Below are 54,451 nucleotides of genomic sequence, written 5' to 3'. Positions count from 1 at the left end.
CTCTTGTAAACTCTTTTCTATCACTTAACACATTTGTATCCCGCTCACTGTTTAATTGGCAAGGTCCGTTAGCCTCTCGGCTGACAGCTTCTTATTCTATCACCTGCGCCGCTTCCTGTCAAGTGCTTTTTTTTGTCTCCCTCGCGACGCTTCTATAGCTTACCACCCTTTTGACCTTTTGTCAAGGGGCTTCTTCTTTCGCCCCGTGTGGCTTTATTAATATACCACAGCTTTACACGTTATGTCAAGGGGTAGTAACTATTGACATTTAAGCAAGTATAATTATAGCATTGATTTTCAGGCATGTCAACAAGTGTCCGAACAAACCGGGCACTTTATTTACATCCATTAGTTAATATGCTATAATGATAAACAGCGATACAATAAGTTTACAAAATTAGATAATCATTTCGTGAAAGGTTGATTTATATATGCCCAAGTACGATAAAAGATGGGATGTAGATGGATATGAAGCCATCGATACAAAGATATTAGAGTCCATACCCTTTGAATACCCAGGCAGCAATACAGAGGTAGAATACATAGACCCTGAATTTACTTCCGTCTGCCCGTGGACGGGATTGCCCGACTTCGGCACTATTACTATAAAGTATATACCCTCCGACAGGCTAGTGGAGTTAAAGTCGCTTAAATATTATTTAAACTCATTTAGAAATGTAGGTATACTTCAAGAACACGTGGTAAACAGGATATTAAATGACTTGAAAGATTTACTGGACCCTATTGAAATGACTGTAAAAGGCGTCTTTAACGCCAGAGGCGGGATCTCCACTGTAGTAACCGCTAATTACAAAAAGGATATTTAAGCTGTATTAAAGAGGGCCTTATAATAGTGCATGGCCCTCTTTAAGTTTAAAGATTGGGTATTTCTTTTATAACAGCATCATAACCTTTTGCTTTAAGGTCATTGGCCACTCGAGAAGCGTAAATTATGCTGGAGTACGCCCCTACCTGCACAGCGTATAAAGTGCTGCTTTTTTTGCTTAAATTCAGCGCCATAGCGATAGCTTCCACATAAGCCCTGGACAGATTTTCTATGAAAGCCTCATCTTTTAACAGTTTTTCATCGTAAGCGCTGTCCACAAAAAGGTTCTCACATAGTACAGCGCTCATATCCGTTTCTCTTAAGACGTAATAATTGGCCTTTTTCATACCCCTATCCATACACCGGTAACCAGCGTAAAAATTGGCTAATACGCTGTGGACAATCTCCCTCAAAGCAGCCGTTTTGGAGGTTACGCTTAAGCTATTGTAAATGTAGTCTTCGTATCCTTCTCCTTTTCCTGCATTAACGTGCAGTGACAAGAAGAAGTTGGCTTTTGCTTTATTAGCCATATCTGCTCTATCTTTAAGGCTTACATCTTCGTCCTTTTCCCTTGTCAAAAGGACATCCACGACGTATTTTCTCGTCAAATTATCCTTAACCTTTTGAGCCAGTTTAAGTGTTATATCCTTCTCATATATACCGTTGGAAATAGCACCAAGATCTGATCCGCCATGACCTGGGTCTAGACAAACCAACATAATTATCCCTCCGCCTTTGAACTTCTACTATATAAATCGATATAATCACCTGTTTTTTATACATCTTCTTAAAAACAAAATATGATCTTAAAGTAAAGTGGTGAAACCCGCAGGCCGAATACGATGCCCTTGCCAGGTATCTCGAAAGGATAAAACAGCTGGAGTCCCTTGGCTTATACGATGTATCTCAGGTTATAAGGGAAATAGCTGTTGTAGAACAGGAGCACATAATAGACCTGGAAAAGGCGTTGGGAATTCAAAAAGCATTTTAAGACGACAAAAAGCGGCGTATATGGCTGTACATCCACATACCCCGCTTTTTGCAATGTAAAGGCCTCATCGCCACTTACTCAAACAACTTGCTCACCGAAATACCTTCATATATCCTTATTATAGCCTCTGCAAACAGAGGTGCTACCGTCACGACCTTAATTTTAGGCGATTTTTTATGCTCAGGCAGAGGTATGGTATCGGTAATTATCAACTCCTTAATGGGAGAAGCTTCTATCCTCTCTATAGCAGGTCCTGATAAGACACCGTGGGTTGCAGCTGCGTATACTTCTACAGCACCGTTTTTTATCAACGCTTCAGCGCCTAGCGTTATGGTACCTGCTGTATCTACTATATCGTCTATCAATATAGCCGTTTTGCCTTTTACATCACCTACGATGTTCATGACTTCCGCCACATTTTCTTTAGGCCGCCTTTTGTCTATGATAGCCATAGGGCAGTCTAGTTTCTCCGCAAAATTCCTTGCCCTTCCAGCACTTCCGTGGTCAGGTGATACCACTACAGGGTTCTTGATATTCATGCCCATAACGTACTTCGCCAGTATAGGCGCACCTAAAAGGTGGTCAGTAGGTATGTTAAAATAACCTTGTATCTGGGCAGCGTGCAAGTCCATAGTCAAAACCCTATCAGCACCCGCAATGGTTATCAAGTCCGCCACCAACTTCGCCGTGATGGGATCCCTCGCCCTAGCTTTTCTATCCTGTCTTGCATAACCGTAATAGGGTATGACCGCATTGATCCTCCCCGCAGATGCCCTTTTGCACGCATCTATCATTATTAAAAGTTCCATCAGATTATTATTTACTGGATGACATGTGGGCTGAATTATAAATACATCAGCACCTCTCACCGTCTCATTAAACTTTACGCATATCTCGCCATCGCTAAAGGTTTTAACCTCTGCATCGCCCAGAGGTATACCCACATTTTCGGCAATGGCCTTTGCCAGTTCTCTGTTGGCATTGCCAGAAAAAATCTTTATTTTGCTCCCCTGTATGTTCATCAATTATCCTCCTGTTTATTAAATTTTTTATCTACCCAACCTTCTTTAATAACCTGCCTTTCCCTGGCTATAGCCAGAGCTTTCTTCGGCACATTATCTGTTATAGTAGAGCCTGCTGCTATGTAGCTGTCATCTTCAATGAGAACAGGAGCTACCAGATTCGAGTTGCATCCTATAAACACCCTGTCGCCTACCACAGTCTTATGCTTTACCTTTCCGTCATAATTTACAAAAATCGTGCCGCAGCCTAAATTGCATTCAGAACCTATCTGAGCATCGCCTACGTAAGTGAGATGGGGTACTTTCGTCCTGTCACCTATTATCGATTTCTTTATCTCTACAAAATCCCCGATTTTTACGTTGTTGCCTATTACGCTCTCAGGCCTTACGTAAGCAAAAGGCCCTATATTTACATTATCCTTCACTTGTGAAGATACGATCACAGAATTCAGCACATTGCACCTATGGCCGATTTTGCAGTCAATCAACCTGGAACCGGCTATATAGCAATCATCGCCGATTTCCACCTCTCCTTCTATTACGCAACCTGGATATATCACCGTGTCCTGCCCTATCTTTACATCAGGGCCTATATAGGTATTATTGGGATCCACAATAGTTACCCCATTTAGCATGTGCTTTTTGAGAACGCGATCTTTCATAATCGACGATGCTTCCCACAGCTGCACCCTATCGTTTATACCCATCACCTCGTGGGAATCGGCCAAAAATGCACCTACGCGGTACCCTTTCTCTCTCAACAGCGCTATGGCATCTGTAAGGTAATATTCCTTCTGAGCATTGTCATTAGAAATAGACCCTAGCACCTCTTTGAGCTTTTTTACGTCAAAACAGTACATACCAGCGTTGATCTCGCATATTCCCAGCTCGTCGGCAGAAGCATCTTTATGCTCCACAATCCTGACGATATCGCCACCATCATCCTTTACGATTCTGCCATATCCCGTAGGATCATCTACCAACGCTGTAACCACCGTCGCAGCATATCCTTTTTCTCTGTGATATTTTACCATATTATCAAGGGTCTGAGAGGTTATGAGAGGTGTATCGCCAGCCAGAACTAAAACTTCCCCTTCATCGGGCAGGCTTTCCTTGGCGACCATTACAGCATGTCCTGTCCCCAGCTGAGGTTGTTGGAGCACAAAATCCACATCTGACCTGATCGCACTTTTTACCTCTTCGGCCTTGTGCCCTACGACCAGGATGATGTGCTCCACCCCAGCGCCTTTGACAGCCCCAATCACGTATTCCACCATGGGCTTACCCAGGATTTCATGGACCACCTTTGGCCGCTTTGACTTCATCCTGGTACCCAGGCCAGCCGCTAAAATCACAGCATTCATAATTCCATCAACCTTCCCCACTGATAATCCATAAACTATTATAATATTATATCTTGAACTTGTATACAAAAAAATAAAAAAATAAAGGGACTATGCCCTTTATTTTCCCATTTATTCCTGGCTACTATCATCCTTCACTTTACTATACTCGTCTATAATAGCAGTCTGCAATCTCGCCCTCATATCAGCGTTTATCGGATGAGCTATATCCCTAAATTCCCCATCAGGTGATTTTCTGCTAGGCATGGCTATAAACAGTCCATTTTGCCCTTCTATCACCTTAATGTCATGAACGACAAATTCATCGTCAAAGGTAACTGACACCACAGCTTTCATCTTGCCTTCGTTCGTTATTTTCCTGACTCGCACATCAGTGATATTCAAGGAGTTCACCACCTTCCGTCATCGGTCTACACTATATATTCTTCACTTTTACTGAAAATCCTCTATTTTTTTAAAATTTTTTATCCAATCCCCGCTCTGTATGTCAATCAGCCCTTGCTTTTCATCGATGCCATTTAACTGCAAAACAGATACGTATTGTGACACAAGCTTTTGCTGCGGTTCTTTTGTGGCAATAAACACACCTATACCCACCACTTTAGATTCAAATTCTTTCATCATATCCACTATGCCTTTGGCCGTTCCTCCTGCCTTCATAAAATCATCTATTATAATCACGCTGGAGTTGGCCTTTATAGCTTTCTTAGGCAGGTACATTGTCTTTATGTTTCTTGTAGAACCCGATACGTAATTTATGCTCACTACAGGTCCCTCTGTCACCTTATTCTCCTGCCTTATAACCGCCAGAGGCAACTTAAGCAATCTAGCCACAGCAAAAGCTATAGGTATTCCTTTTGTCTCAACTGTCACCACGTAATCCGCAAACACATCGATAAACGAGTACGCTAGTATCTGGGCGATTTTATCCACCATTATGGGATTATATATTACGTCTGAAGTATATATAAAATTGCCTGAAATAATCCTGTCTTTCTGAGAAAATATCATACACAGTTGTTTGACAAATTCCTCGTAATACCCTACGTCCACATAAGGTATATACTGTATACCACCTCCAGCGCCCGAAATAGTCCTTATTTTGCCCATATTTAGCTTTTCAAAAGCACTTCGTATACGATCTATATCCTCGCTGACAGAAGACCTGGCGCAGTTCAGCATTTCCGAAAATTCGTTTATATTGTGTATTTTGCCAGGAGTTTCGCAGAGAACCCTGGTTATCGCTGCAATTCTCTCCGCCCTTTTCAAACTTTAAACCTCCGCTCATTGATCTTTATTTAAATATTATCACAAAAAAATTCCCAAATAAAGAAACTACATATCATTTTTATTCATATGATATAATTGTATGAGAAACCTCATGTTATACCCTTCGCAAAAATGGCAATAATTTAATTATCAGTGCGTGAAAGGAGTTCAATAAATGTCTATAGATTTAAGTAAATGCAAAAACATTCATATGGTTGGCATAGGCGGCATCAGCATGAGCGGATTAGCTCAAATCTTAAACAAAGAGGGTTTTAACGTCACAGGTTGTGACATGAAACTTTCCAAAATAACAGATAAACTGGAGAAAGATGGCATCACTGTCTACCCGAGACATGATGCCTTTCATGTGCTAAAAGCCGACCTGGTAGTACATACCGCTGCTGTAAAAAGCGACAACACCGAAATATTAAAAGCAAAAGAACTAGGCATTCCTGTTATTGATAGAGCAGAGCTCCTGGGCCTTTTGATGAAAAACTACAGCTACGGCATCGCGGTTTCCGGTTGTCACGGCAAAACCACCACCACCTCCATGTTAGCCATAACTATGCAACAGGCTGAGCTGGATCCTACTGTGCTGCTGGGAGGCGAAATCGACGATATAGGTGGCAATGTCAGGCTGGGCAATAGCCCTTATTTCCTCACCGAAGCCTGTGAATACTACGACAGCTTTCTCAAGTTTTTCCCGTACATGGCCATCGTATTAAACATCGACAGCGATCACCTGGATTACTTCAAAGACATAAACCACATAAAGGAATCCTTTTTAAAGTTTACATTACTGGTGCCTCAAAATGGATATATAATCGCATGCAATGACAATGAACACGTGCGAGATATCCTCAAAAAAGTAAACAATAGAAACATCATCACTTATGGAATAGATAGGCCTGCAGACTATACCGCACAGGATATAGTTTTTAATTCCAACGGCCATCCAGAATTCCACCTCTACTATAAAGGCAAAAACCTGGGCAAATTTAAACTTTCCATACCGGGGAAACACAATGTATACAATGCGCTGGCTACCATCGCTGCGTCCATTGCAATGGGCATCAATATCGATATAGTAAAAAAAGCGATAAAGGACTTCAGGGGAACCCATAGGCGGTTTGAGTACAAGGGAAATTTAAACGGCATATCAGTCATAGATGACTATGCCCATCATCCCACTGAAATAAAAGCAACACTGAAGGCCGCCTTAAACTATCCTCACAACAGAATACTGTGCGTATTTCAACCCCATACTTTCAGCAGAACCAAAGCCCTTTTATATGAATTCTCCCAGGCTTTTGATTGCGCAGACCATGTCATAGTAACCGATATATACGCCGCCAGAGAAAAGGACAACGGAATTGTAAATTCAAAAATGCTGGTAGATCTACTGAGAGAAAGAGGTATAGAGGCGGAATATTTGAAGACCTTTGAAGAAGTGGTAAATTCCCTAAAGAAAAACGCCACTAAAGGTGACATAATAATGACGATGGGAGCTGGAGATGTCTATAAAGTAGGAGAAATGTACTTAAATTCCTGTGATTCAGAGCGCACAAAGCAAAAAATTTCTTAAAAAAACTGGCGGCTTAATGCCGTCAGCTAATTTAAAATCTTCAAAAGGCTCATAAAAGCCATCTGCCCTATAATGAATATGAAGCTGATGAGCATGGGCCAGTGAGCGATAGAATGGCGCAAAAAAGTACCCGTATCACTCCATGCCGGTTTATATTCAGGCGTAGTGGTAGCTTTTAATCTTTTTACCATCTTTAAGAGGATCAAAAAGGCTATAGCCCCTAGGATAATCCATGCTATAAAAGCCTCTACAGGTATTGAACCTGATTGCTCAGCACTGCCTCCCAGCTTCATTACGACAATGCTTATAAAATTATATACAAAATGCATTATCATACTCATAAATACAGAACCGGTCCTGTAGGCTGAATACGCTAGAAGAACCCCCAAAAACGCAATACCCGGCAAAGCCCCTGGATTTACGTGCAGCAGGGCAAAAAAAATACCGGACATAACTATCGCCCGCCCACTACCCCATCCTTCGTATGCTGTCATAAAGAAACCCCTAAAAAAGAGCTCTTCGCACAGGGCAGCGGTAAAACCCACTGTAGCTATCTCTAAAGCAAAGGTACGTCCATCCCAGGGCACCGGAATAGGGTTGGCAGGCACGGCTATCCATTTACCTACTAGAAATACCCAAATGATGGTTATAGCCTCTGATACCAGCCACCCCACCAATGCCAGTGGAATTGCCATAAGCGCATGTCTAAATTCCAGTTTTCTAACTTTTAAGATCTTTCCCATATCATGGCCCTTAATTAAAAGGTACAACACCACAGGTATGAGTATAAAGCCAAATTCAGTCGTCACAAGTCCTAAAAATATGTTTTTCCCCTGTACGTATCCACCTATAGTAGATAACAGGAGGAGGACAAGAAGATAAAAATAATTAGCTGTTTTCGCTTCTAAACTACTCAATGGAAAAACCCCTTTTTACTATAACATTTATACCAGGATGGAATGTATTACAAAGGGGAATACTGTACCCAATACAGCCCCTGTTAGCACATCTGAAGGATAGTGTACCCCGATGTACATCCTGGATATACCTACCATAATGGCTAAAAATATAAGCAACATCCCTAGCTGTTGATAAAACAGGAACGTAGATACAGCCAAGCTAAAGGCAGCAGTAGTATGCCCCGAGGGAAAGGAATAATCGTAGAAATCCTTAAACGTATACACATCGTCAAGGACAAAAGCCGGCCTTTCCCTGCTTACGGCGTGCTTTAAAGCTTGCACCACCAGATGGCTGGCAGAGAGGGACACCATGGCCTCCAACGACATCTTTTTTAAAATCATATTCTGATTGCTAAAAATGTAAAGAAACAGCGTAACTGGGACAACCACCATCGGACCGGCCAGGTTTGTTATTAGAGGCATTATCCTATCTAAAAGCTTGCACTTTACCCTTTTATTGATGATGTAAAAAAGCCTGATGTCCGATTTGCTGAGGACATTTATCAATTTAAACACCGTATTCCCCCTTATTGCTTAGTTCAAATATATTTTATCACACAATAAGTTAAAATAGCATTAATTTTATTGTAAAATCGACGTATAATTTTTTATAATCACAATAGGGGTTTGCTGCTCGTAATTGCCCGACGGATTACTTTTTAATAACTTTTCGACCTCTTTCCTAAGCACACCAGGAGAAGCGCCTACTACATCCACGCAGCCCAAATCGTTGGCATCCACTATTACCGCATCAATCCCTGTTTTATCCTTTATCCTCTGGCATACCTTATCGGCATCCTTGGGTCCCAGCACGATATGCCTGTGATAAGGAGGCATGGTCCCTGCTACATCGTCTATCATAGCCACCTGCTTTCCCGCTATGACAAAAAACCAGCCTTTCACGCCCAATAACCTGCCAATGCCGCCTGCCAGGGAACCTAATAGAATCCTCACTTTTCCCACGTCATTTATCGCCAGCTGGAAAGCAGCAGGGGATGTCAATGACCCGTGCCTTTTAGGAAAACGGCACAAAAACCTGGCCAACAGTCCTGCTTTTACATTTTCGGGAAGATAAGCCCTGCCTTGGGTTATGGCCACTACGCTTTCTGATACAGCTATAAGATCCCCCTTTTCAGCTATATTACAGGTGTATTTATGTACAACCTCTACTATATCGTCTTTCTCTGTAATAATATGCGTTCTGATAGGGATTATATTCAACACAATTTCACCCCTACATAATTATATGCATACCTATCCACATCCTGTGAATATAAATATACCGTAAATACATCAGGTCTTATAAGTGGAGGCGAAAGGATTGCATTCTACTTTTTACATGACAAATCTTGTGACAGATCCGTATTCATCGTGCAAAGAAGCCGTCTCTCAGTTAAAATCCAGAGTGGTGTTTGAATTCACAGGGCTGCCCGCTGTAGAGCAGAAAAGCTCTGACAGGCTCATTTATTTACAGTTTTCACCCTGCAGATTCAATATGCCCGCAGGTACTTACAATATAAAAGACAGCACCATTGACTTAATAGAATTAAAGCCTGCAAAAGGCGATACCATCGACGCGATAATCCACCTCACCCATCATACGCGATACTCAATAAAAGAAGTACCTGGCATACCCTCGCGGGTATACCTGTACGTAGACAGGTCACCTCTCATACCTTTATTCAAAAATAAGACCGTACATCTGGACCCTTTATGCAATCCCAGGGCCATAAGCCCTACGAGCTTAAAAGAAGAGATACCTACACTGGATATCTCTAAAAATCTCTACCAGTTGCTAAAGCTCATGCAATGTAACGCCACCATAACGAGGGATAAACCTATAAGCTTTGCTGAAAGGATGAAAAAAATCTCAAAGCTGCCTCCCGGTATACTGATATCTATAGGCACCACCATCGATGACCCCAAAATCTCTGGCTTTAAAGTATTTTATTATCCTCCATCAGAGGACAGCCTAAACCTGGCCAAAACCCTACACAGCGCCATGAAAGAAAAATTGCCCTTGAATAGCCTGGGCATCCACGCAGCGAATATAAAAGAGCTGTCATACGGCAACCCCGGAGTATTGGTAGAGGTTGGATGCATAAAAAACAGGGTAGACGAGGGCCACCTGCGAGACGTAGACTATAAGCAGAAAGTGGCCCAAGCGCTGTACAATGGGTTAAAAAGGTACCTGGAGATTACACCACAAGGGTAAACCCTGTAAGCCCCTTCAGCTCATCGGACATGGCTTCTATCACTTCCGGCTTCTGGGTCTGTACAGGGTATATCCTCACTTTCATAGAATCCACAAATATACTGGGATTTTTCTTTAAAGCCACTCCTCTTTTTTCACATAGCTCTACTGCAGCGTTTAATACCTCCATCTGATTGCACGATGCCGAAATGGTTATAGTCCACCCTGTTTTATCTTCTAATTCCTTTATTTTTGAAGAGTACAGCTCTCCTATAGCCTTGGATATAAAAGACAGCTCTATATATCTCATACCTCCCTTGACTTTTATGCTCTTTTTATGAGGTCTATGAGGACTTTGCTTAAATTCTTCATCTATGAGCTTTAGCGCAGCATTCTGTTCCATGGCGCTAGGACTAACTTTTACATCATTGTCCCCACCCTCTACGTCAGCTCCGGGACAATTTATATTTAATTCCATGCCGGTATTTTCCATGAACCTTTCTTTTATTTCCTCCATCTCACCTTCGCTTAATCTCTCTTTAATCCTTATGTCTACCCTTTTTTCTATGACGTTATAAGAGATTTTACCGTCGGGCATTACCCCTGAAGGCAAGGCTTTCAATACCTCCCTGCTAATCGCAGAGGTATTCACGTTTTCATTTAATTCCACTTTCCATCCCGTCTGTTCCTCAAACTTCTGGAACATATCCTGATACCTACCTCTTGCCACCTCAGGAAAATTAAAATAAATGAGCACGCGACCTTCGTCTTGCTTTGCCCCTACTCTGTATACGCCCATATCCGCTGTAAACATCTGATTGGCCATATCTAGCATTCTGTTCATTTCCATGATCTTCGGCTTTTTTCTCTCTTCTATGGCAGCCAAATCCAATGCATGGTATAAAAACATCATCTTCTTGTCGTGCTCAAAGTACAGGGAATTGTCCAGCAATTCTCCTACAGCCTCCAGTTTCTGGTCTTTATACCCCCAAATATCGGCGACGTCCTGTACGCTCAATGCAGCTCCTGTGCCGATATGAGAGTATATAAACCTCCACAATTCTTCCATATGGGCTTCATCTAAGGGTACCTGGGCGTTAATAGATGGATACACAATACTTACCATCTGCTTCCGCGGCCTGGCTACCTCAATCTCAATCTCATCGCCATTTTGAGGCGTGTACACATCTGCTTTAAACTCCTTCATAATTTCGTGCCCTAATTTCTCAATAGCACCAGGACCACCGTGGACCAGCACAATGGATTTAGGCCTGAGCTTTCCTACCAATCCCAGTATTTCTATCATATCAGCGTGAGCTGAAAGACCGTATTTGCCCACATCACAATTTACGGTTATGCTTTCATCGTTAATCTTTATAACCTTGTCTTCAGCAACACCATCAGCTAGATCCGCCAGCTGCTTACCCGGTGCTTCCTCATCTTGATACCCCGTTATCGCAATAAAGTTTTTCTCCCCACCAGCAAATTTTTGGGCGTACATCTGACTGGGACCTCCTGTCAGCATCCCTGAACTGGAAATGACAATACAGCCGCTATCTTTTTTAATGATATCATCCCTCATAGCAGGGGAAATCACCCTGTGTATGGTATCATTAAAAAAGATATCGCCATCTCTAAAGATTTTCTTGGCCCACTGGCTCCTCATGTAGTTGGGATTTTGCACGTAAACCCTGCAAACGTCTTTTACAAGTCCGTCCACAAAGACCTCTACGCCTCTCAGCTGACGCCTGGCCATGGCTTTCTTTAAAATAAGTATTACCTCTTGGGCTCTGCCCAGGGCAAACGCCGGTATCAGCACATTTCCCTTTCTGTCTACTACCTGTTTTACCATATCCACTAGCCTTTTTTCTTCCATTTCCCTATTGGCGTGCAACCTGTCTCCGTAGGTAGACTCCACTATAGCCACATCAGGCCTTAACCTGGGTATAGAGGCGCCTTCAATGGTATTCTGCTTAAACCCGGCGAAGTCACCGCTGTAAAAAATGCTGCCTTCAGGGGTCTTAAGGTATATGCACGCAGCCCCTAATATATGCCCTGCGCTGTAAAATGTAGCCGTGATGTCACAGTCATCAAAGGGTTTTATGTTTACATGGGGTGAATAGCACATAACCCTATCCAGCATTTCAACCACGTGATTTTCGGTGTATATGGGTATTTCAGCTTCTCGCTCCATAATCTTTAAGCTGTCGTACAGCAAAACCCTTACCAGATCTTTAGTAGGTTGAGTCATGTATATCCTGGCGTTAGGGTACTGCCTGCTAATAGCCGGGAGGGCTCCTGTATGGTCAATATGAGCATGGCTTATAAAAATAGCGTCAACCCCGCCGTTGTCCTGTATCAAGCTAAAATCAGGCAAACAATCCTTATTAGATGACATCCTTATCCCACAATCCAGAAGTATATTCTTCCCAGCAACCTTTAAAAGGTAGCACGACGCCCCTACCTCCATAGCGCCGCCGCAAAAAATCAACTTCAACCGTATCACCTCCGCTATAACAATTATACAACCTTATTGGGCTTTAACAAAAAAGTTCGTCTTTCTAAAACTTTTACGCTACAAGGTGTAGAAAAAATACAATATTCATGAACTTTTATTTACCCTATACACTTATGATAGTAAAATTAAATATAATTCCAAGTTCTAAACCAGTGAACGCTTTATACGGGGTGTGTAGATGAACAGAGAAATCGGTGAAAACACGCTGGGCAAAAAAATCAGGATGCTAAGAAAAAAAGCCGGACTAACTCAAAAGCAATTCGGAGATATATTCAATATCGCAAAATCCACTGTTTCTCAGTATGAATCTGGAAAAAGCAGACCTGACGATGATACCAAAAAGAAAATCGCCAGGTATTTTGGTGTTTCCCTTGATTGGCTTTTAGGCCTGATAGACGACGAATACGTACAAAGCCATCATCTTCTATATTTTAAGGAGAACCGGCCTATTGATTTAAACGACATACTCACATACCCTAATGTCACATTTAATGGTCTTCCTTTATCTCAAAAAGAGAAAAGCGACATCGTAAATTTTATCAAGTACGTGGTAAAAAAACGTTAACTTTTTTTTCCTCTCACAAAGGACAGCAGGGCACTTATCAAAGCTATAGCCACTGAGACCGCGTAGGCGTCCTTCAAACCGTAAAGCGTGGCTGTCGCTCCTCCCAGTTTCATCACTTCTGAAAAATACGCCTTTCGCGAGGTATAAATAGCACCTCCTATGGCAATGCCTAATACCATTCCCACATTTCTCATGGTGGCTAGCACACTGGATGCTACCCCTAACCTTTCCCTAGGAGCGCTACTCATTATCTCGGTATTATTAGGTGACTGAAACATCCCATTGCCTATTCCAAAAAGCGCCAACCTCCATATAACGTCAAAGGCACTGGAGGAATCGGTCAGCGTACTCATCGTAAATAAGGCCACAGAACACACCAGCGCACCTATCGTACTTAACACCCTAGATCCCAATTTATCCGTCAGAGATCCTGATATAGGCGCCACCACAAACACCGTGAGGGGAAATGCAGTCATAATCAAGCCTATCTTCTCCGTAGAAAAACCCTTAAATGTGAGGAAAAATGGCGTCAAAAACGTCATCACAAACTGAGCTATAAAATTAAACATGGCGCTTAAATTCCCTGCAGTAAACAACCTGTTGCGAAAAAGTGAAAAGTCCAGCATAGGCTCTTTTGTATTCAACTCCGTGTATATAAACGCAGCGAGGAAAATCCCTGTAATGATTAAAAGCAGTATCCCGGCAGATGAAGTCCAGCCAATAGCATCTCCTCTGCTTATATATAAAAGCAGCGATACTAAAAACACAAAAGCGGTAAAAGCTCCAATTACATCAAACTGTTCTTTTGATCGCCTATGATCTTCTACCACTACTTTTTGCGCCCAAAGATAGCCTATTATCCCTATGGGAACGTTGATGTAAAATATAGCCCTCCAGGAAAAGGCGTATATAAGCAATCCCCCAATGGTAGGTCCCGCAGCCAAACCCACGGCCACCGCCATGGCGTTAAAGCCCAGCGCTTTGCCCCTTTCGTTGGGCGGAAATACCTTGGTTATTATAGCAGGCGCCATGGACATCATCATACCTGCGCCCAGCGCCTGAATGCCCCTGGCAACTATGAGAACACCTATGTTAGGAGATAAACCGCATAAAGCCGATGAAGTGGCAAAAAGCACCATCCCTATTTGAAACAGCCTCTTATACCCCAGCATATCCCCTAACCTGCCAAAGGTCAATAGCATACTGCTCAGCACCAAAAGATAAGACATAGCTACCCAGCTTATGGTGCTCACGTCTACATGGAAATATCTTTGCAGCGTTGGCATCGCTATGTTCACTACGCTCCCGTCCAGCGGGCCCATCATACTGCCGATTAGCACAGCTGAAAGTATCATGTACCTGTTTTTGTAAGCTACTTTACTGAATTCTTCCTCCATATACTCCATATACTTCATTACCCCCTGATGCAGTGATGTAAAAGTGACATAAATGTATTATACCACAATTATTTTGATTATAAAACTATATGTAACACTTGGAGGCGGCGTTCATATACATGATAATAAAAATCAATTGAGGTGATTTATCATGTGTGGCATCGCCGGTTGGGTGGATTTTGAGCGAGACTTAAAGGATAAAAAGCAACTGCTGACAAAAATAGGCGAGACGCTAAATCATCGCGGTCCTGACGAATCAGGGATTTTTCTCTCAACCCACGCTGCTTTTGTTCACAAAAGGCTGGTAGTAATAGATCCTCAAGGGGGTAAACAGCCTATGACTAGGGTAAAGGACAACGCCGAGTACACCATCGTCTATAACGGCGAACTCTACAACACCCCTGAACTTCGACATGAGCTTGAGAGCACAGGGTACGCTTTTACGTCACGCTCAGATACAGAAGTACTACTGGCATCCTATATTCAATGGGGAACGCGATGCGTAGAAAAGCTCAACGGAATCTTTGCATTTGCCATATGGGACGAAGGCAAAAAACTCCTGTTTGCAGCAAGAGACAGACTAGGAGTAAAGCCATTTTTTTACACGGTAAAGGGAAGCTCATTTTTATTTGGATCTGAGATAAAAGCTTTGTTGGCCCACCCCTTTGTAGAACCTGAGGTAGACGCCACAGGTCTTGCCGAGGTGTTTGCCATGGGCCCCAGCAGAACACCTGGATTAGGCGTTTTCAAAGACATATATGAGTTAAAGCCAGGTTACTGGCTTATATACGACAAAAAAGGGCTGCGTCAGCGTCAGTACTGGCAATTGCAAAGCAAGCCTCATACCGATGACGTCGAGACTACAGCCCAGAAGATACGCTGGCTTTTAAAAGACACCGTCAAAAGGCAACTGGTATCTGATGTACCTGTATGCACTCTGCTCTCAGGCGGGCTGGACTCCAGCGCCATCACCGCTATAGCCCAGAATTGGTTTAAAGATTCTGATATGGGAAATATTCACACCTACTCTGTGGATTATGTGGATAACGACCTTTATTTTAAAGCCAACGAATTTCAACCCAATTCAGATAAGCACTGGATCAAAGTGATGTCGAACTATCTTCACACCTGCCATCACAACGTAGTCATAGACACCGATCAGCTGGTGGAATCGCTAAAAGCAGCGGTCGTCGCGCGGGATGTCCCGGGCATGGCCGACATAGATTCGTCTCTATACCTGTTCTGCAAAGAAATAAAAAAAGAATCCACAGTGGCTCTTTCAGGAGAGTGCGCTGACGAAGTATTTGGAGGATATCCATGGTTTAGAAACCCTGACATTATCAAACTAAACACATTCCCCTGGATAAGAAAGGTTAGAGAAAGAAGTGAGCTTTTGTCGCCTGACGTCTTAAAGGCGATTCGCCCCGAAGAATACGTGCAAATGCGCTATCAAGAGGCTTTAAAAGAAGTACCTCACATGGAAGGCGAAAGCAGCCATGAGCATCGAATGAAGGAATTGCTGTACTTAAATATGACCAGGTTTATGGCCATGTTGCTGGACAGAAAAGACCGCATGAGCATGGCTACAGGTCTGGAAATACGCGTGCCTTACGCTGACCACAGAATAGTGGAATACGCCTGGAACATACCGTGGGATATTAAGACCTGTGATAACATTGAAAAAGGCATACTGAGGAGGGCTTTAAAAGGGCTGTTACCCGACGAAGTGCTCTACAGAAAAAAGAGCCCTTACCCTAAAACCCACCATCCTGCTTACCTTAAAGCCGTAGAACAAAAGGTAAAGCAGATTATTGAAGACCCCGGTTCTCCTATCCTGCCTCTTTTAAACCTCAACAGGATAAAAGAACTGATAAAGACCCACGCTATAGAGTACAGCCCTGCCTGGTTTAGCCAGCTCATGGGCAGCGCCCAGCTGTTCGCCTACATGTACCAGGTCAATACATGGCTTGAAGAATACCACGTAAAGATCGCTTTATAGCCAATTTTTTAAACTCTCCCAGCTCCTGGCAAATTCCTCCATAGTGGTCATCTCCCCATGGCCAGGATACAGGGCCACACCGGGATATGACTTTATCATCATATCGACAGAATCCACAAGCTTGCCAGCGTCACCGCCGGGGAAATCCGTTCTCCCCACGCTTCCAGCAAATATAGTGTCACCTGAAAACACCACTCCACCACAGGCATAACAGACGCTGCCTGGCGTATGCCCCGGCGTGTGCAATACCTTAACCTCTAACTCCCCTATGGTTATTAAATCTCCATCGTTGAGGAGAACATCAGCCTCTATGGCGATGCTTTTTCCCGTAAAGGCCGATAAATTGCTTTCAGGATCTCTCAACATATCCCCATCAGCCTGGTGAATCGCCACAGGGGCTGATGTAATAGCTTTCAGCTTTTCCACACCCCATATGTGGTCAAAATGCCCATGGGTTAAAAGTATATACTGCACCTTAAGGTTTCCTATATACGCCAGCAGGTCGTCAGTGAAATCCCCCGGATCTATCACGGCACATGCCTTGCTCTTTTCGTCCTCCAGAACATAACAATTCTCTTGCATGCTTTCAGATATGTATTTAGTAACTCTCATAGGCACCACCTACTTAAGTACCTCGTCGATAATCAGCTGATCTTTATACGCTTCTTTAAATGTAGGCGTCTCCTGATAGACCACCTTGCCTTCCGCGATATTTGTAAAAAAATTTATAAGACTTGCCATGTGCATGTTCACCATATACCCCATGGAAAACTTCTCTCCAGGATAAATGCCCCTCAGATACCTCGTAAAAGGACCCTCGCCGCCGTATATCCCTGAGAACACCGCATTTTCTCGCTTTTTATACAAAACAGCGTATTCAGGCCGCTTTGTAGAAATCTTTATAGAGCCATAGGTCCCATATATCTCAAAGCGGGTTTCTTCCTCCATTTCCGCAGATATTCTAGAGGCTTCTATGCGGCCCCACGCACCTGACTTAAGTTCCACGTCTACAGCAGTCCAATCGTCCACATCAACTTCCTCCAAAACGCCAGCACCATGAGAGGGCCTCTCTTTAAAATACGTCCTGGACTCAGCTTTCAAAGACTTAATCTCTCCTAACATAAACCTCACCGCATCTACCAGGTGAATGCCCATATCCAGTATAGCACCGCCTCCGCTCGTGGCTTTTTTTAGCTTCCACGATATAGGTCGCAGCGGGTCCAGATAACCGGAATGCAACATAGTGGCTTTGAAATTTAAAATCTGCCCTATTTCACCGTTGTTTATCATATCCCTGGCTTGAGCCACTGCGGGCATAAACCGGTACATAAGAGCGGTCTGATTTATGACGCCTTTTTTCTTTGCGCTCTCCATTATTTTAAAAGCCTCATCCCCGTTTAAACCTATAGGCTTTTCCAGGTAAATATCAAGTCCCCTGTCAATGGCCTTCATAGCTTCATCTAAGTGCACGTAATTAGGAGTGCATATATCTACCGCCACAAGGTCTTCCGTGTTTAAAAGATCATCGACGCTTTCAGCGCATCTTTCAAAAAAATAAGGAACCGAGGATAAATTTCTTTTGAAAACAGGCCCTAAAATCACCTTAAAAGGTAAATCTGGGAAAACCAATGGCATGGCGAAACATGCAATGGCGTGTATTTTCCCTATGTAACCAAGCCCTATAAATCCTAATTTGATATTTTTCATATAAAAACCTCCTCACCAATGCTTCCAGCTCTCCTGGTAATACCGTAAAATGATGGGATTGGTAATCCTGTTTATGCCTACATCCGATGCCATTTCGTCTTTCCCAAAGGAAAACATGGCCTTAATCACCTGATCATCAAGATAGCGGGTTTTTACTCTGACCTTTATGTCATCTATGTTTAATTTCTTCTTTGACGCCATATTAAAGCCCCAATCGCCAAATGAAGGCACATTTAGGTGGTATGGATACACATTCAAGCCTGCTGCTTTTATGGTCTTGTTTATAGACCAAAAGACCTTAGGCGCAAAATATGGCGATGTACTCTGGACGACAGCAATGCCATCATCGGTAAGATGCTTCTTCATCAATCGGTAAAAACTCAGAGAGTATAGCCTGGATAACTCTTCACTGTTGGGATCGGGAAGATCTACTATAATAAAGTTAAAATGATTTTTTGTTTTCTCCAGGTATTTAAATCCATCCTGATTCACTATATTTACTTTAGGGTTATTTAAGGAATTTTTGTTGTACTCTATGAGATCTCCATCCTTTGAAAACAAATCAGTCATGCCTTTATCCAGATCCACCAGTGTTATACTCTTGACATCGTCGTATTTCAATACCTCTCTGGCAGCTAAACCATCCCCACCGCCTATTATCAGCACATGGCTTCTATCCTTTAGAAGGCTCATGGCCGGCAGCACTAAGGCTTCATGATATCTGTATTCATCCACTGAGCTAAACTGCAGATTTCCATCTATGTAAAGCCGCAGATCGTCCCCTCTTCTGGTTATAACCAGCTTTTGATACGGTGTCTGCTTTACCAGAACCACAGGATCGCTGTACAATTTTTGCTCCAACACATTGCTAATCTTAGGCGAAAAAATAATCCCTGCAACTAATATTATACCGGTAATCGCCGCCGATACAACCAACCACCTGCGCCTTTTCACTTCACTATAAAAAACCCATATGTTTATAGCTGCTACAAAAAGATTTAAAAGGGCAAACACAAAAGGCGTCGTAATTATCCCCAGCCGAGGGATCAAAACCAGAGAAAAAGCCAAAGATCCTATAAGTGCACCGAGGTAATCAAAGCTTAGCACATGGGATAAGCTTATCTTAATATCTCTGTAATTTTCCTCAATAATCCTGGTTATTACAGGTATCTCAAGCCCTTCCATAATACCTATAATGGCTGTTATCAATATCATGACCATTGTATAAATGTTAGTAAAGCCATAAGAATAAAAGAGCAGTACAGAGGAAGTACCGCCAACAGCTGCAATTGACAATTCAATGTATATAAAAATACTTATTAATTCGCTTTTTATATATTTTGACAGATATGAACCTATTCCCATTGAAAACATAAAAAACCCGATAGTAAGAGAATACTGCAATACGCTGTTGCCCAAAAGGTATGTGGATACATTGCCTATAGAAAGCTCATAAACGATACCACACAACGCTACTAAGAAAACAGAGATCAGCAACGCGCGGATCTTTGCCAAAAATATACCTCCCTAAGCTATAGCATAAGCTACGATTATACCTATGCCTATAAAGATACCTGCAATCACCACACCCGCAGCTAAATTACCCTCTTCAATGCCTTTATTTAAATCTGCAGGTATAAACCTATCCATGATTTTATAAGCTATACCCATCAGAAATATCCCAATAAAGCCGAATATAAGCGTTGATAAGATTTGGTCCCATAGGTTCATTATATCACCTCCCCCTCTTACTTTCCAGCTCCAATGCCTCCACCTCTCACAGAGGGAAATCCGAAGCTGCCAGGCCTTATCCTACCGCCACCGAAGAGGTCTACCATATACGGGTAATGCCATTGATATGCTTCTCGCTCCGTGTTTACAAAGATCGCCGTGCCGTTAACGCCCTTATATGAAGCGCTCTGCAGTATAAAGTAAGTTTTTCCGTACTTCATAACTGCAATTTCCCCTAAATCAGCGCTCTGAGGCTTGCTTACAGATTGTATTTTGTCAAAGGTGGTCTTGACATCGGCATTTGAAAAGTATATCTTCTCATTTGTGTTGGTATAAGTAGATCCATTGACTATTAATCGACTAGTATCAGTGACAGGTACGAACATCTTGCTAAGCTGAACACTTGTGGCCTTTCCGAAACCAAACGTTGAAAATACCACTACAATCACTACTATAATAAGTACAACTGGAAATACCTTTTCCATAAATGCAAAGTAATCCATATAATTTCACCCATATGGCTATTTGCCCAATTTTTTCTTGAGCTCCGCCAGATCTTTATCCACATCGTCTTCTTCGTCTAATGCCTTGAACTTTTCCTCCAACGTATCTTTTTCCATCTCTTCATAAACCTGAGCTTCAGCCTCTATTCTCTCCACTTTTTCCTCCATTTTTTCCAATATATCCATAGGGTTTTTCTTGCCTGCAGCAGCCAACGTCTGCGATATCTTTCGCTGCGCTTCAGCGGCCCTATTCCTGGCTATAAGGGTATCCCTTCTCCTTTTGGCATCCTCTATTTTTTTCTCCAGCTCATAAAGGTTCTCTTTCATCTCCACTACCTGTTTTTGCTGTCTTTCATAGAGTTCCGTAAAATGAGCCAGATCTTGGTCATGACTTTTCTTGCGCCTAAGGGCTTCTTTTGCCAGCTCATCATCCCCTTTGAGCACAGCTTTTTCTGCTCTTTCTTGCCACTTCTCTGATTCATACTTGTGCTCTTCCACTAAGGCTTTTAAGCGTTTTTCTTCCGCAATAGCAGCTGCTACACCGGATTTTGCCTCCTCTAATGCCTCCTCCAGCTCTACAATAACCTGTTTCGCCATTTTTTCAGGGTCCTCGGCCCTGTCTATGAGATCATTTATATTAGACTTTACCAGCATTGCGATTCTCTCAAAAATACCCATCGCTAATCCTCCTTTAACCCAGGTAATATTTTTATCTGAAACTGCTTTATGGGATATCCTATACTGGCCTCATATTCATTATTCCATTCTTCTAGTGATAAATACTTTTTGCCATCTACGCTCACATAATCAGCATACCTGACGTTTACCACCCTGTCTCCTGCGTAATCAGATCTCGCCACCACATGGGCATCTCCCATTTCAACCCTTTTATATTCAATGCCTTTATAGCTGACGGTTCTGGGAAACCCATCCACATTCAGGTCATATACTTCTTCGTATATAGCCAGCTTTACTCCGTCATCATCATCGACTCCCAGCCAAAGGCTTCGGTCGTTGTCTACTATTTGATAGTCATACCACCTGTAACCATCTTCTACGTACTCCAATACCTGCTGTACGATATAATCTATATCGTCATATGTTACTATATCTCCCACCTGAATATTAAAAAAATTGCGCTTTCTCACCTTTACCTGTTTTTTGGGCTTAAAGAAATCAAAAAAACCCATGCGATCACCTCAGATAAGAATTTAGCATTCTCACATCCTTAATAATGATCTTCTGCCTGTCTAATTCCAGAAGTTTCCCCCTGCTCATCTGATTCAATATCCTGGTTACAGTCTCCCGGGTAGTACCCACCATGCTGGCCAGATCCTGCCTTGATATATCTTTAATTACCACCCCTTTCTCTACCTTTTCCCCTTTTTCTTCTGCCAGCCTTATGAGCACAGATATGGTTCTCCCTATAGCATCCCTGAGAGCCAGGCTGTTTATCTGTTTGCTCACATCCTGTAACCTCTTTGCCATGACCTTTATAAGCTCTAAAGCCAGCTCGCTATTAGACTTTATAAGGTCTTCAAGCTTTGCGTTATTAAGCACTATAAGCGCCGCGTCGTCCACCGCCTCCGCATTGGCAGGATATGGGCCGCTGTTAAACAAGGTAGCTTCGGCAAATACCTCCCCTTCTTTCATTATGTGTATTATATACTCCTTGCCATCCTCGTCTACCATGGATATCTTGACGCTGCCCTCTTTGACCACGTATACAGCCTCACCGGGATCGCCCTGCTGAAAAATTATCGTCCCTTCTTTTACGTTTTTTATTGTCGCTATATCAGCGATCTGCTTAATGAGCGCTTCCTTAAGATCGCTAAATAAAGGAATCCTCCTTAAATACTCCCATTTCTCCATAACATCACTCTTTCAAGTTTCTGGCTAAATTCACAAATTTAGTATACTGACCCAGCCATCCCAATTCTACGGTACCCGTAGGGCCATTGCGCTGCTTGGCTATAATGACCTCAGCTATATTTTTTTTGTCCGTATCAGGGTTGTAGTAATCTTCCCTGTACAAAAACATTACGATGTCCGCATCCTGCTCAATAGATCCAGACTCCCTTAAGTCGCTGAGCATGGGCCTGTGGTCAGATCTGGTCTCAGGAGCTCTGGACAATTGGGAAAGGGCTATGACCGGCACATCTATCTCCCTGGCTAAGGCCTTTAAAGACCTGGATATATCCGATACCTCCTGTTGCCTGCTCTCGGCCTTCTTATTGCTCTGCATGAGCTGAAGGTAATCTATCACGACCAACCCCAGGCCCTTTTCCAGCTTGAGCCTCCTGCACTTTGCCCTTACTTCCATGGTGGTAATTGCAGGAGTATCGTCAATGTAAATGGGCGCATCGGAAAGCACACCTACGGCAGCGGCTAATTTAGGCCAATCCTCCTCGGTCAAATCCCCCATCCTTAGCTTATGGCTATCGACCATAGAAAGGGAGCAAAGCAGCCTTTGAGTCAGCTGCTGCTTGGACATCTCCAAGCTGAATATCATAACAGGCACCTTTTGTTTTACGGCCACGTATTCTACGATATTCATGGCAATAGCGGTTTTACCCATGGAGGGGCGCGCTGCTATTAGTATCAGGTCAGAAGGCTGAAATCCTGATGTTTTCATGTCCAGGTCCACAAATCCCGAAGGAAGACCTATGATTTTGCCTTTGTTTTTATAAAGCTCATCTATGCGATCTATAGTCTCTATCAAAACGTCTTTTATGGGAGTAAAAGGCTGCCTGTTACGGCTTTGGGCTATATCAAATATCTTCTGCTCAGCCACATCCAGGATGTTTTCAACGTCATCGGATTCATTGTACCCTGAATCCATGATTTCCGCAGAAGCCTTTATAAGCCTTCTCATCACAGCTTTTTCTTCAATGATTCTGCAATAATGCTCTACATTGGATATTGAGGTGACACCTGCCACCAGAGATGTAAGATAAGCAGCTCCCCCCACCTTTTCCAGAAGATTACGTTGATTTAATTCATCGGTCACGGTGATCAGGTCTACCGGCTGGTTTTTATCGTATAATTCCAGTATAGTCCTGTATATTATGCTGTGGGATTCTCTGTAAAAATCTTCGGGTTTTAATAGCTCCACCACGTCCACGATCACATCTTTTTCTAACAATATCGCACCCAATACCGCCTTTTCTGCTTCTAAGTTATGGGGTGGAACCCTCACCTGCACCTGTTATTCCCCCTCGACGATCACCTTTAGCTTGGCCGTAACTTCAGGGTACAACCACACATCTACATAAAAAGTGCCAGGGTATTTTATAGGTTCTTCTAAGGCGATTTTGCGCTTATCTACATCTATGCCGTGTTGTTCTTTTAGCTTTTCAGCTATTTCTTTTGACGTCACAGAACCGAATATTTTCCCATTGCCGGCTTTCACCTTCATAACAACCCCTGTGGCGTTCAGCCTCTCAGCCAGCTGTTCAGCTTCCTTTTTCCATTCCCTTTTTTTCTCTTCCTCCCTGCGCTTCTTTTCATTTAAATTTTTTATACTGCTCTCAGTAGCTTCAACGGCAAGTCCTCTAGGTATAAGGTAATTTCTGGCATAACCATCACTGGCATTTACCAGATCGTCTTTCTTCCCCAAACCTTTTACATCCTTCAAAAGAATGACTTTCATACCTTCTCCTCCTCAAAATACTTATCTATAGCTTGGTAAAGCAGCGCTTTTGCTTCATCCAGAGTCATATCAGGCAATTGAGCACCAGCAATACCCAGATGCCCACCTCCCCCTAATTTCTCCAGTATAACCTGTACGTTTACATCGCCCAGTGATCTTCCGCTTATGACTACGGTACCGTTTATCCTGCTGAGCACAAAGGACGCTTCTACTCCTTTTATGTTTAAAAGCTCATTGGCGGCCTGGGCTATCAACAGCTGAGGATTGTCCACGCCTTCAGGGCATACTGATATGGCAACACCTTTGTCAGTAAATTCCGCCGCTTTTATTATATCAGCTCTTTGTGAAAAAGTCTTTATATCGTCTTTAAATACCTGGACTACATGGGTGGAGTCAGCTCCCATCCTCCTCAAAAAAGATGCGGCTTCAAAGGTCCTCACGCCGGCTTTGTAGGTGAAATTCTTTGTATCCAGCATTATACCTGCCATCAAAGCATCTGCTTCGATTTTCTCCATGTTCACTTTGTCCTTCATATACTGCAAAAGCTCTGATACCAGTTCACTGGTAGACGACGCATAAGGTTCTATATATGTTAGAATAGCTTTATCTATAGAGTCATTGGTTTTCCTGTGGTGGTCTATCACCACAACCCTGTTGACCTTCTTCAATATATCCGGATAAGCCATATAACTGGAACGCTGAGTATCTATGACTACCAGCAGACTGCCCTCATCCAGCAGGCCGTCCAGGTGATCTCCCTGGATAAACGAACCTTTGTACCTTTCATCTTCCATTATCCTGTGAAGAAATTCTTCAACCGTGACATTAACAGTACCCAAAAGGACGTAGGCTTGTTTATTGTATTCCCTGCTGGCTCTCAATATTCCCATAGCTGCCCCTAAGCCGTCCATATCCATAAAATTGTGGCTTACCACGATAACATTGGAAGACTCAGATATCAATTGTCCCAGGGCATGGGAGATGACCCTGGCCTTTACCCTCGTCCTTCGTTCCACAGCCTGGGTTTTACCTCCGTAGTAAGCTATTCTATCCCGCCTCTTTACTACCGCTTGATCTCCTCCCCTGCCCAACGCCAGATCCAGAGCTGTATCTGAATCCATGTATATATTTTTGATATTATCGCTGTAAGAAGCGATGCCCATGCTAAGGGTAACAGGTATCCTGTTGCCTACATTGATATCTCTTATATCATCAAGTATATCAAACTTCTTTTCTTCCACCTGTTTTAACTTCTGATTGGTCATAAACACTATATAGCTATCGCTTTCGTATTTTCTCAAGCACGCGTCTATGGAATTTGCCCACTTGTTAAGCCTGTTGTCAATCTCAGCCACCATAAGGGCTCTATCCAGATCATCCAGACCCTGCATTACCTCATCGTAATTGTCCACCTGAATCAAACCCACCACCGGCAGGCTGTCCTCGTAAGCCTCCCTCCACTGGAATTCCCCTGTGACGTCGAAAAGGTATACAAAAAATAAATTATCGCCTTTCACCTCATCGGATTTTTTAACCAGCGCGTACTTCTTTCCCTCAAACTCTATCGTATCCTCACCGCTTTTTTTAGCAGGTCCCTGGTTTATATATTGAATTATTTTCTTTTCCACATCGCTGTTGCCATTAAAGCTCTGAATATAATACGAATTACGCCATATTATTCCTGTCCTATCAGCGACCACTGCTGCTAAAGGCAGGTGCTCAACAGACTTTTTTACGACAGTATCCAGCTGAATCGCTGTATCCTCTATCTCTTTCCACAGCTTTTCCCTTTCTTCTTTTATGTCATCGTAGACTCGCACGATCAACGCCAAAAAAGCGACGAGGAAAATGCTTCCCAAAAAAAGGTTGTAATAGGTTATTATGGCGATCAACAGAGCTGTCATCAGCACAAATGCCCTAAGGTTACAGTAAAGAAACCGGGTTATTTTCTTATTTAACATAGAATTACCTCCTGGAATCTCCCCTGAGGCGCCTGAAATCCATACCCGCATCCAGCAAGCCTGCCATAAAAACTAGAATATTGAAATAGCTGTAAAACAAGAGCATTATAAATATAACAGCTTGAAAAAACCTGCTCATGCCCACCTTTTTCATATAAAAGGAAACCAGCGATAGTCCATCGATAAAAAACGCCATAAATCCCAATGCTAGCAAATTGCTCCACACCTGAACCATATCTTTCCCCATGCTTTCGGCTTTGATAAAAAACCCAGCAGCTATAAATACCGAAAACACAATCGCTGCGCTCTTGGGCATAAGCCACGTAGAAAATGGAGGGAGGGTTACAATATCTTTATAACCCAATCGCTTTAATATAAAGTTTGTAACAATGTAGTTGACAAACACCATTAAAGACACCGACGCTATGATTATAAATGGCATAAGGGTTTTAAGGGTGTTCAGCATGTACTTGGTCAATGCATCCATGTCCTGTAGCGTTTGCCCCGACACACCTATTCTCTTGTAAATATCCATGTTTAATTGTGTAGCCTGTTTAAACATATCCACGATTTGCGATATTACGTCGATTCCCATGAACTTAAAAGCAACCCATAGCTCTAAGAGCATGGTAAATAGCGCCAAAAAGAATACCCCTATCAATGCCGTTGCAGCAGGCGCTTTTTTATGTTGAAAATACCCTATCCCTACGCCAACTATCCCCAAAGCAATGCTTCCAAGGAATGACAGCGGATGTGACAATACGGCAATTATCAAAGACGCCACCAGCAACGACAAAATGCTAATCTTCAGGCCGTACTTGTACCCTGCTATAGCTATGGGAACGGGAAATACAATATAAAAGAGAGACAAAAAAGGCACATACGTACTGGCTATCGCCATTATTGCGGCAATACCTGCGAGCATTGCCCCTTCTACAATTGCTTTTGTGTTATTACCCATGGATACACTCCTTTTCAACACTACAAAAAAGAGGGCTTTGCCCTCTTTTATTATAACATTATTCGGTTGTAAATGGAAGCAAAGCTATATGCCTTGCTCTTTTAATGGCAGTGGTAAGCTGCCGCTGGTGTTTTGCGCAGTTACCCGTTATCCTTCTGGGCAAAATCTTGGCCCTTTCGGACATGTACTTTCTTAACCTGTTTATGTCTTTATAATCAACCACTTCTATCTTATCCTCGCAAAAACTGCACACCTTTTTCTTTTTCCTGTTTCTCTTCTTTTCGGTCTTTGCGTCTTCCTTGCTCACACTATTACCTCCTTTCAGAACGGAAGATCGTCTTCCCCTTCAACGGGCACAAAGCCATCCAGTGAATCTATATCGTGGATTATCTCGCTTTCCTGGCCTTGGCCTGTATCGGCCCTCTTGCTGTTGCCCCAATCCAAAAACCTGACGTTATCTGCGACCACTTCCGTAACAAAATGCCTTCTTCCTTCTTGATCATCCCATGTGCGCGTCTGGATTCTCCCTGTTACCGCTACTAATCTCCCTTTGGTCAGATTGTTGGCACAGGTTTCTGCCAGCTTTCTCCACGCCACTATAGGTATAAAATCGGCCTCCCTCACGCCCTGTTGATTGGTAAAATTTCTGTCCACCGCCAGAGTAAAAGTGACCACAGGAACCCCACTGCCAGGTGTAAACCTGAGCACAGGGTCTTTTGTCAGGCGACCTATCAAGACAGCCACATTAATCATTTGATTTTACTCTCCCTTTTTAACGATGAGATATCTCAGTACCTCATCGGTAACTTTACAGGCCGTTTCCAGCTCACCAGGTACCTGGCTCTCGCCATTAAACTCCATAAAAACGTAATATCCCTCGTTAAACTTCTTTATCGGATAAGCAAGCCTTCGCATGCCCCATTCGTCTACACTTGTCACTTCGCCTTTCTGGTTTGCTATTATAGACTTGAATTTTTCCAACAGGCTATTTCTTCTCTCTTCCTCTATTTCTGGCTTTAAAACGCAGACAAACTCGTACGATCTCATGGATTCACCTCCTTCTGGACTTATGGGCCCTCTATGGACCAAGGATACACGTTTATACATTATATCATTGTTGTTCCTGATTTTCAACAGAGCTCTGCAATATTTTCTTCAACCTTTTTTCAAATTTTGACCTGGGCAAAAGCACCAGGCGACCGCACTTGGTGCACCTTATCCTAATATCAGCACCCAACCTTATTATCTCCCACTGGTTGTTCCCACAGGGATGGGGCTTTTTCATCATAACTATATCGCCTAGATAATAACCCTTCATTCACCACATCACCCCTTGCCCTCATCGCCGTTATACGGCGTAAATTTGTTAAATGGCACCTCAATACCTTCTTTGTCAAAAGCGTCCTTTATCTTAAGCCTCAATTCCCTCTCTACCTCCCAGTGCTTCATGGGCTTTGTCATAGCTACCACGCTGATGCTCACGCCGTGTAAGCCCAGGTTGCTCACTCCCAGAACATAGGGGCCATCTACAATTTTGTCAGACATATCTTCCTTCACTTTATCGCATACAACTTTTAGCACTTCCATGACTTTCTTAAGGTCTTGCTGGTATGCTACGGTCACTTCTACCAAGGCCCTGGCATTGCCTGCATTGTAATTGGTTACCGAGGTTATCTGCCCATTGGGAATTATATGCACCGCACCAGAAAAATCCCTTATTTTAGTCACGCGCAGCCCCACTTCTTCCACCACACCGCTGTACTTGTCAATGGTTATGTAATCACCCACTCCAAACTGGTCCTCAAACAGGATGAAAAAGCCCGTAATCACGTCTTTTACCAAGCTCTGAGCCCCAAACCCTATCGCCAACCCTCCTATGCCTGCTACTGTCAACAACGACTCAATTTTTATGTTAAAAAAGCTTAGCACTACTGTTATAAATATAAAATAAACAGCGTACTTAGAGATGTTTTTTATAAGCCTTCCCATCGTCTTTATTTTCCTATTGGATATGTTAAACTTGCTGTCCTTGTAATTTTTAAAAAAGTTATCAATAGCTTTATATAAAATCAACAGGGCAACCTTTGTGACAATAAACGCTATTATGATTTTCACGGCGATGGTCGCCACATCTATCCACTTTTGCGGCATTATTAATCTCACCCCTTTTAATATTTTATCATGAAAGCATAACCTTTGCACGAAAATATGAATCAAATCCAAACTAAGCGTCAATCATAATATTTGAGGTGTATTATATGGCTTATTACAACGCATACAACAGCGAAAACCTTCACGAATTTCAACATGCCCTTTACAGGGGAATAAAGGAAACCTGTGAACCGCAACGCAATATCATAATACTGTGCATAGGCACAGATAGAGCCACAGGCGATTGCCTTGGCCCTCTTGTAGGTCAAAGCTTAAAAGACAAAAAATTGGAATCCCAAGGGGTGTACATATTCGGGACTTTAGATGAACCGGTACATGCTAAAAACCTGTGCCAATCCATTGAGGTATTAAAAAAAGTAGAACAGCCCTTTGTGATAACTGTAGACGCATGTCTCGGCAAATTAGAAAACGTAGGATACGTCACTTTTGGCCCAGGCCCTATAAAGCCCGGAGCTGGAGTCAACAAGCAATTGCCCGAAATAGGCGACTTTCACATAAACGGCATCGTGAATATGAGCGGCTTTATGGAATTCTTTGTGCTGCAAAATACGCGCCTCAACTTGGTGATAAAAATGGCTGATTACATATCAAAAGGACTGTGCTATGCTGTTCAAAACTTAAAAAAAGAGAGAGCCTTATACAGGCCCTCAAATTTTCTGTGATGCCATAATCTGGGCATCTACTTTTTTGTTCATCATGCGGGCAACTCTTTTTATAGTTTCTACTATCCCATCGTAATCCTCGTAAAATACCGCAATAAGGTCTCCAGGAATAGCGTTAAGCATGGCAGCCTCTAACGCCTTACTCTCTGACAAAATCGTGTTTATTTCCTTCCCTTTTCCTGTAGCCTCAACTCCTATCTTCAGTATCTCAGCTACAGCGCCAGGCTTTCTCCCCCTTAGATCCTGATCCTCTTTTATGTATATCACGTCAAAAGCCTTCCCGCACATCTCACCTATCCTATATATGCTGTCGTCTGACCTATCACCAGGCACTCCTATTATCCCTATCAACCTATCTGCGCCCATCTTCCAGGCAGCATCAATCACCGACTTATACCCTTCCAAGTTGTGCCCGTAATCTACTAGTACCCTGAAATTACCTATATTAAATATATTAAACCTGCCAGGGTTGTGTTTTTGATCGCAATAGAATGTAGAAAGGCCCTTTGAAATATCTTTTACAGGCACGCCCAAAACCCAGCAGCCAGCAGTGGCTGCAAGGCTGTTTTCCACGTTGAACTTTACATTGCCGTTGAACGTCGCCGGTATATCCCTGATGTCTATCACAGGTATTATTGAATCCTTACTGGCGATCATTATCACATTATCTTTGAGGTATACGGCAGTTCCACCAGACAATATGTGCTTTTTAACCAGTATATTATTTTCATTCATGGAAAAATACACTTTACGGCACTTTACTCTTTTTTCTACATAGCACGTCATCTTATCGTCTGCATTTAACACAGCATATCCGTCGCTTTTTACAGCCTCAACCACCAGAGACTTCACAAAAGCCATATCTTCAAGGGTTTCTACTCCGTCCAATCCCAGGTGATCCTCTGTTATATTTGTTATAATCCCCACATCGCTTAAATCGTAACCCAGTCCCGACCTTATTATGCCGCCTCTTGCCGTTTCCAGCACTGCCGCATCGATATTTCTATCCCCCAGAACAGTTGCTGCGCTTATAGGCCCTGTGTTATCCCCCTTTAATATCAATTTGTTATCCACATATATGCCATCTGTAGTGGTCATGCCTACTGTATAGCCATAAGTGCTCAAAATATGAGCAATCATCCTGGTAGTCGTGGTTTTACCATTAGTACCTGTAACAGATACAATAGGTATAGTGCTTTTACAGCCCTCAGGATAAAGCAAGTCCACAATGGCTTTAGCCACATCCCTTGGCTCTCCATGTTGAGGGAAATAGTGCATCCTTATCCCAGGAGATGCGTTTACTTCTATCACCGCTCCTCCTGTTGTGACGATAGGTTTTGATATATCAGGCGTAGTTATATCCACACCGGCGATATCCAGGCCGATGGCCTGCACCGCTCTTATCGCCAAAGCCACATTGTCAGGGTGTATTTGGTCGGTTGTATCTACAGCTATTCCCCCTGTGCTCAAATTATCGTTATCCCGTATGTAAATTTTCTCGCCTTTAAGGGGTATATAGTCCAGCCCTTTTCCCTGCCTTTTTAACACCATCATAGCTACAGGGTCAATCCTGATTTTCGTCAGGGGTTTTTCATGCCCTTCGCCCCTTGCAGGGTCCTGGTTTTGCTTATCGATAAGTTGCCTTATGGTGCTTTTGCCATCGCCTATCACATGAGCAGGTATCCTCTCTGAAACAGCTGCTACTTTATCCTTGACTACCAGCACCCTGTAGTGGCGCCCCTGCACGTGCTTTTCTACGATAACATTGTTAGAATACCCCTTCGCAATCCTGTACGCTATCCTCACATCTTCATCACACCCCAGGTTTAAACACACCCCTTTTCCCTGGTTGCCGTTTAAGGGCTTTACCACAACAGGATATCCCAGTTCCCGGGCTACAGATACCGCATCCTCTTCGGAGAAAACCTCATAGCCTTCTGGCACAGGTATACCTCTTTCCTCTAGCAGTTTTTTGGTCAGCTGTTTATCACAGGATATGTCCACAGCTATACAGCTGGTATTCTCAGTTATAGTCCCTTCTATCAGCTTTTGGTATTTTCCATATCCCAATCTCAATATGCTGCTGTTGCCAATCCTGGTAACAGGTATACCCCGCCTTTTGGCTTCTTCCGCTATGGCCTTGGTACTTGGTCCCAACTCGAATTCGGATATCACTTTTCTAAGATCTGAAATCCTTTTGTCTAGGTCTAAAACCTCTCCTTTTATTAACCCGTTTAGCAACTCCACAGCCAGTTTACCTGCTCTTACACCGCATTCCTCCAACATATATTCGTACACCACATAGTATATGCCATCACCTGTCTGCCTTGCTTTACCATATCTTACGTCGTATCCTAATACGTGTTGAAGTTCCAATATAACATGCTCCACCACATGGGCCAAATATGTGCCTTCATTTAGCCTTTGAACAAACCCTCCAGGTTTTCCAGCACTACAATAATGATCTTTCAGCCCAGGCAATAAGCTCAGCAACCTTTCATTAAGGCTTTCAATGTCTTTAGTAGGTATATCGTCGTATCCTTCCAGGTCTACCAGCATTTTAATCACGGGCCTATGGCAGTATATGTTCCTGCCCCTGTACACATTTAAATTTAAAATTTTCATGGCAAATGCTGTTAAAAGCTACAAACCTCCTTTTAAAATCGGTTCCCTTCTTGTAAGATCAAATCCCGACCCCGGTGACAAGACGTGTAATGTCACCCCTATAAGTTCCAGTACATCGCCCTGATTCAACTCTGATATGTTTGAATGCCTTATATTTTTGGCATCAACCACCGTTACGCTGTTGTTACCTATGACGTGAAATAGACCCTTTCCATCCACCACAATGGCTGTATCTTCATCGATGCCTATACCCAGGGTATACGGGTTCTGAGCTACAGCGTAAAGAAGCCTTCCTATTCTCCCCCTTTGGGCAAAATGTTGATCTATGACTACTTCATGTATAAAAGATAGCCCTGGTGCCATGGAAAGACCGCTTTTTTTTGGCGTATCCGCCTCTCCACCTACTATCATGGTACTGCTCATAGCAGAAGCACCGGCGCTGGTCCCGGCAATAACCGTTCCTTTTTTGTACACATCTGCTAAGGCATCATTGACCTTTGTGCCACCTAATATGCTGGTTATCCTGAGCTGATCACCGCCAGTAAAAAAAATACCTCCCGCGTTGTACACCTTAGTTACATTAACGCTATCGTTGGCCTTTTCCCTATCATTTATGTCCAGCGTATCAACTTCTCCTATCCCCAGCCTTTTAAAAACCCTTTCATACGTGCTGAAAACTTCCTGTGGCTTTTGAGTAGCTGTGGTTATTATAAGCATGGAATTTTTGCTTTTTTTTACGGTACTCGCCACGTAATTGAGTATTGCACACTCTCCCTCTTTGTCCTCTGCACCTCCTATAATGATCAGATTGCCTTTTACCTTTTCATCCATACCATCACCTTACTCAAACAGCGGCGTTATAAGGCGCGTCCTTATGGCATTCAATATGTTTTCATACCCCATCGACGCCCTAATCAATAATGTGCCCCTATCACCTGTTCTGATTTGATCCAGGCTTTGATCAAACCTATCGCCGTAGATGTACACATCGCAGGGAATCCCTGTGTCCACATAGGTAACCTCATACCCACATTGTTCAAGCAGCGCTTTTATGTCTTCCATCCCTCGATCTACTGCGATTAACAAAAAAATACACCTCCTGATGTATTATAACCGGAAGTGTATTCATTATTCCCTATATACTATATAAACTTTCTTTTCGCCTTTTCTATCACGTCAATTTCTTCCGCAGAGAGCTTATAATTAGATGTGCCATTTCTTATAGGCTTGGCGTAAGTAGTGGTTTCATTTCTCCCGTATATACCTGTTATAACCACTCCGTCATCGTGATCATCAAGAAGCGCTATAGAAAAACTTAAGTCACCGCCCACCTCATCAAAAGCGTTATAACGCACAATAGCCACTTTTTTTATGCTCAACTCCAGCTTCTTTGTGATGTCGTTTATCTGCTCCTGAAACCCGTCGATCTTATCCATCGCTTTTTTTATTTCCAGTACATAGTTTCCAAGTGCCTTTTCAATGTCTGCGCCGTTTTCTGCTCCTACAAAACCACTTACACGCCTTTCCAATCTTTTGACTTTTATAAGCACGGATAAAAAGAGAATAAAAAATATAATCGCTATAAGTGCTGTGGCCAATTCCACCGGCGATAATTTTAATAGCTTTAAAAGGTCCATTGCTTAACCTCCTATGCAAAATTTTTAGCGATTTCGTATACAGCTTTTATGGTATAATTGATTTCGTCAAGGGTATTAAATGGCCCGATGCTAAATCTGACCGTCCCTTGCTTTTCCGTGCCCATGGTCTTGTGGGCCAAAATCGAACAATGCAAACCGCTTCTCGTAGCTATCCCATATCTGGAATCCAGTATATGCCCCACCAATGTAGAATCCACGTTATCGATATTAGCACTCACCACTCCGATCCTCTCTTTACTGTCCACAGGGCCATAGATCACAACGCCTTTTATACCTTTTAGCCCTTCTATAAGGCACTGTGTCAGGTAAATCTCGTGAGCCCGTATTTTTTCTATGCCATTTTCTTGAATATACTTAACACCTGCTCCCAATCCCGCAATGCCGGGAGTGTTAAGTGTGCCGCTTTCTAGTTTATCAGGTAGCTCTTGAGGCTGCTCATCTAAATCAGAGTGACTGCCTGTGCCTCCTTCTATAATGGTATTTAATCTCAATCCACTTTTTACGTACAGCCCACCGGTGCCTTGGGGACCTAAAAGGCCTTTATGCCCTGGAAAAGCCACCATGTCTATACCCCATTTTTTCACATCCAAATTTATCGACCCTAGACCTTGAGCTGCATCCACAAGGTATATTATGCCATTGGTCCCAGCGATAGAACATATATCCTCTACAGGCATCAAGGCCCCGCAGACATTGGATGCCATGGTGGTTATTATAAGCTTTGTATTGCTTTTTATAGCTTTTCTCACGTCATCAGGATCTAAAAGGCCTTCTTTACTGCACCATACAATATCATAGCTAATTCCCTTAGTTTTTAACGCATTTAATGGCCTTACAACCGAGTTATGCTCCATAGATGTGATCAACACGTGGTCTCCTTCTTTTAAAACCCCTTTTATCGCTGTATTTAAGGCCATGGTACAGTTTAACGTAAACGATATATTCATAGAGCTGCTGGCGTTTAAAAACTTAGCCAGTCTCTCTCTCGTACTGTAGACAATGCGCGATGCTTCTAAAGATAGTCTATGGCTACCTCTCCCTGGATTTGCACCGCATTTGACCATGGTATCGTACACCTCGTTATATACGCTCTGCGGTTTTGGCCATGATGTAGCTGCATTATCCAGGTATATCACAGATCAAGCCCCCCATAGATTTCCTTTACTAAACCATTATATTATGCACAGCTTCACCTGTTACACAGATACTCGTAAATTCGCTGGAGGTCTTCATCTGAATAAAACTCTATCTCTATTCTGCCTTTGTTTTTGCTTTTCTTTATCGTTATCTTGGTCCCCAATGCCTTCTCCATGTCTTCCTGTATAAACCTATAAGTGGTATTGCTTTCATTTACCCTTTTATTTTTGCTAGGCCCACTTAACATCCTCTTTACCAGGCTTTCTGTTTGCCTGACATTCAAGCCCTCTTTGATGACTTTTTTAGCTGCCTCAAACTGGGCATCTCCTTCTTCCAGTGATAACAAAGCCCTAGCATGTCCTGTAGTCAACTCCCCTGTAATAAGGTAATCAATCACGCGTTGGTCAAGGTTCAAAAGCCTTATACTGTTAGCGATGGCAGATCTGCTCTTCCCTATCCTTTGTGAAACATCCTCTTGGGTCATGCCGTGTTCCTCTATTAAGGCCTTATACGCCATGGCCTCCTCTATGGGGTTTAAATCCTCTCTCTGCAAGTTTTCGATTAATGCCAGCTGCAGCACTTCTTCATCGCTTACGTTTTTCACAACAGCAGGTATCTCCTTCATGCCTAGCAGCCTGGCTGCCCTCCACCTTCTCTCCCCTGCTATTATCACATATCCGCCGCCTTGAGCCTTTACTATTACAGGTTGAATCATGCCGTGTTCTTTTATGGAATCGGCCAGCTCTTTTAAACTGCGCTCGTCAAAGTATTTCCTAGGTTGTGACTTGTTGGAACGTATCTTGTCCACGTCAATATACTGAATCTCGTTTTCATCTTCCATTCCTCGAGGCAACAGCGCTTCAAGGCCTTTTCCTAAACCCCTTCTATTCATCTCTCACATCCCTCTCCAGTATTTCAGCGGCAAGGTCATTATAAGCTTCAGAGCCTTTTGACCTTGGGCTGTAGTATTGAATCGGCATACCGTAACTGGGCGCTTCGCCTAGCCTTATGTTTCTTGGTATCACAGATCTATAAACCTTACTGCCAAAATGCTTTTTAATCTGCTCGGCTACCTGTACAGAAAGATTCGTCCTACCATCGTACATAGTGAGCAACACACCCTCTACGGTCAAATGCTCGTTAATATGCTTCTGGACGATTTTTAACGTGTTTAGAAGCTGCGCCACTCCTTCCATGGCAAAATATTCACATTGTATAGGCACAATAACCCCATCACATGCCGCCAGTGCATTTATAGTCAAAAGCCCTAGCGATGGCGGGCAATCAATGAGTATATAGTCAAATCTCTCTTTTATAGGCTCAATGGCCGCTTTTAACTTATGTTCTCTCTTAGCGACGTCAACCAGTTCCACTTCGGCACCCGCCAAATTTACGTCGGAAGGCAAGAGGTATAGATTATCATAGCTGGTCTTTATTATGGCTTTCTCCCATGGCGCTTTTCCCGCAATCACATCGTATACAGTAATCTCATTACTGGCCTTATCAATGCCAAGACCGCTGGTGGCGTTGCCCTGGGGATCCATGTCCACAATTAAGACCTTCTTCCCTTTAAGGCCCAGGGCTGCCCCCAGATTTATAACCGTCGTGCTCTTGCCTACACCGCCTTTTTGATTTGCAATAGCCAATATTTTTCCCATAAATATCTAACCCGCTTTGTAACATACTTTTTATCATAGCTAAATATACATGAATAAAACAAGTCTTAAAAGGTGTAAAAAAATGATGAAAAAAGGAAAATTTTTGTACATTTTGTTGATGTGGATGTTTTTCTCGTGGGCTGCCGTGTTGAATCCCATCCAAATTCCCTTAAGAGGCGTGATATCCGCTCCTGCTTTACTGCACATATACCTCTTTCGCGCTCTGGATATTGACGAAGTTTTATATCCCTTCGCATCATCTCTGTTTTCCGCTACCATATTGGCACGCTATCTGGTGTATATTATAGCACTGTTTCACGTGAAACAAAAGAAGAAAATATCGAAAAATGTCTTGAAACTATCAGTTAAAAAGTGAGGTGTGACCATATGCACAGAGAAGTGATATTGTCCTTTTTTCTGGTTTTTCTAGCTGAGCTGGGAGATAAAACCCAACTATCTACCATGTTGTTGGCCAGCAAGTACAATAACAGGCTGGGGGTTTATATAGGTGCGTCTCTAGCTCTGATTTTAAGTGCCTTCATCGGCGTGATAGGTGGCACTTTTATAAACAAATACCTTCCTCAAAATCTGATTCAAATGGGGTCAGGAATAGCATTTATCGTAGTAGGGCTGGCACTTTTATTTAACAAGTTTTGACCAGTTAAAAGACCCTGTGATATAATCGATAAGAGAGGAGTTGATCTTATGAATGTCAGCGAAAAAAAAGCGCTGTTTGCAGATCTGAGCGAAAAGGCTAAATACATCATATCAAAAACCAGTGAACATGAAGTTTATAGTGAGATCGTCAAACTATTAAAACAGAACATACCTTATTACAATTGGGTGGGTTTTTATTTCCTAAGAGATGGCGTATTGCAACTGGGACCATATCTAGGTAAACCCACCCAACACCAAAAAATTAAAATTGGCCAGGGCGTATGTGGCAGCGCTGTGGCTCAAAAGAGGGCTATAATCGTAGATGATGTATCAAAAGAAAGCAACTACCTGGCATGTAGCATCGAGACTAGGTCTGAAATCGTAGTACCTTTATACAATAAAAGCGGTGAAATCATAGGAGAGATAGACATAGATAGCGATGAGCTTTCAGCTTTTGATGAATGCGACAGGGAATTCTTAGAAGATATATTAAGAGAAATTACCGAGAAATCCTGACAATAAACTCTACATAATCATCACTATCTACCTGACTTAAGACCGCTTTAACTCCGTTTTTATTCATAAGATCTACCGCTTGCTTAATGGTATTTATATATATTCGAACATCCTTTAATGCCTTTATCAGCTTTCTTTTCTTTTCCAATTTTTCTTTGTTTTGCAGTGAATCCAGAATCCTGTTGATAAGCGCTTCGGTCTCTTTTACGTTTAATTTTCTCTTTACCACCTGCTTTAACACGTTTAACTGGGTTTTAGTATCACTTAGGCGCAGCAAAGCCCTGGCGTGCCTTTCTGTCAAATTATTACTTTTAATGACCTCAAGAACCTCTGGCGAAAGCTTTAAAAGCCTTATTTTATTCGCTATAGTAGACTGGCTTTTGCCGATTTTCTGAGCTAACTCTTCCTGAGTAAAATGGTAATTGTCCAAAAGGTTAAGGTAGCCTTCTGCTTCTTCCAAAAAATTTAAATCTTCTCGCTGAAGGTTTTCTATAAGGGCGATTACAGCTGAATCCACATCGTCTGCCTTCAACACTACTGCTGGAATGACTTCCATTCCGGCCAGTTTGGAAGCCCTAAGCCTTCTCTCACCGGCTATCAGCTCGTACCTGTCTTCGGCAATTTTTCTAACGCTTATAGGCTGCAACACTCCGTAAGTCAAAATAGAGTTTTTTAATTCTTCCAAACTGCTGTCGCTAAAATGCTTTCTCGGTTGATAAGGGTTAGGCAATATCATGTGTATAGGTATATACTCTACCTCATTCTGAATCGCCACATGGCCCACAGCTATCACCTCTTTAAAATTCTTACATTTCATAACTATATATTATATTCTATACATTTTTGGAAATTCCTTCTTTATTTCCTACAAAAATACCTTTACTTTAAAGGTGATTTCACCGGTATGCCTGCTTTTCTCGGGTACTTATCAGGGGTCGGTTTGACCTTTTTTATAATCACAACACAGTGCACAATATCTGGCGGTAATTTATATTCTACCACCTTTAACAGCTTTCCACCCAGCAGTTCCATCGCTTTTTTTGACTCTTTAAGTTCATCTGCCACATTCCTCCCCTTCATAGCCATCATCGTTCCGCCAATCTTTACAAAGGGAAGGCAATACTCACACAGGACATTTAAAGGGGCTACGGCACGAGAAAAGCAGAAGTCATAAACTTGACGATGAGCCTTTTCTTTGGCCACGTCTTCTGCCCTCCCATGCACCAGCTCCACGTCCTTTAAGCCAAGGCGTCTTATAACTTCGGATAAAAAATCAATCCTCTTTTTCAACGAGTCGAGAAGCGTCATTTGGATACCAGGGTAATAAATTTTCAGTGGAATCCCGGGAAACCCTGCTCCTGTTCCTACATCTATCCCTTTCCCTTCGTGAGGTAATGTCTCTATCCCTACAATAGCAAGGGAATCGGCAAAGTGCTTTACCATCATCTCTCTGTCATCGGTTATGCGCGTTAGGTTAACTTTTTTATTCCAGTCTTTTATCAATTCCATGTACTCTAATAATTGTTTCACGTGAAACTCTTCCAAACTTACGCCTAATTCCCTACAGGTGCTGTAGAGGACGTCAACGACTTCATTCATTCCTTTTTCCTGCCTTTCTCCAAATAAACCAACAGCACAGCTATATCCGCCGGCGATACGCCAGATATCCTGGACGCTTGGCCAATAGACACAGGCTTTATATCATTTAATTTTTGCCTTGCCTCAAGGCTTAACCCGTATATTTTAGAGTAGTCGATATCAGAAGGCAATCTCTTTCCTTCCAGTTTTTTAAACTGCTCTACCTGCTGCAGTTGTTTTTTTATATACCCTTCGTATTTTACCTGTATTTCCACTTCTTCAGCTTCTGCAGGCGTCAATATAGGCCTTTCCTCATCTATCTGGGCCAGCGAATCATAATTTATCTCAGGTCTCTTCAGCAATTCATACAAGGTTATCCCGCTGCTTATGGGCGCGCTTCCCACTTTATCGAGATATTCGCATACGCGGGGAGATGGCGACACCCTGGTAGATTTTAGCCTCTGTATCTCCTGCTCAATATGGGCCTTTTTCCCCATAAACTTTTCATACCTTTCACGGGACACAAGTCCTATCTCATATCCTCTTTCTGTCAACCTCAAATCGGCGTTATCCTGCCTTAACAAAAGCCGATACTCAGATCTCGACGTAAGCATTCTGTACGGCTCATTAGTCCCCTTTGTTACCAGATCGTCAATCAAAGTGCCTATATACGAATCAGATCTATCGAGAATAAAAGGCGGTAAGCCCTTGATTTTCAGCGCTGCATTAATGCCAGCTATAATGCCTTGAGCTGCAGCTTCTTCATAGCCTGAGGTTCCATTTATCTGACCGGCAAAGTACAGGCCGCCTATTTCTTTTGATTCCAGCGTATGCTTAAGCTTTGTAGAGTCAATGCAATCGTACTCGATGGCATAAGCGGTTCTCATTATTTTGACGTTTTCCAAACCACTTACAGTCCTTAAAAAATTTACCTGCACCTCTTCAGGCATACTCGTGGACATTCCTTGAACATACATTTCATATGTCTCCAGGCCTTCAGGCTCAATAAATATTTGATGGCTTTTTTTATCGGGAAATTTCATAACTTTATCTTCTATAGAGGGACAGTATCGGGGTCCCACCCCTTTTATAGCACCGCTGTAAAGCGGAGAAAGGTGGATGTTCTCCCTTATAACGTTGTGGGTGTGCTCATTGGTATAAGTGAGCCAACAGGGCACCTGAGGTATATTGAGTCCATCGTTTAAAAAAGAAAAAGGAGTGACCTTTGCATCTCCTGGTTGAGGAATCATCTTGCTAAAGTCAACAGTCCTTTTATCCACCCTGGCAGGTGTCCCCGTTTTAAACCTCCTCAACTTAAAGCCTAACTCTTCAAGACATTTAGACAGCTCATTAGCTGGAAAAAGGCCATTAGGTCCGCCGCTGTAGTTTATATCCCCTATAATTATCCTGCCTTTTAAATACGTTCCCGTAGCAACTATAACGGCTTTTGTATCGTACCTGGCACCGTACTTTAAGAGCACACCGCTCACACACCCGTCGTTTACAAATATTTTTACGACTTCATCCTGCTTTAAATCCAGGTTTTCCTGCCTCTCCAGGGTCTTCTTCATCTCGCTTTGATAACGCTTTTTGTCACACTGAGCTCTCAAAGCCCTTACAGCAGGGCCTTTGCCTGTATTTAAGGTCCTCACCTGTATCATGGCTTTATCGGTGTTTACGGCCATTTCGCCTCCCAGCGCGTCCACTTCCCTTACAAGGTTTGTCTTAGCAGGGCCTCCTATAGAAGGATTGCACGCCATCATAGCTATCCCTTCCAGGCTTATGGTGACAACCAGTGTCTTAAGTCCCAGCCTGGCAGCTGCCAAAGCAGCTTCACATCCGGCGTGACCGGCCCCTATCACCACAACGTCGTAGTATCCTGCTGAATACATCTTTAATCACCTACTTTCCTATGCAGAATCTATCAAAAATGTTGTGAAGGACTTCATCTGATACCACACGGCCTGTTATTTCGCCGAGAGAATCAATAGCCGACTTTAAATCAATCGACACAAAATCCATTGGAAGACCATTGCCAAAAGTAGCCTTGCAATTTTCCAGCGATTCAAGGGCATGAGAGAGCAAAGACCTATGCCTTGCATTTATAAAAACCCTGTTTGCAATGCCATCAGAGGATGCCTTCTGCTCAAATCCCCTGCTGTATATCAAATCGTACAGGCGATCAAGTCCCTCGCCGGTCTTAGCTGATATCTCTACCACATCTCCCAGATGCTCTAATCTTTTTACCTCAATGTTCACACTAAGATCCACCTTGTTGACTACCACAATAACCTCTTTTCGCTTTAAATGCTCAATGATATTCAAATCCGATTCATCAATGGGCCCAGAGGCATCTACCACAAACAATATCAGGTCAGCTTTATTTAAATACTCCAAAGACTTTTCTACACCTATTTTCTCTACTACGTCTTTTGTACTCCTTATGCCTGCTGTATCCACTATCTTAACTGGAACGCCTTTTATATTGACGTACTCCTCAATAGCATCTCTCGTTGTACCTGGTATATCCGTCACAATAGCTCTGTTTTCTTTAAGGATAGCGTTTAAAAGCGATGACTTACCTACATTGGGTTTACCCACGATGACCACATTTAACCCTTCCCTTAAAATCCTCCCCGAATCGTAAGTATCAAGGAGGACTCTAATCTGCTCCATGCACTGCCCGATGACGTCAGGTATTTCTCCATCGTACAAAGGCTCAACCTCATCTTCAGGAAAGTCGTTCAACGCCTCAATGTGAGCGTATAGATCCAAAAGCCTTTGAATAATGGCGTTTACCCTATCAGATATCCCGCCTCTTAATTGATTTATAGATGCCGTATGGGAGAGATCAGTCTTAGAGCGTATGAGGTCAATGACGGCTTCAGCTTGAGACAGGTCAATTCTGCCATTTACAAAAGCTCTAAGGGTAAATTCCCCAGGTTCAGCCAGCCTCGCACCACACGATATGGTCAGATCCAGGACTTTCTTTAATGGCATAACTCCTCCGTGGCAGTTTATCTCCACCACATCCTGCCTCGTGTACGTCTTAGGGGCTTTCATATACGTGACCAAAACCTCGTCGACGACTTTACCGTCCTTAGGATCCAGTATAAAACCATGGTGCACCGTATGGCTTTTAAAATCAAAGACCTTTTTACCCGCGCTGAATATTTTGCTTAAAATCTCCAAAGCCTCAGGGCCACTTATCCTCACAATACCTATACCACCCTCGCCTATGGGAGTAGATATAGCGCATATCGTATCGTCTGTATTCATAATAAAACTCCTCCAATTAATAAACCCAGTGTACACTGGGTTTATTTTACCGCAATAACCACTTTTCTATAAGGCTCTTCACCCTGGCTATAAGTCTGTATATCCGGCATTCCTTGAAGTGCCAGATGTATGATCCTCCTCTCGTACGATGTCATAGGTTCCAGTACCACGTTTTTGCCCGTCTCAATGGCCTTTCTGGCCATCCTGTAAGCCAGCTTTTTCAACGCTTCTTCCCTTTTAAGCCTGTAATTTTCAGCGTCCAGTAAAACCCGGATGTACCCCGTGCTATTATACCTGTTAGCGACGATATTGCACAGGTGTTGCAATGCATCCAGGTTTTCCCCTCGCCTTCCTATCATTAAACCCACATTCTCACCGGAAAAATTAACCTTTACGTGACCGCCTTCTTCCTTTATGTCGTAAACCACCCTAAGGCCCATTTTTTCAACTACACTGTCCAAAAAAGCCTTTACATGATCTAAAGGAGTTTTGATAGAAACCCTGACCCTCGCCTGCCTGTTGCCCAATATCCCTAAAAAACCTTTGTTTCCTGCCTCCAGCACCTCAACTGCCACATCTTCTCTGCTTACATTGTACTCTTTCAACACCTGATTTACCGCATCTTCTACGCTCTTAGCACTTCTCTCCACAACGATCATACCACATCCCCCTTTATTTGCCTCTGCTGTCTTTTTTAACTGAACTCACCGCCACTGTGCTTTCTGCTGTGTAAAGCATCTTTATAAAAATAAGTTGCTGGACAATTTGAAACACGTTGCTTATAATCCAGTACACCGCAAGACCTGAAGGAAGACTTATCGTCATCCACGTAAAAAATACGCTCATAAATATGCTCATGGTTTTATTCTGCGAAGTATTCTGGGTAGTACCGGGAGGCGTCGCAGTAATAGAAGAAAGGTACATCGTTATGCCAGTTAATACAGGAAGTATAAATGTGGGGTCCGGCTTGGACAAATCCGGAAACCAAAGAAAAGGAACCCCTTTAAATTCAGAATACGTCCTCAACAAATTGTACATAGGCACCAAAATTATAAACGATATTATAACCGGTAAACCGCATCCTAACGGATTAACCTTATTTTCCTGATAAACCTTCATTATCTCCTGATTCAATTTTTCTTTATCGTTTTTATACTTCTCCTGCAGTTTAGCGATAATAGGCTGAATCTCGCTTATCTTTTTCATAGAGTGAAACTGTTGAAATGAAAAAGGTAAAAGCACGCCTTTTACCAGCACCGTAAACACCACTATAGCTATACCATAGTTGTGTGTAAAAGAGTATATAAACCGAAATATATAACCCAGTATTTCAGTTACACCCAAACAAATAACCTCCTCCTGCTATTTTAGAGGGTCATAACCACCTTTAAAAAAAGGATTACACCTTAATATCCTCCATAAGCCTAGTGCCAACCCTTTGATAACCCCGTACTTCTCTACGGCTTCTACAGTATACTGCGAACACGTAGGACGAAATCTACACTTACCAGGCCTTACAGGGGAAATGTACACCTGGTAAAACCTTATCAGAGACAATACTATCCGCTTAATCTTCAATTAAATTACACCTCTTAAGCGTACACACAAAGGTATCCTGAAGTCTTGCAAAATCTGCACCTTGTATCCCATCCCTCGCAATCAATACCATATCGTAACCTCTCTTGACACGGCTCTCATTTAACCTGTAAACTTCCTTGAGCAACCTCCTGGCTCTGTTGCGCTTCACCTTAGACCCGATCTTTTTGGAAGAAGAAAAACCCACTCGATTACAGTCAAACCCGTTTTTGACGTAATAAACGACGAAAAAGTCATTAGATATATACTTGCCATTTTCAAAGACAAACTTAAAATCCGCGGAGCTTTTTAACTTTACAGTGCCTGACATAAAATCTCCTCAAATTCGCAGAAAAGGCCACAATGGGCCTTATACAGCTAATCTCTTTCTGCCTTTTAACCTTCTCCTCTTTAATACCTTTCTACCGCTTCTGGTACTCATCCTCTTCCTAAAACCGTGTACCCTTTTTCTGCGCCTTCTTTTAGGCTGATACGTCCTCAGCAAAAAAAACACCTCCCAATCTACCCAACTATATTTATGATTATAACTGTATATATAAACCATGTCAACACCAATCACAGCCCCTGTGGATATGTGAATAAGTAATTGATACTGAACCGATTATTTGATAATATAATAAGGGGTTGTGGACAACTGTGTTTATCCACAAGTTGTGGAAAACTATGTGGAAAACTTGTTTATTTTTCGGGATACATTCGCTTGAAGCCTCATAAATCCAGCGTTGACAGTGTAAATAATTTTATCCACAGCAATTTAAGACAGCCGCATTATCCATAATATCCACAATATGTGATTTATATTATTAACAAATCCACAGTAAATAATTCCTTACTAGGGGGAAAAAGAATGCTAGATCTTTATGAAAACTGGCAAAAGGTCCTTGATTATTCAAAAAGCCAGATATCAGAAGTAGGTTTTGACACGTGGCTCAAGTTCATGCATCCAGTAGCCATAGAAGACGGAAATTTGATAGTTGCGGTCCCCAACTTCTTTACAAGAAACGTACTAAAAAACAGGTACGATAATTTAATAGAAGAAGCTTTCTATAAGTTTACATCCCAGCGCATAAAAATAAAATACATAATAGCTTCCGATGAAGAACTGGAAGCTTTAAAGGAATCTTACAACGCAAAAAACAGAAAAAAAGAAAAAACGCTAGCGGCAAGCAACCTGAATCCCAAATACACCTTTGACTCTTTTGTAGTTGGAAACGGCAACAGGTTTGCCCATGCGGCGGCACTAGCCGTGGCAAAAGACCCTGCTCACGCCTACAACCCTCTGTTCATATACGGCGGTGTTGGACTGGGTAAGACCCACCTCATGCACGCCATCGGGCACTACATCACAGAACACAATCAGAATATGAACTGTATGTACGTGACTTCAGAAAAGTTCACCAACGAACTGATCAACGCCATAAAGAATCACGACAATGAATCCTTCAGAAATAAATACAGGAATGTAGATGTATTGCTCATAGACGATATACAGTTCATCGCTGGGAAGGAAAGCACGCAGGAAGAGTTTTTCCACACATTTAATTCCCTCCATGAGACAAACAAGCAGATAATCATATCCAGCGATAGGCCTCCAAAAGAGATCCCAACGCTGGAAGACCGTCTAAGGTCCCGCTTCGAGTGGGGACTGATCGCTGACATACAGCCACCAGACCTGGAAACTAGGGTAGCTATACTAAAGAAAAAAGCAGAAAGCGAAAACATCGAGATCCCCAATGAGATTCTGTTATTTATAGCAAACCATATCACGTCAAACATAAGAGAACTGGAAGGAGCCCTGATAAAGTTAATAGCGTATTCGTCCCTAGCAGGGGGAGTAATAGACGAACAAGTGGCACAAGAAGCCCTAAAAGACATAGCTACACCCAAAGCAAAGAAGGTGACAATACAGGTAATACAAAAGGTGGTAGCAGAGCACTTCAACCTCAAAGTAGAGGACTTTAAATCCCAGAGGAGATCCAGAAACATAACATACCCGAGGCAAATCGCTATGTACCTTTGCAGGGAAATGACCGATGAATCGCTGCCTAAGATAGGAGAGGAATTTGGCGGTAGAGATCACACAACAGTCATACACGCTTATGAAAAAATATCCAATGACATTAAAGATGATACCGCTCTTAGAGACGAAATAAACAAAATAAAGAAAAAAATTGTGGATAATTAATATCCACATATCCACAGGTAGCTGTGGATAACTTTTTTCTCTATTTTTTATATTTAACAATGTTGATAACATCAAACTAAATATCAACATTATTTTTTATTTATTCTTTCGCAAAATATAAAAATATCCACAAATCAACAGGCATCTACTATTATCTACTATCCCAAAATAAAAAAAGAAAGGAGAGAATTATGCACATAGTCTGCGAGAGAAATAAACTTAGCACAGCTGTGAATAACGCTCAAAGGGCTGTTTCCGACAGATCCACCCTTCCTGTGCTAGAGGGTATACTATTAAAAACAGAAGGAAGTACGTTAACACTGACAGGTAATAACACCGAACTTGCCATAAAATGCAGCCTGGAAGCTGAAATAAAGGAAGAGGGTTGTATCGTCGTACCTTCTAAGATATTCGGGGACATAGTGAGGAAGTTACCTGACAACCGCGTTACCATACGGTGTTCCAATGGAGAGAGCAATATCGTCACATTAGAATCAGGATATTCGAAATTTGAGATAATGGGATTAGATCCTTCAGAGTTTCCTGAAATCCAGAAGATTACATCTGACGAATTTCTCCTCGTCGAAGCTAAGAAATTTAACAATATGATAAAGAAGACTATATTCGCAGTGACACAGGACGAGACAAAACCTGTTTTTACCGGCGAACTGCTTTCTGTAAATGGCAATCAGATAAGGCTTGTAGCACTGGACGGATTCAGGCTTGCTATAAGAAATGACGAGATAAAGACAGGTCCCAGCGACATAAGCGCGATAATACCTGGTAGGAACCTTTCGGAGATATCAAAGATACTATCGGATATAGATGGGGATATAACGGTATTTTTTGATGATAAAAGCGTTCAAATAGAGGCTGAGCGCATAACAATTGTTTCTCGCCTGTTAAATGGTAATTTTATTAATTATGAGAAGATAATTCCGATAGAATACAAGACGAGGGTCATCGCAGATACCAAGGAATTACAGGACTGCATTGAGCGGGCTTCCGTAATACACAGGGATGACAAAAGCAACACTGTGAGGGTTTATATAAATGATAACAGGATAAAGATTACTTCAAATTCAGAATTTGGCAAGGTTTACGAGGAGATACCTGCCAATGTAGAAGGATCTGATATAGAAATAGGATTTAATACGAGGTATATGCTAGATATATTGAGGGCTATTGACGACGATAGCATTTATATGGAATTTACAAATAGCGTTGGGCCATGTATAATAAAGCCAATAAGTGGAAATAGTTATATATACTTCATCTTGCCCGTGAAACTTGCGAGGTGACAGGAGTGGAAGTGAAGATAAATACAGATTACATTAAGCTCGATCAGCTCCTCAAGCTGGCCAATGTGGTTCCTACAGGTGGCCAGGCTAAACTGATGATAGGAGAGGGGCGCGTCAAAGTAAACGGAAACGTGTGTTTGCAAAGGGGGAAAAAAATTAAAAAAGGTGATATAATTAGTGTAGAAGGCTGCGAAGACATACTGGTTACCTGATGAGGTGATTCCTTGTTTTTAAAAGGCCTTGAGATAAACAACTTCAGAAATTTTGAACACGCTCAGGCATCGTTTAGCGATGGCCTTAATATCATTTTAGGTAAAAATGCCCAGGGAAAGACTAATCTGTTAGAAGCGATAACCATTTGCGCTTTAGGCAAATCCTACAAAAACGCCAAAAACGACGACATGGTAATGTTTCAGCGAAATGACTTTTTCATAAGGTGTAGTGTTCATAATAGTAGCGTGGATAAAGTCATAGAGGTTTATTACAAAAAGGGCGATAAGAAGTACATACGCGTTAATGGGACTTCAGTTCAGAAGATAAGCGATCTCTTTGGAAATTTGAATGTAGTGGTGTTTATACCTGACGATCTTAAATTGCTAAAACAGGGACCTTCTGATAGAAGGCGTTTTGTTGACATGGATCTAGTGCAGATAAAACCGGATTATTACCACAATATGTTACAGTACTTCAGGGTTTTAAAGCAGAGGAACAATATACTAAAAAACCAAAAGCAGTACGATATGGTAAAAATCTGGGATGAACAGCTGGCATGGTACGGTTCACGGATCGTAAAGGAAAGAATGGCATTTGTCGATAAATTATCTAAAGCCATAAAACGCGTACATCCGGATTTCATGCCGGAAGTGGGAAAAGTACAGATAAATTACCTATCTACTGTAAAAAAAACAGGGGATTTAGAGCGCAACTACCGGGAAAAATTGAGAGAGTCAATTCACAACGACATTAAATTCAAGACGACCACATGTGGGCCTCATAGAGACGATATTGTGTTTTTAATCGATGGCGTGGATGCACGCTATTTTGCATCACAGGGACAGCAGCGTTCTTTGATATTGAGTTTGAAGCTGGCAGAAATGGAGATTTTTAGAGAAAGTATCGGTGAATACCCTATATTGCTTTTAGACGACGTCCTATCAGAGTTGGATTCAGAAAGGCAGCGTTCGCTCTTGTCTTCTTTAAGCAATTACCAGGCTATTATAACAGGGACCCATATACAGGATGACCTTTTTATATGTGGGAAGAGATATCTGGTTGACAGCGGTCAGATTAAAGAGTTTTGATTTAGAGGTGACGTTTATGTTTATTCGCCTTGATGAAACGAAGGATATCGCTATAAAGGATGTAGTGGCAATTTTAAATGCCGAGAGTTTTAATTGCGCGGAATGCAATATGGAGTTTTTACGGCACGCTGTCGTAAATGGAGATATTAAAAAGTTGTCAAATGGAGAGACCAAGTCAGTGATAATAGCAAATGTAAACGGAAAACAGGTGATATACTTCTCACCTATTTCCACCATTACTCTTTACAAAAGGGCGTATATGATCGATGAAATGAATATTCTGTGATTTTTAAATGTTGGAGGTATGCTATGAAAAACGACAGAAAAAGGGTAGAGACAGAATACGATGCCAGTAAAATACAGATATTAGAAGGATTAGAGCATGTCAGAAAAAGGCCTGGGATGTACATCGGCTCTACAGGGTCTAGGGGTTTGCACCACCTGGTCTACGAATTAGTAGACAATAGCGTCGACGAAGCCCTGGCAGGGTTTTGCGACAGGATAACGGTGGTTATTTACCAGGACAATTCGGTGAGCGTAGAGGATAATGGAAGAGGTATTCCCGTGGGAATACACCCCCAGGCCGGTATACCTGCGGTAGAAGTAGCTCTAACTATGTTGAACGCCGGAGGAAAGTTTGGTGGAGGCGGTTACAAAGTCAGCGGCGGTCTCCACGGCGTAGGGCTTTCGGTAGTTAACGCTCTTTCCCAGTGGTTGGAAGTAGAGGTAAAGGTAGATGGACACGTTTACAGGCAAAGGTATGAAAGGGGAAAGCCTGTAACGGAATTAAAAGTAGTCGGTGATACCCAGGAAAGGGGCACTTTTATCAGGTTTAAACCCGACGGGGAGATTTTTGAAGAGTTAGAGTTTGATTTTGAAGTACTTTCCCAGAGGCTTAAAGAATTAGCCTTTTTAAACAAGGGCTTGACCATCGTTCTAAGAGATGAAAGGGATAATGCGGAAGAAGCTTATCATTACGAAGGCGGCCTTATAGAATTTGTGAAGTATCTCAACCGCAACAAAGAGGTATTGCATGAAAACCCTGTGTACATTGAAGCTCGCAAAGATGATATAGAAATAGAGATAGCGCTGCAGTACAACGATACCTACGTGGAAAATGTCTACAGCTTTGCTAACGATATAGATACTAAAGAAGGTGGTACCCATGTAAGCGGCTTTAAAAGCGCCCTTACTAAGGTCATAAATGAGTACGGCAGAAAGTATGGATTCTTAAAAGATGGGGATAAGAACCTGTCAGGAGAGGATGTAAGGGAAGGTCTTACAGCTGTTATAAGCGTTAAATTGCCTGATCCACAGTTTGAAGGCCAAACCAAGACCAAACTGGGCAACAGCGAGATAAGAACGTTGGTTGAAGCCGTATTTAGCGATAAGTTTACCGCGTTTTTAGAGGAAAATCCACCGGTAGCAAAAGCTATAGTAGAGAAGTCTGTAAATGCGCTGAGAGCCAGGGAAGCTGCTCGTAAGGCCAGGGAGCTGACCAGGAGGAAAAGCGCCCTTGAAAATGCTGCTTTACCCGGAAAGCTGGCTGATTGCTCTGAAAAAGACGCGTCCCTGTGCGAGCTTTATATAGTTGAGGGCGATTCTGCTGGCGGTTCTGCTAAGCTAGGTAGAAATAGGGAATTCCAGGCTATACTGCCTTTGAGGGGTAAAATACTTAACGTGGAGAAGACCAGGCTTGACAAGATTTTGAGCAACGAAGAGATTAAATCCATTATAACTGCCGTAGGTGCCGGGATTGGCGACGAATTTGACATCAAAAAAGTCAGATACCATAAGATTATCTTTATGGCTGATGCGGACGTAGATGGATCTCACATAAGAACTCTTTTATTGACATTTTTCTATAGGTACATGAGAGAACTGATAGAAGCAGGTTATGTCTATATAGCTCAACCGCCGCTTTATATGGTGCAAAAAGGCAAAAACATCGTGAGGTATGCTTACAGCGATAGAGAGCTGGAAAAGATTTTAAATGAAATCGGCAGGGAAAACACGAGTATACAAAGGTATAAAGGACTTGGAGAGATGGACCCTGATCAGTTATGGGATACTACGATGAATCCCGAAACCCGTACACTACTGCAGGTTACGCTGGAGGATGCCATGGCAGCTGATGAGATATTTACGATTTTGATGGGGGAAAAGGTGGAACCAAGAAGGGAATTTATACAGAAATACGCCAAGATGGTTAGAAACCTTGACATTTGATTTTGAGGTGATCGTATGGCAATAGAAGAGAATATATTACCTGTAAACATAGAAGATGAGATGAGAAGGTCCTATATCGATTACGCAATGAGCGTAATCGTGGGACGAGCCTTACCTGATGTAAGAGATGGATTAAAGCCCATTCACAGGAGAATACTGTACTCCATGAATCAGCTAGGCCTTATGCCTGATAAAGGGTACAGAAAAAGCGCCTTTATCGTGGGCGACGTCATGGGCAAGTACCACCCTCATGGAGATGCAGCTATATACGAAACGCTGGTAAGGCTAGCGCAGGATTTTTCCATCAGGTACCCCTTGGTTGACGGCCATGGGAATTTTGGAAGTATAGATGGCGATCCGGCCGCTGCCCAAAGGTATACTGAGGCGAGGCTTTCAAAAATTGCAGTGGAGATGCTTACAGATCTGGACAAAGAGACTGTGGATTTTATGCCCAATTTTGAGGGAACGCTTCAGGAGCCTACGGTGTTGCCTTCTCGTTTTCCAAATTTGTTGGTCAATGGCTCTCAGGGCATCGCTGTAGGTATGGCTACAAATATCCCGCCTCACAACCTGGGGGAGGCAATTGACGCCGTCATCAAAACCATTGAAAACCCTGATATCACTCTGGACGAGCTGATGAAGTACATTAAAGGACCGGATTTCCCCACAGGTGGTATTATACTTGGATATGAGGGGATTAAAGAGGCTTATGCTACTGGAAAAGGGAAAATCGTTGTAAGGGCCAAAACGGAAATTGAACAGATTTCATCTACAAAGACCAGGATCATAGTTAAAGAGATACCCTATATGGTCAATAAAGCCAGGCTTGTAGAGAAAATAGCTGAGTTGGTAAGAGATAAAAAGATTGAGGGTATAGCTGATTTAAGGGACGAAAGCGACAGGTCAGGCATGAGGATAGTTATAGAGCTAAAAAAGGACGCTAATCCCAATGTGATTTTGAATCGTCTTTATGCCCATACTCAGATGCAGGATACCTTTGGCGTCATAATGTTGGCTCTGGTAGATGGTCAGCCTAAAATATTAAACCTTAAAGAGATAATTTCCTACTACATTGAGCATCAAAAAGAGGTCATAGTGAGAAGGACGCGCTACGACCTTAATAAAGCTAAGGCTAGGGCCCATATACTGGAAGGCCTGAAAATAGCCCTAGACCATATAGACGCTATTGTAAACCTTATAAGGTCTTCACCTACTGTCCAGCAGGCAAAGGAAGGACTTATGAAAAATTTCGGCCTTTCCGACGTGCAGGCGCAAGCTATTCTGGATATGAGGCTACAGAGGCTGACAGGGCTTGAGAGAAAGAAAATTGACGAGGAATACGATGATTTAGTAAAAAAAATTCACCATTACGAGGATATACTGGCTAATGAATGGATGGTCATGGATATTATAAAGAGAGAGTTAAGCGAAATAAAGGAGAAATTTGCTGACGAGAGGAGAACCGTTATAACCAACAAGAGCGACGAAATGGATTTTGAAGACCTGGTGGAGAAACAGGATATGGTGGTTACTCTTACGCATTTTGGATATATTAAAAGGATTCCTCTAGATGCCTACAGGACACAGAAGAGGGGCGGTAAAGGGATAGTAGGCATGGAAACGAAAGAAGAGGATTTTGTACAGAATATATTTACCACCACAACCCATGACCATATATTGTTCTTTACAAACATGGGATACGTGTACAAGCTCAAGACTTATGATATTCCCGAAGCTGGAAGGCAAGCCAGAGGAACTGCGATTATAAACCTTATATCATTGAAGCCTGGTGAGAGAATAAACGCGGTCATATCTTTAGGAGGCATAAATAAAGAATCTGTAAGGCAAAGTTACCTGGCTATGGTGACAAAAAACGGCCTCATAAAAAAGACCCGCTTATCAGAATTTGAAAACATAAGGAGAGATGGTATCATCGCTATAAAGCTAAACGACTCCGATGAGCTCATAAGCGTAAAGCTCACGAAGGGCGAAGATGAGCTTATCGTGGGGACTAAGAGAGGTATGTCTATAAGATTTAGCGAAAAAGACGTAAGAGCGATGGGTCGAAATGCCAGCGGCGTAAAGGCCATCTCTCTAGAATGTGATGACTGCGTAGTAGGGATGGATCTGGTAGATAAAGACGCCAAGGTGTTATTAGTAACTAAAAATGGATACGGCAAAAGGACTGAACTCAATGAATTCAGAATACAATCGAGAGGTGGAAAAGGTATAATAGCTAATAACATTACAGAAAAGAGTGGAGAGTTGGTAGAGATAATGATGGTTAGAGATGATGACGAAGTAATGCTAATAACGTCAAACGGCATATTGATCAGGACTACGGTATCCAGCATCCCTGTTATGCATAGAAACGCACAAGGAGTTAAGCTCATGAATGTAAATGGAGATGTAGTAACATCCATAGACAGGATTGCGAAAGAAGAAGCCCCTTGACAAAAGGTCAAAATGGTGGTAAGCTATAGAAGCGTCGCGAGGGAGCAAAAAAAAGCTCTTGACAGGAAGCGGCGCAGGTGATAAAATAAGAAGCTGTCAGCCGAGAGGCTAACGGACCTTGCCAATTAAACAGTGAGCGGGATACAAATGTGTTAAGTGATAGATAAAGAGTTTACAAGAGAGTTTGATCCTGGCTCAGGACGAACGCTGGCGGCGTGCCTAACACATGCAAGTCGAGC

General features: G+C 42.5%; 59 protein-coding genes. 16 read left to right on the top strand and 43 right to left on the bottom strand.

Annotated elements, in window-relative coordinates; translation table 11 throughout:
* Positions 1 to 431 precede the first annotated feature (431 nt).
* A complete protein-coding gene (gene queF / locus CALPO_RS0109770) occupies positions 432 to 827 on the top strand; it encodes a preQ(1) synthase (protein WP_026487150.1) in 396 nt (131 codons plus the stop codon).
* Between the two features lie 46 nt (positions 828 to 873).
* Here the strand turns inward: queF and CALPO_RS0109765 are convergent, their stop codons facing one another.
* From CALPO_RS0109765 to purR, 5 genes are all read right to left on the bottom strand, one after another.
* Positions 874 to 1,545 (bottom strand): N-acetylmuramoyl-L-alanine amidase, encoded by a 672-nt coding sequence (locus CALPO_RS0109765; protein ID WP_218915197.1) that lies wholly within the window; start codon positions 1,543 to 1,545, stop codon positions 874 to 876.
* A 346-nt stretch (positions 1,546 to 1,891) separates the two neighbouring features.
* Positions 1,892 to 2,839 (bottom strand): ribose-phosphate diphosphokinase, encoded by a 948-nt coding sequence (locus CALPO_RS0109760; RefSeq protein ID WP_026487148.1) that lies wholly within the window; start codon positions 2,837 to 2,839, stop codon positions 1,892 to 1,894.
* A complete protein-coding gene (glmU, locus tag CALPO_RS0109755; RefSeq protein WP_035172537.1) occupies positions 2,839 to 4,203 on the bottom strand; it encodes a bifunctional UDP-N-acetylglucosamine diphosphorylase/glucosamine-1-phosphate N-acetyltransferase GlmU in 1,365 nt (454 codons plus the stop codon). Before glmU ends, CALPO_RS0109760 begins: the two co-directional genes overlap by 1 nt.
* A 111-nt stretch (positions 4,204 to 4,314) precedes the next feature.
* Positions 4,315 to 4,587, bottom strand: a complete 273-nt coding sequence (gene spoVG / locus CALPO_RS0109750; RefSeq protein WP_026487146.1) for a septation regulator SpoVG — start codon at positions 4,585 to 4,587, stop codon at positions 4,315 to 4,317.
* Between the two features lie 48 nt (positions 4,588 to 4,635).
* Complete coding sequence (gene purR / locus CALPO_RS0109745; protein WP_026487145.1) at positions 4,636 to 5,472, bottom strand: pur operon repressor; 837 nt, start codon at positions 5,470 to 5,472, stop codon at positions 4,636 to 4,638.
* A 175-nt stretch (positions 5,473 to 5,647) separates the two neighbouring features.
* Here purR and murC point away from each other — a divergent pair, with 175 nt between their 5' ends.
* Positions 5,648 to 7,057 (top strand): UDP-N-acetylmuramate--L-alanine ligase, encoded by a 1,410-nt coding sequence (gene murC / locus CALPO_RS0109740; protein WP_026487144.1) that lies wholly within the window; start codon positions 5,648 to 5,650, stop codon positions 7,055 to 7,057.
* Positions 7,058 to 7,083: 26 nt separating this feature from the next.
* On the opposite strand, the gene CALPO_RS0109735 is transcribed toward murC, so the two are convergent.
* The 3 genes from CALPO_RS0109735 to CALPO_RS0109725 form a co-directional block, all read right to left on the bottom strand.
* Complete coding sequence (locus tag CALPO_RS0109735) at positions 7,084 to 7,974, bottom strand: type II CAAX endopeptidase family protein (protein WP_026487143.1); 891 nt, start codon at positions 7,972 to 7,974, stop codon at positions 7,084 to 7,086.
* Positions 7,975 to 8,001: 27 nt separating this feature from the next.
* Positions 8,002 to 8,532 (bottom strand): phosphatase PAP2 family protein, encoded by a 531-nt coding sequence (locus CALPO_RS0109730; protein WP_051585952.1) that lies wholly within the window; start codon positions 8,530 to 8,532, stop codon positions 8,002 to 8,004.
* A 66-nt stretch (positions 8,533 to 8,598) separates the two neighbouring features.
* Positions 8,599 to 9,240, bottom strand: a complete 642-nt coding sequence (locus CALPO_RS0109725) for a coenzyme F420-0:L-glutamate ligase (RefSeq protein WP_035172535.1) — start codon at positions 9,238 to 9,240, stop codon at positions 8,599 to 8,601.
* 97 nt (positions 9,241 to 9,337) lie between these two features.
* Between CALPO_RS0109725 and CALPO_RS0109720 the strand changes: the two genes are divergently transcribed.
* Complete coding sequence (locus tag CALPO_RS0109720; protein ID WP_026487140.1) at positions 9,338 to 10,231, top strand: N-acetylmuramoyl-L-alanine amidase family protein; 894 nt, start codon at positions 9,338 to 9,340, stop codon at positions 10,229 to 10,231.
* Here the strand turns inward: CALPO_RS0109720 and CALPO_RS0109715 are convergent.
* Complete coding sequence (locus CALPO_RS0109715; protein ID WP_026487139.1) at positions 10,215 to 12,707, bottom strand: MBL fold metallo-hydrolase; 2,493 nt, start codon at positions 12,705 to 12,707, stop codon at positions 10,215 to 10,217. The two genes, CALPO_RS0109720 and CALPO_RS0109715, sit on opposite strands and share 17 nt — an antisense overlap.
* 199 nt (positions 12,708 to 12,906) lie before the next feature.
* Here CALPO_RS0109715 and CALPO_RS0109710 point away from each other — a divergent pair, with 199 nt between their 5' ends.
* A complete protein-coding gene (locus tag CALPO_RS0109710) occupies positions 12,907 to 13,293 on the top strand; it encodes a helix-turn-helix domain-containing protein (protein WP_026487138.1) in 387 nt (128 codons plus the stop codon).
* Here the strand turns inward: CALPO_RS0109710 and CALPO_RS0109705 are convergent.
* Entirely contained in the window at positions 13,290 to 14,699 is a 1,410-nt protein-coding gene (locus CALPO_RS0109705; RefSeq protein ID WP_156940173.1) for an MFS transporter, read from the bottom strand. The two genes, CALPO_RS0109710 and CALPO_RS0109705, sit on opposite strands and share 4 nt — an antisense overlap.
* A 142-nt stretch (positions 14,700 to 14,841) precedes the next feature.
* Here CALPO_RS0109705 and asnB point away from each other — a divergent pair, with 142 nt between their 5' ends.
* Complete coding sequence (asnB, locus tag CALPO_RS0109700) at positions 14,842 to 16,689, top strand: asparagine synthase (glutamine-hydrolyzing) (RefSeq protein ID WP_026487136.1); 1,848 nt, start codon at positions 14,842 to 14,844, stop codon at positions 16,687 to 16,689.
* On the opposite strand, the gene CALPO_RS0109695 is transcribed toward asnB, so the two are convergent.
* The 17 genes from CALPO_RS0109695 to CALPO_RS13740 form a co-directional block, all read right to left on the bottom strand.
* Complete coding sequence (locus CALPO_RS0109695; RefSeq protein ID WP_026487135.1) at positions 16,684 to 17,301, bottom strand: MBL fold metallo-hydrolase; 618 nt, start codon at positions 17,299 to 17,301, stop codon at positions 16,684 to 16,686. The genes asnB and CALPO_RS0109695 overlap by 6 nt on opposite strands.
* Before the next feature lie 9 nt (positions 17,302 to 17,310).
* Positions 17,311 to 18,396 (bottom strand): Gfo/Idh/MocA family protein, encoded by a 1,086-nt coding sequence (locus CALPO_RS0109690; RefSeq protein ID WP_026487134.1) that lies wholly within the window; start codon positions 18,394 to 18,396, stop codon positions 17,311 to 17,313.
* Between the two features lie 12 nt (positions 18,397 to 18,408).
* Positions 18,409 to 19,911, bottom strand: a complete 1,503-nt coding sequence (locus CALPO_RS0109685; protein ID WP_026487133.1) for a polyamine aminopropyltransferase — start codon at positions 19,909 to 19,911, stop codon at positions 18,409 to 18,411.
* 12 nt (positions 19,912 to 19,923) lie between these two features.
* On the bottom strand, positions 19,924 to 20,127 hold the full coding sequence (locus CALPO_RS0109680) for a DUF350 domain-containing protein (protein ID WP_035172531.1): 204 nt from the start codon (positions 20,125 to 20,127) through the stop codon (positions 19,924 to 19,926).
* 17 nt (positions 20,128 to 20,144) lie between these two features.
* Positions 20,145 to 20,630, bottom strand: a complete 486-nt coding sequence (locus tag CALPO_RS0109675) for a hypothetical protein (protein ID WP_026487131.1) — start codon at positions 20,628 to 20,630, stop codon at positions 20,145 to 20,147.
* An 18-nt stretch (positions 20,631 to 20,648) separates the two neighbouring features.
* Positions 20,649 to 21,308: a PspA/IM30 family protein gene (locus CALPO_RS0109670; RefSeq protein ID WP_026487130.1), complete on the bottom strand. Its 660-nt coding sequence runs from the start codon at positions 21,306 to 21,308 to the stop codon at positions 20,649 to 20,651.
* 2 nt (positions 21,309 to 21,310) lie between these two features.
* Positions 21,311 to 21,820, bottom strand: a complete 510-nt coding sequence (locus CALPO_RS0109665; protein ID WP_026487129.1) for a DUF4178 domain-containing protein — start codon at positions 21,818 to 21,820, stop codon at positions 21,311 to 21,313.
* 4 nt (positions 21,821 to 21,824) lie between these two features.
* On the bottom strand, positions 21,825 to 22,502 hold the full coding sequence (locus CALPO_RS0109660) for a Crp/Fnr family transcriptional regulator (RefSeq protein ID WP_026487128.1): 678 nt from the start codon (positions 22,500 to 22,502) through the stop codon (positions 21,825 to 21,827).
* Between the two features lie 4 nt (positions 22,503 to 22,506).
* Positions 22,507 to 23,835, bottom strand: a complete 1,329-nt coding sequence (gene dnaB, locus CALPO_RS0109655) for a replicative DNA helicase (RefSeq protein ID WP_026487127.1) — start codon at positions 23,833 to 23,835, stop codon at positions 22,507 to 22,509.
* Positions 23,836 to 23,838: 3 nt separating this feature from the next.
* Complete coding sequence (gene rplI, locus CALPO_RS0109650) at positions 23,839 to 24,282, bottom strand: 50S ribosomal protein L9 (RefSeq protein WP_026487126.1); 444 nt, start codon at positions 24,280 to 24,282, stop codon at positions 23,839 to 23,841.
* Positions 24,279 to 26,243, bottom strand: a complete 1,965-nt coding sequence (locus tag CALPO_RS0109645; protein WP_026487125.1) for a DHH family phosphoesterase — start codon at positions 26,241 to 26,243, stop codon at positions 24,279 to 24,281. The genes rplI and CALPO_RS0109645 overlap by 4 nt, the downstream gene beginning before the upstream one ends.
* Before the next feature lie 4 nt (positions 26,244 to 26,247).
* Positions 26,248 to 27,204 carry a YybS family protein gene (locus tag CALPO_RS0109640; protein WP_026487124.1) on the bottom strand — a complete coding sequence of 319 codons (957 nt, stop codon included), beginning with the start codon at positions 27,202 to 27,204 and terminating at the stop codon, positions 26,248 to 26,250.
* Positions 27,205 to 27,262: 58 nt separating this feature from the next.
* Positions 27,263 to 27,511, bottom strand: a complete 249-nt coding sequence (gene rpsR / locus CALPO_RS0109635; protein ID WP_026487123.1) for a 30S ribosomal protein S18 — start codon at positions 27,509 to 27,511, stop codon at positions 27,263 to 27,265.
* Between the two features lie 14 nt (positions 27,512 to 27,525).
* Positions 27,526 to 27,957 carry a single-stranded DNA-binding protein gene (locus CALPO_RS0109630; protein WP_026487122.1) on the bottom strand — a complete coding sequence of 144 codons (432 nt, stop codon included), beginning with the start codon at positions 27,955 to 27,957 and terminating at the stop codon, positions 27,526 to 27,528.
* Between the two features lie 6 nt (positions 27,958 to 27,963).
* Complete coding sequence (rpsF, locus tag CALPO_RS0109625; protein WP_026487121.1) at positions 27,964 to 28,251, bottom strand: 30S ribosomal protein S6; 288 nt, start codon at positions 28,249 to 28,251, stop codon at positions 27,964 to 27,966.
* A gap of 64 nt (positions 28,252 to 28,315) precedes the next feature.
* Positions 28,316 to 28,522 (bottom strand): DUF951 domain-containing protein, encoded by a 207-nt coding sequence (locus tag CALPO_RS0109620; RefSeq protein WP_026487120.1) that lies wholly within the window; start codon positions 28,520 to 28,522, stop codon positions 28,316 to 28,318.
* Positions 28,523 to 28,530: 8 nt separating this feature from the next.
* Positions 28,531 to 29,355 carry a mechanosensitive ion channel family protein gene (locus CALPO_RS13740; RefSeq protein WP_051585951.1) on the bottom strand — a complete coding sequence of 275 codons (825 nt, stop codon included), beginning with the start codon at positions 29,353 to 29,355 and terminating at the stop codon, positions 28,531 to 28,533.
* A 107-nt stretch (positions 29,356 to 29,462) separates the two neighbouring features.
* Between CALPO_RS13740 and yyaC the strand changes: the two genes are divergently transcribed.
* Positions 29,463 to 30,038, top strand: a complete 576-nt coding sequence (yyaC, locus tag CALPO_RS13735) for a spore protease YyaC (protein WP_051585950.1) — start codon at positions 29,463 to 29,465, stop codon at positions 30,036 to 30,038.
* Here yyaC and cphA read toward each other — a convergent pair.
* From cphA to CALPO_RS0109575, 7 genes are read right to left on the bottom strand one after another with little or no spacing between them, the layout of a single operon-like run.
* Complete coding sequence (cphA, locus tag CALPO_RS0109605; RefSeq protein ID WP_026487119.1) at positions 30,024 to 32,663, bottom strand: cyanophycin synthetase; 2,640 nt, start codon at positions 32,661 to 32,663, stop codon at positions 30,024 to 30,026. The genes yyaC and cphA overlap by 15 nt on opposite strands.
* Positions 32,664 to 32,681: 18 nt before the next feature.
* Entirely contained in the window at positions 32,682 to 33,494 is an 813-nt protein-coding gene (locus CALPO_RS0109600; RefSeq protein ID WP_026487118.1) for a cyanophycinase, read from the bottom strand.
* A 9-nt stretch (positions 33,495 to 33,503) separates the two neighbouring features.
* Positions 33,504 to 33,749 (bottom strand): YkuS family protein, encoded by a 246-nt coding sequence (locus CALPO_RS0109595; RefSeq protein ID WP_026487117.1) that lies wholly within the window; start codon positions 33,747 to 33,749, stop codon positions 33,504 to 33,506.
* Positions 33,750 to 33,805: 56 nt separating this feature from the next.
* Complete coding sequence (locus tag CALPO_RS0109590; RefSeq protein ID WP_026487116.1) at positions 33,806 to 34,300, bottom strand: DUF4446 family protein; 495 nt, start codon at positions 34,298 to 34,300, stop codon at positions 33,806 to 33,808.
* A gap of 11 nt (positions 34,301 to 34,311) precedes the next feature.
* Positions 34,312 to 35,457: an aminotransferase class V-fold PLP-dependent enzyme gene (locus CALPO_RS0109585; protein ID WP_026487115.1), complete on the bottom strand. Its 1,146-nt coding sequence runs from the start codon at positions 35,455 to 35,457 to the stop codon at positions 34,312 to 34,314.
* A 53-nt stretch (positions 35,458 to 35,510) separates the two neighbouring features.
* A complete protein-coding gene (locus CALPO_RS0109580; RefSeq protein WP_026487114.1) occupies positions 35,511 to 36,350 on the bottom strand; it encodes a ParB/RepB/Spo0J family partition protein in 840 nt (279 codons plus the stop codon).
* Positions 36,343 to 37,116, bottom strand: a complete 774-nt coding sequence (locus CALPO_RS0109575; RefSeq protein WP_026487113.1) for a ParA family protein — start codon at positions 37,114 to 37,116, stop codon at positions 36,343 to 36,345. Before CALPO_RS0109575 ends, CALPO_RS0109580 begins: the two co-directional genes overlap by 8 nt.
* Before the next feature lie 82 nt (positions 37,117 to 37,198).
* Here CALPO_RS0109575 and CALPO_RS0109570 point away from each other — a divergent pair, with 82 nt between their 5' ends.
* Genes CALPO_RS0109570 through CALPO_RS0109560 form a run of 3 tightly spaced genes read left to right on the top strand, consistent with a single transcriptional unit; the run spans position 37,199 to position 38,289 of the window.
* Entirely contained in the window at positions 37,199 to 37,492 is a 294-nt protein-coding gene (locus tag CALPO_RS0109570) for a hypothetical protein (RefSeq protein ID WP_026487112.1), read from the top strand.
* A gap of 11 nt (positions 37,493 to 37,503) precedes the next feature.
* Complete coding sequence (locus CALPO_RS0109565) at positions 37,504 to 37,773, top strand: TMEM165/GDT1 family protein (protein WP_026487111.1); 270 nt, start codon at positions 37,504 to 37,506, stop codon at positions 37,771 to 37,773.
* Positions 37,774 to 37,821: 48 nt separating this feature from the next.
* Entirely contained in the window at positions 37,822 to 38,289 is a 468-nt protein-coding gene (locus CALPO_RS0109560) for a GAF domain-containing protein (protein ID WP_026487110.1), read from the top strand.
* On the opposite strand, the gene noc is transcribed toward CALPO_RS0109560, so the two are convergent.
* From noc to rpmH, 9 genes are all read right to left on the bottom strand, one after another.
* On the bottom strand, positions 38,273 to 39,106 hold the full coding sequence (gene noc / locus CALPO_RS0109555) for a nucleoid occlusion protein (RefSeq protein ID WP_051585949.1): 834 nt from the start codon (positions 39,104 to 39,106) through the stop codon (positions 38,273 to 38,275). The two genes, CALPO_RS0109560 and noc, sit on opposite strands and share 17 nt — an antisense overlap.
* A gap of 62 nt (positions 39,107 to 39,168) precedes the next feature.
* Positions 39,169 to 39,888 (bottom strand): 16S rRNA (guanine(527)-N(7))-methyltransferase RsmG, encoded by a 720-nt coding sequence (gene rsmG / locus CALPO_RS0109550; RefSeq protein ID WP_026487108.1) that lies wholly within the window; start codon positions 39,886 to 39,888, stop codon positions 39,169 to 39,171.
* The gene (mnmG, locus tag CALPO_RS0109545) at positions 39,885 to 41,759 is read right to left on the bottom strand and encodes a tRNA uridine-5-carboxymethylaminomethyl(34) synthesis enzyme MnmG (RefSeq protein WP_026487107.1); all 1,875 of its coding nucleotides are present in this window, start codon (positions 41,757 to 41,759) and stop codon (positions 39,885 to 39,887) included. Before mnmG ends, rsmG begins: the two co-directional genes overlap by 4 nt.
* A 10-nt stretch (positions 41,760 to 41,769) precedes the next feature.
* Entirely contained in the window at positions 41,770 to 43,146 is a 1,377-nt protein-coding gene (gene mnmE / locus CALPO_RS0109540; RefSeq protein ID WP_026487106.1) for a tRNA uridine-5-carboxymethylaminomethyl(34) synthesis GTPase MnmE, read from the bottom strand.
* Between the two features lie 41 nt (positions 43,147 to 43,187).
* Entirely contained in the window at positions 43,188 to 43,805 is a 618-nt protein-coding gene (gene jag / locus CALPO_RS0109535; protein ID WP_026487105.1) for an RNA-binding cell elongation regulator Jag/EloR, read from the bottom strand.
* 13 nt (positions 43,806 to 43,818) lie between these two features.
* On the bottom strand, positions 43,819 to 44,490 hold the full coding sequence (locus tag CALPO_RS13730) for a YidC/Oxa1 family membrane protein insertase (protein ID WP_035172527.1): 672 nt from the start codon (positions 44,488 to 44,490) through the stop codon (positions 43,819 to 43,821).
* A gap of 18 nt (positions 44,491 to 44,508) precedes the next feature.
* Positions 44,509 to 44,724 (bottom strand): membrane protein insertion efficiency factor YidD, encoded by a 216-nt coding sequence (gene yidD / locus CALPO_RS0109525; protein ID WP_456059077.1) that lies wholly within the window; start codon positions 44,722 to 44,724, stop codon positions 44,509 to 44,511.
* The gene (rnpA, locus tag CALPO_RS13725) at positions 44,714 to 45,052 is read right to left on the bottom strand and encodes a ribonuclease P protein component (protein ID WP_035172526.1); all 339 of its coding nucleotides are present in this window, start codon (positions 45,050 to 45,052) and stop codon (positions 44,714 to 44,716) included. The genes yidD and rnpA overlap by 11 nt, the downstream gene beginning before the upstream one ends.
* Before the next feature lie 39 nt (positions 45,053 to 45,091).
* Positions 45,092 to 45,226 carry a 50S ribosomal protein L34 gene (gene rpmH, locus CALPO_RS0109515; protein ID WP_026487103.1) on the bottom strand — a complete coding sequence of 45 codons (135 nt, stop codon included), beginning with the start codon at positions 45,224 to 45,226 and terminating at the stop codon, positions 45,092 to 45,094.
* Between the two features lie 363 nt (positions 45,227 to 45,589).
* On the opposite strand from rpmH, the gene dnaA reads away from it, so the two are divergent.
* The 7 genes from dnaA to gyrA all read left to right on the top strand — a co-directional run bounded on the left by dnaA (position 45,590) and on the right by gyrA (position 54,212).
* Entirely contained in the window at positions 45,590 to 46,927 is a 1,338-nt protein-coding gene (gene dnaA, locus CALPO_RS0109510) for a chromosomal replication initiator protein DnaA (RefSeq protein ID WP_026487102.1), read from the top strand.
* Positions 46,928 to 47,118: 191 nt separating this feature from the next.
* Complete coding sequence (dnaN, locus tag CALPO_RS0109505; RefSeq protein ID WP_026487101.1) at positions 47,119 to 48,228, top strand: DNA polymerase III subunit beta; 1,110 nt, start codon at positions 47,119 to 47,121, stop codon at positions 48,226 to 48,228.
* A gap of 5 nt (positions 48,229 to 48,233) precedes the next feature.
* Positions 48,234 to 48,440: an RNA-binding S4 domain-containing protein gene (locus tag CALPO_RS0109500; RefSeq protein ID WP_035172523.1), complete on the top strand. Its 207-nt coding sequence runs from the start codon at positions 48,234 to 48,236 to the stop codon at positions 48,438 to 48,440.
* A gap of 12 nt (positions 48,441 to 48,452) precedes the next feature.
* Positions 48,453 to 49,529 carry a DNA replication/repair protein RecF gene (recF, locus tag CALPO_RS0109495; protein WP_026487099.1) on the top strand — a complete coding sequence of 359 codons (1,077 nt, stop codon included), beginning with the start codon at positions 48,453 to 48,455 and terminating at the stop codon, positions 49,527 to 49,529.
* The gene (gene remB, locus CALPO_RS0109490) at positions 49,501 to 49,815 is read left to right on the top strand and encodes an extracellular matrix regulator RemB (protein ID WP_169736191.1); all 315 of its coding nucleotides are present in this window, start codon (positions 49,501 to 49,503) and stop codon (positions 49,813 to 49,815) included. Before recF ends, remB begins: the two co-directional genes overlap by 29 nt.
* A 23-nt stretch (positions 49,816 to 49,838) precedes the next feature.
* The gene (gyrB, locus tag CALPO_RS0109485; protein WP_026487097.1) at positions 49,839 to 51,758 is read left to right on the top strand and encodes a DNA topoisomerase (ATP-hydrolyzing) subunit B; all 1,920 of its coding nucleotides are present in this window, start codon (positions 49,839 to 49,841) and stop codon (positions 51,756 to 51,758) included.
* 15 nt (positions 51,759 to 51,773) lie between these two features.
* Positions 51,774 to 54,212 (top strand): DNA gyrase subunit A, encoded by a 2,439-nt coding sequence (gene gyrA, locus CALPO_RS0109480; RefSeq protein ID WP_026487096.1) that lies wholly within the window; start codon positions 51,774 to 51,776, stop codon positions 54,210 to 54,212.
* Positions 54,213 to 54,451 lie beyond the last annotated feature (239 nt).

It is taken from the genome of Caldanaerobius polysaccharolyticus DSM 13641 (assembly GCF_000427425.1).
Lineage (GTDB): Bacteria > Bacillota > Thermoanaerobacteria > Thermoanaerobacterales > Caldanaerobiaceae > Caldanaerobius > Caldanaerobius polysaccharolyticus.
The sequence above is the reverse complement of the archived record's forward strand: the minus strand, read 5'-3'. Positions and strand labels throughout refer to the sequence as shown.

Excerpts from the sequence above, each read along its gene's own strand:
- queF (WP_026487150.1), top strand. The coding sequence starts at position 432 with ATGCCCAAGTACGATAAAAGATGGGATGTAGATGGATATGAAGCCATC.
- CALPO_RS0109765 (WP_218915197.1), bottom strand. The coding sequence starts at position 1,545 with ATGTTGGTTTGTCTAGACCCAGGTCATGGCGGATCAGATCTTGGTGCT.
- CALPO_RS0109760 (WP_026487148.1), bottom strand. The coding sequence starts at position 2,839 with ATGAACATACAGGGGAGCAAAATAAAGATTTTTTCTGGCAATGCCAAC.
- glmU (WP_035172537.1), bottom strand. The coding sequence starts at position 4,203 with ATGAATGCTGTGATTTTAGCGGCTGGCCTGGGTACCAGGATGAAGTCA.
- murC (WP_026487144.1), top strand. The coding sequence starts at position 5,648 with ATGTCTATAGATTTAAGTAAATGCAAAAACATTCATATGGTTGGCATA.
- CALPO_RS0109710 (WP_026487138.1), top strand. The coding sequence starts at position 12,907 with ATGAACAGAGAAATCGGTGAAAACACGCTGGGCAAAAAAATCAGGATG.
- CALPO_RS0109705 (WP_156940173.1), bottom strand. The coding sequence starts at position 14,699 with ATGGAGTATATGGAGGAAGAATTCAGTAAAGTAGCTTACAAAAACAGG.
- asnB (WP_026487136.1), top strand. The coding sequence starts at position 14,842 with ATGTGTGGCATCGCCGGTTGGGTGGATTTTGAGCGAGACTTAAAGGAT.
- CALPO_RS0109695 (WP_026487135.1), bottom strand. The coding sequence starts at position 17,301 with ATGAGAGTTACTAAATACATATCTGAAAGCATGCAAGAGAATTGTTAT.
- CALPO_RS0109690 (WP_026487134.1), bottom strand. The coding sequence starts at position 18,396 with ATGAAAAATATCAAATTAGGATTTATAGGGCTTGGTTACATAGGGAAA.
- CALPO_RS0109680 (WP_035172531.1), bottom strand. The coding sequence starts at position 20,127 with ATGAACCTATGGGACCAAATCTTATCAACGCTTATATTCGGCTTTATT.
- CALPO_RS0109675 (WP_026487131.1), bottom strand. The coding sequence starts at position 20,630 with ATGGATTACTTTGCATTTATGGAAAAGGTATTTCCAGTTGTACTTATT.
- CALPO_RS0109670 (WP_026487130.1), bottom strand. The coding sequence starts at position 21,308 with ATGGGTATTTTTGAGAGAATCGCAATGCTGGTAAAGTCTAATATAAAT.
- CALPO_RS0109665 (WP_026487129.1), bottom strand. The coding sequence starts at position 21,820 with ATGGGTTTTTTTGATTTCTTTAAGCCCAAAAAACAGGTAAAGGTGAGA.
- CALPO_RS0109660 (WP_026487128.1), bottom strand. The coding sequence starts at position 22,502 with ATGGAGAAATGGGAGTATTTAAGGAGGATTCCTTTATTTAGCGATCTT.
- rplI (WP_026487126.1), bottom strand. The coding sequence starts at position 24,282 with ATGAAAGTCATTCTTTTGAAGGATGTAAAAGGTTTGGGGAAGAAAGAC.
- CALPO_RS0109645 (WP_026487125.1), bottom strand. The coding sequence starts at position 26,243 with ATGTTAAATAAGAAAATAACCCGGTTTCTTTACTGTAACCTTAGGGCA.
- CALPO_RS0109640 (WP_026487124.1), bottom strand. The coding sequence starts at position 27,204 with ATGGGTAATAACACAAAAGCAATTGTAGAAGGGGCAATGCTCGCAGGT.
- CALPO_RS0109630 (WP_026487122.1), bottom strand. The coding sequence starts at position 27,957 with ATGATTAATGTGGCTGTCTTGATAGGTCGCCTGACAAAAGACCCTGTG.
- rpsF (WP_026487121.1), bottom strand. The coding sequence starts at position 28,251 with ATGAGATCGTACGAGTTTGTCTGCGTTTTAAAGCCAGAAATAGAGGAA.
- CALPO_RS0109620 (WP_026487120.1), bottom strand. The coding sequence starts at position 28,522 with ATGAAGGGTTATTATCTAGGCGATATAGTTATGATGAAAAAGCCCCAT.
- CALPO_RS13740 (WP_051585951.1), bottom strand. The coding sequence starts at position 29,355 with ATGCCGCAAAAGTGGATAGATGTGGCGACCATCGCCGTGAAAATCATA.
- yyaC (WP_051585950.1), top strand. The coding sequence starts at position 29,463 with ATGGCTTATTACAACGCATACAACAGCGAAAACCTTCACGAATTTCAA.
- cphA (WP_026487119.1), bottom strand. The coding sequence starts at position 32,663 with ATGAAAATTTTAAATTTAAATGTGTACAGGGGCAGGAACATATACTGC.
- CALPO_RS0109600 (WP_026487118.1), bottom strand. The coding sequence starts at position 33,494 with ATGGATGAAAAGGTAAAAGGCAATCTGATCATTATAGGAGGTGCAGAG.
- CALPO_RS0109590 (WP_026487116.1), bottom strand. The coding sequence starts at position 34,300 with ATGGACCTTTTAAAGCTATTAAAATTATCGCCGGTGGAATTGGCCACA.
- CALPO_RS0109580 (WP_026487114.1), bottom strand. The coding sequence starts at position 36,350 with ATGAATAGAAGGGGTTTAGGAAAAGGCCTTGAAGCGCTGTTGCCTCGA.
- CALPO_RS0109575 (WP_026487113.1), bottom strand. The coding sequence starts at position 37,116 with ATGGGAAAAATATTGGCTATTGCAAATCAAAAAGGCGGTGTAGGCAAG.
- CALPO_RS0109570 (WP_026487112.1), top strand. The coding sequence starts at position 37,199 with ATGATGAAAAAAGGAAAATTTTTGTACATTTTGTTGATGTGGATGTTT.
- CALPO_RS0109565 (WP_026487111.1), top strand. The coding sequence starts at position 37,504 with ATGCACAGAGAAGTGATATTGTCCTTTTTTCTGGTTTTTCTAGCTGAG.
- CALPO_RS0109560 (WP_026487110.1), top strand. The coding sequence starts at position 37,822 with ATGAATGTCAGCGAAAAAAAAGCGCTGTTTGCAGATCTGAGCGAAAAG.
- noc (WP_051585949.1), bottom strand. The coding sequence starts at position 39,106 with ATGAAATGTAAGAATTTTAAAGAGGTGATAGCTGTGGGCCATGTGGCG.
- rsmG (WP_026487108.1), bottom strand. The coding sequence starts at position 39,888 with ATGAATGAAGTCGTTGACGTCCTCTACAGCACCTGTAGGGAATTAGGC.
- mnmG (WP_026487107.1), bottom strand. The coding sequence starts at position 41,759 with ATGTATTCAGCAGGATACTACGACGTTGTGGTGATAGGGGCCGGTCAC.
- mnmE (WP_026487106.1), bottom strand. The coding sequence starts at position 43,146 with ATGAATACAGACGATACGATATGCGCTATATCTACTCCCATAGGCGAG.
- jag (WP_026487105.1), bottom strand. The coding sequence starts at position 43,805 with ATGATCGTTGTGGAGAGAAGTGCTAAGAGCGTAGAAGATGCGGTAAAT.
- rnpA (WP_035172526.1), bottom strand. The coding sequence starts at position 45,052 with ATGTCAGGCACTGTAAAGTTAAAAAGCTCCGCGGATTTTAAGTTTGTC.
- dnaA (WP_026487102.1), top strand. The coding sequence starts at position 45,590 with ATGCTAGATCTTTATGAAAACTGGCAAAAGGTCCTTGATTATTCAAAA.
- dnaN (WP_026487101.1), top strand. The coding sequence starts at position 47,119 with ATGCACATAGTCTGCGAGAGAAATAAACTTAGCACAGCTGTGAATAAC.
- gyrB (WP_026487097.1), top strand. The coding sequence starts at position 49,839 with ATGAAAAACGACAGAAAAAGGGTAGAGACAGAATACGATGCCAGTAAA.
- gyrA (WP_026487096.1), top strand. The coding sequence starts at position 51,774 with ATGGCAATAGAAGAGAATATATTACCTGTAAACATAGAAGATGAGATG.